The organism is Bradyrhizobium sp. USDA 4011 (assembly GCF_054063415.1).
The window spans coordinates 3680205-3735470 of the sequence record NZ_JBSSGG010000001.1 but is presented as its reverse complement, the minus strand read 5'-3'; the positions used below and the strand labels follow the sequence as shown (position 1 = coordinate 3735470).

54 protein-coding genes and 1 tRNA gene (2 of these 55 running past the window's edge) are annotated in these 55266 nt (G+C 64.9%); 29 read left to right on the top strand and 26 right to left on the bottom strand.

The genetic code is table 11. The features are described from left to right. Both ACVW1C_RS17445 and ACVW1C_RS17440 read right to left on the bottom strand, forming a co-directional pair. On the bottom strand, positions 1-87 hold the 5' portion of the coding sequence (locus tag ACVW1C_RS17445; protein WP_456759481.1) for a M48 family metalloprotease. The gene continues 1407 nt to the left of window position 1, outside the view; only the first 87 of its 1494 coding nucleotides appear in the window; it begins with the start codon at positions 85-87; its stop codon lies beyond the left edge, outside the window. 53 nt (positions 88-140) lie between these two features. Beyond that, positions 141-923 carry a thermonuclease family protein gene (locus tag ACVW1C_RS17440; RefSeq protein ID WP_456763109.1) on the bottom strand — a complete coding sequence of 261 codons (783 nt, stop codon included), beginning with the start codon at positions 921-923 and terminating at the stop codon, positions 141-143. Positions 924-1070: 147 nt separating this feature from the next. Here ACVW1C_RS17440 and ACVW1C_RS17435 point away from each other — a divergent pair, with 147 nt between their 5' ends. The 6 genes from ACVW1C_RS17435 to ACVW1C_RS17410 all read left to right on the top strand — a co-directional run bounded on the left by ACVW1C_RS17435 (position 1071) and on the right by ACVW1C_RS17410 (position 8942). After that, positions 1071-2276, top strand: a complete 1206-nt coding sequence (locus ACVW1C_RS17435) for an ABC transporter substrate-binding protein (RefSeq protein WP_456759480.1) — start codon at positions 1071-1073, stop codon at positions 2274-2276. Positions 2277-2413: 137 nt separating this feature from the next. Further along, positions 2414-3208, top strand: a complete 795-nt coding sequence (locus ACVW1C_RS17430; RefSeq protein WP_456759479.1) for an enoyl-CoA hydratase — start codon at positions 2414-2416, stop codon at positions 3206-3208. Positions 3209-3223: 15 nt separating this feature from the next. Continuing rightward, positions 3224-3979 (top strand): hypothetical protein, encoded by a 756-nt coding sequence (locus tag ACVW1C_RS17425; protein WP_456763108.1) that lies wholly within the window; start codon positions 3224-3226, stop codon positions 3977-3979. 184 nt (positions 3980-4163) lie between these two features. Beyond that, complete coding sequence (locus ACVW1C_RS17420; protein ID WP_456759478.1) at positions 4164-6278, top strand: acetate--CoA ligase family protein; 2115 nt, start codon at positions 4164-4166, stop codon at positions 6276-6278. Positions 6279-6463: 185 nt separating this feature from the next. Continuing rightward, positions 6464-7504, top strand: coding sequence for an IS110 family RNA-guided transposase (locus ACVW1C_RS17415; protein ID WP_456759367.1), 1041 nt, complete (start codon positions 6464-6466; stop codon positions 7502-7504). A gap of 352 nt (positions 7505-7856) precedes the next feature. Further along, on the top strand, positions 7857-8942 hold the full coding sequence (locus ACVW1C_RS17410) for an IS4 family transposase (RefSeq protein ID WP_456756830.1): 1086 nt from the start codon (positions 7857-7859) through the stop codon (positions 8940-8942). A 224-nt stretch (positions 8943-9166) separates the two neighbouring features. On the opposite strand, the gene ACVW1C_RS17405 is transcribed toward ACVW1C_RS17410, so the two are convergent. The 7 genes from ACVW1C_RS17405 to ACVW1C_RS17375 form a co-directional block, all read right to left on the bottom strand. Further along, the gene (locus ACVW1C_RS17405) at positions 9167-9967 is read right to left on the bottom strand and encodes an enoyl-CoA hydratase/isomerase family protein (RefSeq protein WP_456759477.1); all 801 of its coding nucleotides are present in this window, start codon (positions 9965-9967) and stop codon (positions 9167-9169) included. 204 nt (positions 9968-10171) lie between these two features. Continuing rightward, positions 10172-11332: an acyl-CoA dehydrogenase family protein gene (locus tag ACVW1C_RS17400; protein ID WP_018269158.1), complete on the bottom strand. Its 1161-nt coding sequence runs from the start codon at positions 11330-11332 to the stop codon at positions 10172-10174. Positions 11333-11350: 18 nt separating this feature from the next. Continuing rightward, positions 11351-12418 (bottom strand): acyl-CoA dehydrogenase family protein, encoded by a 1068-nt coding sequence (locus ACVW1C_RS17395; RefSeq protein ID WP_456759476.1) that lies wholly within the window; start codon positions 12416-12418, stop codon positions 11351-11353. A 231-nt stretch (positions 12419-12649) separates the two neighbouring features. After that, a complete protein-coding gene (locus tag ACVW1C_RS17390; RefSeq protein WP_176528578.1) occupies positions 12650-13501 on the bottom strand; it encodes an IclR family transcriptional regulator in 852 nt (283 codons plus the stop codon). Between the two features lie 2 nt (positions 13502-13503). Beyond that, entirely contained in the window at positions 13504-14637 is a 1134-nt protein-coding gene (locus ACVW1C_RS17385; protein WP_456759475.1) for an NADH:flavin oxidoreductase/NADH oxidase, read from the bottom strand. Positions 14638-14681: 44 nt separating this feature from the next. Continuing rightward, positions 14682-15896: an ABC transporter substrate-binding protein gene (locus ACVW1C_RS17380; RefSeq protein ID WP_456759474.1), complete on the bottom strand. Its 1215-nt coding sequence runs from the start codon at positions 15894-15896 to the stop codon at positions 14682-14684. A gap of 15 nt (positions 15897-15911) precedes the next feature. After that, positions 15912-17540 (bottom strand): AMP-binding protein, encoded by a 1629-nt coding sequence (locus tag ACVW1C_RS17375; protein WP_456759473.1) that lies wholly within the window; start codon positions 17538-17540, stop codon positions 15912-15914. Positions 17541-17740: 200 nt separating this feature from the next. Here ACVW1C_RS17375 and ACVW1C_RS17370 point away from each other — a divergent pair, with 200 nt between their 5' ends. The 3 genes from ACVW1C_RS17370 (at position 17741) to ACVW1C_RS17360 (ending at position 20536) form a co-directional block, all read left to right on the top strand. Further along, the gene (locus tag ACVW1C_RS17370; protein ID WP_456759472.1) at positions 17741-18502 is read left to right on the top strand and encodes an N-acyl homoserine lactonase family protein; all 762 of its coding nucleotides are present in this window, start codon (positions 17741-17743) and stop codon (positions 18500-18502) included. An 84-nt stretch (positions 18503-18586) separates the two neighbouring features. Continuing rightward, positions 18587-19369 carry an SDR family NAD(P)-dependent oxidoreductase gene (locus tag ACVW1C_RS17365; protein ID WP_456759471.1) on the top strand — a complete coding sequence of 261 codons (783 nt, stop codon included), beginning with the start codon at positions 18587-18589 and terminating at the stop codon, positions 19367-19369. 81 nt (positions 19370-19450) lie between these two features. Next, positions 19451-20536: an IS5 family transposase gene (locus ACVW1C_RS17360; RefSeq protein WP_456756887.1), complete on the top strand. Its 1086-nt coding sequence runs from the start codon at positions 19451-19453 to the stop codon at positions 20534-20536. Between the two features lie 317 nt (positions 20537-20853). Here the strand turns inward: ACVW1C_RS17360 and ACVW1C_RS17355 are convergent, their stop codons facing one another. Together ACVW1C_RS17355 and ACVW1C_RS17350 are read right to left on the bottom strand one after the other, a co-directional pair. After that, entirely contained in the window at positions 20854-21132 is a 279-nt protein-coding gene (locus tag ACVW1C_RS17355; RefSeq protein WP_229171179.1) for a GlsB/YeaQ/YmgE family stress response membrane protein, read from the bottom strand. A gap of 36 nt (positions 21133-21168) precedes the next feature. Continuing rightward, positions 21169-21777, bottom strand: coding sequence for a YidB family protein (locus ACVW1C_RS17350; protein ID WP_456759470.1), 609 nt, complete (start codon positions 21775-21777; stop codon positions 21169-21171). Positions 21778-21927: 150 nt separating this feature from the next. Between ACVW1C_RS17350 and ACVW1C_RS17345 the strand changes: the two genes are divergently transcribed. Genes ACVW1C_RS17345 through ACVW1C_RS17335 form a run of 3 tightly spaced genes read left to right on the top strand, consistent with a single transcriptional unit; the run spans position 21928 to position 23638 of the window. Then, positions 21928-22935 carry a 2-dehydropantoate 2-reductase gene (locus ACVW1C_RS17345; protein WP_456759469.1) on the top strand — a complete coding sequence of 336 codons (1008 nt, stop codon included), beginning with the start codon at positions 21928-21930 and terminating at the stop codon, positions 22933-22935. A 57-nt stretch (positions 22936-22992) separates the two neighbouring features. Further along, complete coding sequence (locus tag ACVW1C_RS17340; protein WP_456759468.1) at positions 22993-23193, top strand: hypothetical protein; 201 nt, start codon at positions 22993-22995, stop codon at positions 23191-23193. Positions 23194-23215: 22 nt separating this feature from the next. Then, positions 23216-23638, top strand: a complete 423-nt coding sequence (locus ACVW1C_RS17335) for a CAP domain-containing protein (RefSeq protein ID WP_456759467.1) — start codon at positions 23216-23218, stop codon at positions 23636-23638. On the opposite strand, the gene ACVW1C_RS17330 is transcribed toward ACVW1C_RS17335, so the two are convergent. The 3 genes from ACVW1C_RS17330 to ACVW1C_RS17320 all read right to left on the bottom strand — a co-directional run bounded on the left by ACVW1C_RS17330 (position 23628) and on the right by ACVW1C_RS17320 (position 26466). Then, entirely contained in the window at positions 23628-24311 is a 684-nt protein-coding gene (locus ACVW1C_RS17330; RefSeq protein ID WP_456763107.1) for a hypothetical protein, read from the bottom strand. The two genes, ACVW1C_RS17335 and ACVW1C_RS17330, sit on opposite strands and share 11 nt — an antisense overlap. Positions 24312-24526: 215 nt before the next feature. Continuing rightward, positions 24527-25624 (bottom strand): helix-turn-helix transcriptional regulator, encoded by a 1098-nt coding sequence (locus ACVW1C_RS17325; RefSeq protein ID WP_456759466.1) that lies wholly within the window; start codon positions 25622-25624, stop codon positions 24527-24529. Between the two features lie 191 nt (positions 25625-25815). Beyond that, positions 25816-26466, bottom strand: coding sequence for a TetR/AcrR family transcriptional regulator (locus ACVW1C_RS17320; RefSeq protein ID WP_456759465.1), 651 nt, complete (start codon positions 26464-26466; stop codon positions 25816-25818). 85 nt (positions 26467-26551) lie between these two features. Here ACVW1C_RS17320 and ACVW1C_RS17315 point away from each other — a divergent pair, with 85 nt between their 5' ends. The 3 genes from ACVW1C_RS17315 (at position 26552) to ACVW1C_RS17305 (ending at position 29345) form a co-directional block, all read left to right on the top strand. After that, positions 26552-28057 (top strand): flavin-containing monooxygenase, encoded by a 1506-nt coding sequence (locus tag ACVW1C_RS17315; RefSeq protein ID WP_456759464.1) that lies wholly within the window; start codon positions 26552-26554, stop codon positions 28055-28057. 221 nt (positions 28058-28278) lie between these two features. After that, positions 28279-28355, top strand: a tRNA-Arg gene (locus ACVW1C_RS17310). 216 nt (positions 28356-28571) lie between these two features. Continuing rightward, entirely contained in the window at positions 28572-29345 is a 774-nt protein-coding gene (locus tag ACVW1C_RS17305; RefSeq protein WP_456759463.1) for a tetratricopeptide repeat protein, read from the top strand. A gap of 219 nt (positions 29346-29564) precedes the next feature. Here the strand turns inward: ACVW1C_RS17305 and ACVW1C_RS17300 are convergent, their stop codons facing one another. Beyond that, positions 29565-30257: a hypothetical protein gene (locus tag ACVW1C_RS17300; RefSeq protein ID WP_456763106.1), complete on the bottom strand. Its 693-nt coding sequence runs from the start codon at positions 30255-30257 to the stop codon at positions 29565-29567. A gap of 307 nt (positions 30258-30564) precedes the next feature. Between ACVW1C_RS17300 and ACVW1C_RS17295 the strand changes: the two genes are divergently transcribed. Continuing rightward, entirely contained in the window at positions 30565-32106 is a 1542-nt protein-coding gene (locus ACVW1C_RS17295; RefSeq protein WP_456759462.1) for an aspartate ammonia-lyase, read from the top strand. Between the two features lie 111 nt (positions 32107-32217). On the opposite strand, the gene ACVW1C_RS17290 is transcribed toward ACVW1C_RS17295, so the two are convergent. Then, positions 32218-34053: a di-heme-cytochrome C peroxidase gene (locus tag ACVW1C_RS17290; protein WP_456759461.1), complete on the bottom strand. Its 1836-nt coding sequence runs from the start codon at positions 34051-34053 to the stop codon at positions 32218-32220. Positions 34054-34313: 260 nt separating this feature from the next. On the opposite strand from ACVW1C_RS17290, the gene ACVW1C_RS17285 reads away from it, so the two are divergent. Both ACVW1C_RS17285 and ACVW1C_RS17280 read left to right on the top strand, forming a co-directional pair. After that, entirely contained in the window at positions 34314-34994 is a 681-nt protein-coding gene (locus ACVW1C_RS17285; protein ID WP_456759460.1) for an alpha/beta hydrolase family protein, read from the top strand. A gap of 149 nt (positions 34995-35143) precedes the next feature. Further along, complete coding sequence (locus tag ACVW1C_RS17280; RefSeq protein ID WP_456759459.1) at positions 35144-35878, top strand: aspartate/glutamate racemase family protein; 735 nt, start codon at positions 35144-35146, stop codon at positions 35876-35878. Positions 35879-35974: 96 nt separating this feature from the next. Here ACVW1C_RS17280 and ACVW1C_RS17275 read toward each other — a convergent pair whose 3' ends face one another. Both ACVW1C_RS17275 and ACVW1C_RS17270 read right to left on the bottom strand, forming a co-directional pair. Then, entirely contained in the window at positions 35975-36754 is a 780-nt protein-coding gene (locus ACVW1C_RS17275) for an SDR family oxidoreductase (RefSeq protein ID WP_456759458.1), read from the bottom strand. A gap of 40 nt (positions 36755-36794) precedes the next feature. Next, positions 36795-37769 carry a ketopantoate reductase family protein gene (locus tag ACVW1C_RS17270; RefSeq protein ID WP_456759457.1) on the bottom strand — a complete coding sequence of 325 codons (975 nt, stop codon included), beginning with the start codon at positions 37767-37769 and terminating at the stop codon, positions 36795-36797. A 168-nt stretch (positions 37770-37937) separates the two neighbouring features. Here ACVW1C_RS17270 and ACVW1C_RS17265 point away from each other — a divergent pair, with 168 nt between their 5' ends. Then, positions 37938-38738, top strand: coding sequence for an enoyl-CoA hydratase-related protein (locus ACVW1C_RS17265; protein ID WP_456759456.1), 801 nt, complete (start codon positions 37938-37940; stop codon positions 38736-38738). 15 nt (positions 38739-38753) lie between these two features. On the opposite strand, the gene ACVW1C_RS17260 is transcribed toward ACVW1C_RS17265, so the two are convergent. Together ACVW1C_RS17260 and ACVW1C_RS17255 are read right to left on the bottom strand one after the other, a co-directional pair. Further along, a complete protein-coding gene (locus ACVW1C_RS17260) occupies positions 38754-39017 on the bottom strand; it encodes a hypothetical protein (protein WP_456759455.1) in 264 nt (87 codons plus the stop codon). A gap of 63 nt (positions 39018-39080) precedes the next feature. Beyond that, positions 39081-39965, bottom strand: a complete 885-nt coding sequence (locus ACVW1C_RS17255; protein WP_456763105.1) for a LysR family transcriptional regulator — start codon at positions 39963-39965, stop codon at positions 39081-39083. 118 nt (positions 39966-40083) lie between these two features. On the opposite strand from ACVW1C_RS17255, the gene ACVW1C_RS17250 reads away from it, so the two are divergent. From ACVW1C_RS17250 to ACVW1C_RS17235, 4 genes are all read left to right on the top strand, one after another. Further along, positions 40084-41445, top strand: coding sequence for an FAD-dependent oxidoreductase (locus ACVW1C_RS17250; RefSeq protein WP_456759454.1), 1362 nt, complete (start codon positions 40084-40086; stop codon positions 41443-41445). 115 nt (positions 41446-41560) lie between these two features. After that, positions 41561-42565, top strand: a complete 1005-nt coding sequence (locus ACVW1C_RS17245) for an ABC transporter substrate-binding protein (protein ID WP_456759453.1) — start codon at positions 41561-41563, stop codon at positions 42563-42565. A gap of 157 nt (positions 42566-42722) precedes the next feature. Continuing rightward, the gene (locus ACVW1C_RS17240) at positions 42723-43496 is read left to right on the top strand and encodes an ABC transporter ATP-binding protein (protein ID WP_456759452.1); all 774 of its coding nucleotides are present in this window, start codon (positions 42723-42725) and stop codon (positions 43494-43496) included. After that, positions 43489-44316: an ABC transporter permease gene (locus ACVW1C_RS17235; protein ID WP_456759451.1), complete on the top strand. Its 828-nt coding sequence runs from the start codon at positions 43489-43491 to the stop codon at positions 44314-44316. Before ACVW1C_RS17240 ends, ACVW1C_RS17235 begins: the two co-directional genes overlap by 8 nt. A 215-nt stretch (positions 44317-44531) precedes the next feature. Here ACVW1C_RS17235 and gtdA read toward each other — a convergent pair whose 3' ends face one another. Next, positions 44532-45572 carry a gentisate 1,2-dioxygenase gene (gene gtdA / locus ACVW1C_RS17230; protein WP_456759450.1) on the bottom strand — a complete coding sequence of 347 codons (1041 nt, stop codon included), beginning with the start codon at positions 45570-45572 and terminating at the stop codon, positions 44532-44534. Between the two features lie 105 nt (positions 45573-45677). On the opposite strand from gtdA, the gene maiA reads away from it, so the two are divergent. The 4 genes from maiA (at position 45678) to ACVW1C_RS17210 (ending at position 49257) form a co-directional block, all read left to right on the top strand. Further along, a complete protein-coding gene (gene maiA / locus ACVW1C_RS17225) occupies positions 45678-46310 on the top strand; it encodes a maleylacetoacetate isomerase (protein WP_456759449.1) in 633 nt (210 codons plus the stop codon). Further along, positions 46300-46812 carry a MarR family winged helix-turn-helix transcriptional regulator gene (locus ACVW1C_RS17220; RefSeq protein ID WP_456759448.1) on the top strand — a complete coding sequence of 171 codons (513 nt, stop codon included), beginning with the start codon at positions 46300-46302 and terminating at the stop codon, positions 46810-46812. Before maiA ends, ACVW1C_RS17220 begins: the two co-directional genes overlap by 11 nt. After that, complete coding sequence (locus ACVW1C_RS17215; protein WP_456759447.1) at positions 46812-47996, top strand: 3-hydroxybenzoate 6-monooxygenase; 1185 nt, start codon at positions 46812-46814, stop codon at positions 47994-47996. The genes ACVW1C_RS17220 and ACVW1C_RS17215 overlap by 1 nt, the downstream gene beginning before the upstream one ends. Positions 47997-48216: 220 nt before the next feature. Next, entirely contained in the window at positions 48217-49257 is a 1041-nt protein-coding gene (locus tag ACVW1C_RS17210) for an IS110 family RNA-guided transposase (protein ID WP_456759367.1), read from the top strand. A gap of 327 nt (positions 49258-49584) precedes the next feature. On the opposite strand, the gene ACVW1C_RS17205 is transcribed toward ACVW1C_RS17210, so the two are convergent. The 5 genes from ACVW1C_RS17205 to ACVW1C_RS17185 form a co-directional block, all read right to left on the bottom strand. After that, the gene (locus tag ACVW1C_RS17205; RefSeq protein WP_456759446.1) at positions 49585-51195 is read right to left on the bottom strand and encodes a benzoate-CoA ligase family protein; all 1611 of its coding nucleotides are present in this window, start codon (positions 51193-51195) and stop codon (positions 49585-49587) included. Further along, positions 51192-52322, bottom strand: a complete 1131-nt coding sequence (locus tag ACVW1C_RS17200; RefSeq protein ID WP_456759445.1) for an FAD-dependent monooxygenase — start codon at positions 52320-52322, stop codon at positions 51192-51194. Before ACVW1C_RS17200 ends, ACVW1C_RS17205 begins: the two co-directional genes overlap by 4 nt. A 115-nt stretch (positions 52323-52437) precedes the next feature. After that, positions 52438-52650, bottom strand: a complete 213-nt coding sequence (locus ACVW1C_RS17195; RefSeq protein ID WP_456759444.1) for a hypothetical protein — start codon at positions 52648-52650, stop codon at positions 52438-52440. 110 nt (positions 52651-52760) lie between these two features. Next, positions 52761-52982 carry a cysteine rich repeat-containing protein gene (locus ACVW1C_RS17190; RefSeq protein WP_456759443.1) on the bottom strand — a complete coding sequence of 74 codons (222 nt, stop codon included), beginning with the start codon at positions 52980-52982 and terminating at the stop codon, positions 52761-52763. A 39-nt stretch (positions 52983-53021) separates the two neighbouring features. Further along, on the bottom strand, positions 53022-53792 hold the full coding sequence (locus tag ACVW1C_RS17185; protein ID WP_456759442.1) for a cysteine rich repeat-containing protein: 771 nt from the start codon (positions 53790-53792) through the stop codon (positions 53022-53024). Positions 53793-53996: 204 nt separating this feature from the next. Between ACVW1C_RS17185 and ACVW1C_RS17180 the strand changes: the two genes are divergently transcribed. Both ACVW1C_RS17180 and ACVW1C_RS17175 read left to right on the top strand, forming a co-directional pair. Further along, positions 53997-55199: an efflux RND transporter periplasmic adaptor subunit gene (locus ACVW1C_RS17180; protein WP_456759441.1), complete on the top strand. Its 1203-nt coding sequence runs from the start codon at positions 53997-53999 to the stop codon at positions 55197-55199. 10 nt (positions 55200-55209) lie between these two features. After that, positions 55210-55266, top strand: the beginning of a protein-coding gene (locus ACVW1C_RS17175) for an efflux RND transporter permease subunit (RefSeq protein ID WP_456759440.1). Its footprint extends 3114 nt past the window's final position; only the first 57 of its 3171 coding nucleotides appear in the window; its start codon is at positions 55210-55212; the stop codon falls past the right edge of the window.

Here is a 55266-nt window from a genome sequence, read left to right as displayed (position 1 = left end):
CAGCGTCAGGGCCGCGCAGACGAGCGCCAGCGCAGCCGAAAGCCGGCGGCCAGTTCCATCTTCACGCCGTCCAGCGCGCTCAATCACGTCAAAAACCCACAAACTGTCCTGTAATCGGCCAGGCCGTGACCTGTGGGCCCCTAGTTCCCGCCGAGTACTTCAATCTGCCCCACCCGGAGCAACTCGATTCGCGGCCCACGTCGTGCTTCCACCCAGCCTCGCACTCGAATCCTACGATTTTCCAGAGACTTGGGCGCAAGCCCGGCCGCCTCAAACGCAGGGACTATGCGCCTTGAAATAGTCAGAGCAAAGTCCCGTGTCCAGTTTCGGCCAAAATTCAGGTAGGTCGTCGCCCCCGCCTGACGCACGGACAAAACCCTGCCCTCGACGACGGTAAAGCGCCCGATCCCGGCCAAAATATCGTCCGGACTTTCAGCGTTTTTTATGACCGTGGCCTCGGCCCAGGTTCCCGATCGGGCGGCCCGCGCCTCGGCCTCCGCCGCCATCAGCGTACTGACACAGTCCCTGTCGGCGATCTCGGACGACACCAGCGCGAGGCCCTGGCGCAGCAGCTCGCTTTGCACGGGGAGCTCGCTGCCTTCGAGGAATGCGTAGGCCGGCTGCCGGCCGTAGCGGTCCGGCGTGTCGTCCTGTCCGCGCAGCGTCACCTCGCGGCCGACCAGCAGCGCCGACAGTACTGTGGTGGCCTTCGCCCGGTCCGCCACCTCGATGCCGGCGAGCCTGACCTCGCGGCCGTCGTCGAGCCGAAGACTGCGCGCATCGACCACAGCGGCGACACGACCTTCGCCCTGAATCTCGAAATTGCATCCGGTCGCGTGGCTTGCGCCGCAGCCGAATATCGTTGAGGACGCGAGCAAGATACGAGCAGCGGCCGGCACAATCCGTATCAACAAGTTCTGCATCGCGCGATCTTCGCACATCCTGGCCATTCCGTTGAGCGGAAAACACGCGGTCGTTCTGCGGCTTGCTGCAGTGCGGGCCATGCGGCATGATCCGGCCCTCGAAACGGACCTGATGGAATGAGGTTCGTGTTTCAAGGGGAGGATTGAATGAGACGGGTCTTGGCCGGCGTGTTGGCCTGTGTGTTTGCGATCTCGGCGAATGCGTCGCTGGCGCAGGACAAGCCTCCGCTGAAGCTCGGCGGCATCCTCGATATGTCGAGCCTCTATGCCGACATCACCGGTTCGGGCAGCGAGACCGCCGCCAAGATGGCGGTGGAGGATTTTGGCGGCACGGTGCTCGGCCGCAAGGTCGAGATCGTGGTCGGCGACCATCTCAACAAGGCCGACCTTGCCGCCAACATCGCCCGCGACATGATCGACAACCAGGGCGTCGAGATGATCTTCGACGTCGCGGCCTCCGCGACGGCGCTCGCCGCCGGCGAGATCGCCAAGGCGCGCGGCAAGATCATCATGTTCAACGGCCCGGGCTCGATCCGCCTCTCCAACGAGGCCTGCGGCCCCTATACCGTGCACTACGTGTTCGACACCTTCGCGCAGGCCAATGTGACCGGCCTTGCCGCGGTGAAATCCGGCCTCGACACCTGGTTCTTCCTGACCGCGGACTATGCGTTCGGCCAGGACCTCGAAAAGGACACCAGCAATGTCGTGGTTAAGTCGGGCGGCAAGGTGCTCGGCAGCGTGCGGCACCCGATCAATACCTCGGACTTCTCTTCCTTCCTGCTGCAGGCGCAGGCCTCGAAGGCCAAGGTGATCGGGCTCGCCAATGCCGGCGGCGACACTATCAACGCGATCAAGCAGGGCGCCGAGTTCGGCATCACCAAGGGCGGCCAGAAGATCTCGCCGCTGCTCGCTTTCGTGACCGATATCGACAGCGTCGGGCTCGAGACCGCGCAGGGGCTGTTGCTCGCTGAGGCGTTCTACTGGGACCTCAATGACGACACCCGCGCGTTCTCAAAACGCTTCATGGAGCGCACCAAGCGGGTGCCGACCTCGGCGCAGGCCGGCGTCTACTCCTCGGTGATGCATTATCTGCAGGCGGTGAAGGCCGCCGGCACCACGGACGCCGCCGCCGTCATGAAGGTGATGAAGGAGACCCCGATCAACGACATGTTCGCCAAGAACGGCCGGATTCGCGAAGACGGCCGCATGGTGCACGACATGTATCTGTTCGAGGTCAAGAAGCCTTCGGAGTCGAAAGGCCGCTGGGACGACTACAAGCTGCTCGCGACCGTACCGGGCGACCAGGCATTCCAGCCGCTGTCGGAGTCGCGCTGCCCGCTGGTGAAGAAATAGGACAACGGGTGTTCCGTCATTGCGAGCGAAGCGAAGCAATCCATCTCGCCAAACAGGAAGCCTGGATTGCTTCGTCGCTTCGCCCCTCGCAAGGACGACGCAAAGGTCTAACCAACAACAACGAAGGGCAAAATGCCATGAGCGATAATCAGATGGTTCTCCAATCCCTCGACAAGGGCCTGCTCACCATCACCATGAACCGCCCGGATCGGCGCAATGCGCTCAATCCCGACATGACGCGCGGCCTCGTCGAGGCGGCGCGGCGTGCGCAGGACGATGCCGAGGTGCGGGCGGTGCTGATCCGCGGCGCCGGGGGCACCTTCTGCGTCGGCGGCGACGTCAAGTCGATGGCCGAAGGCCGCGCGCCGCTGCCGTTCGAGGCCAAGATGGCCAATTTGCGCCGCGGCATGGAGGTCTCGCGCATCCTGCACACGATGCCGAAGCCTGTCGTGGCACAGCTCGACGGCGCGGCGGCCGGCGCCGGCCTCTCGATCGCGCTCTCCTGCGATCTGCGCGTCGCCAGCGCCTCCTGCAAGATCACCACCGCCTTTGCCAAGGTCGGCTTCTCCGGCGACTACGGCGGAACGTACTTCCTGACCAAGATGCTCGGCAGCGCGAAAGCGCACGAGCTCTACATGATGTCGCCGGTGCTGTCGGCGCAGGAAGCCTACAACCTCGGCATGGTCTCCAAGGTGGTGCCCGACGCCGATGTCGAGGCCGAGACGCTGGAGCTGGCGCGATCGCTGGCGCAGGGCCCGTCAGTCGCGCTTGGCTACATCAAGCGCAACATCAACAATGCCGAGACCATGACGCTGGAGGCCTGCTTCGACGGCGAGGCGATCCACCACACCCGTGCCGGCGAGACCACCGACCACAAGGAAGCGGCCAAGGCCTTCGTCGAGAAGCGCAAGCCCACCTTCCAGGGGCAATAAGCCGTGACCAATTCCATGGCCGAGTACATGCGGCTGCGGCAGATCTGCCTGGTGGCGCCGCAGCTTGCGCCGGTGATCGCGGACATTTCCGCGATCATGGGCCTCGATGTCTGTTACCGCGACGGCAACGTCGCCAAATACGGCCTCGAGAACGCGCTGCTGCCGGTCGATACCATCCTGCTCGAGGTGGTGGCGCCGTTCCAGCCGGGTCCGGGCACCGCGGCCGGCCGCTTCATCGAGAAGACCGGCGGCCGCGGCGGCTACATGGCGATCTTCGCTTGCGAGGATCCCGACGCGCGCGGCGCCAAGGCCAATGCGATCGGCGTGCGCACCGCCAACGTGATCACGCACGCGCCGTATCACGGCGTGCAACTGCACCCGCGCGACTGCCGCGCCGCCTTCATCGAGTTCAATCACACCGACGGCAGCGACGACATTCTCGGGCCATACCCGCCGGCCGGCCCGGACTGGCAGAAGTCGATCCGCAAGGATACGACCCTGGCGCTCACCGAGGTCGAGATGCAGGGTCCAGAGCCCGAAGGGTTGGCGGCGCATTGGGGCCGTATCATCGGCGTTCCCTCCGACGGCACCGTGGTGAAGCTGCCGAACAGTAGCTTCCACTTCGTCAAGGGCGATAGCGAGATCATGAGCGGCTTGACCTTCAAGGTCGTCGACAAGGCCAAGGTGCTGGCTGCCGCAAAGGCCCGGGATTGTGCCGTGCAGGGCGATGAGTTCCTGCTCTGCGGCGTGACATTCAAGCTGGTGGCGTAGCCATCCCTCCTAACCCGTCACCCTGAGGAGCGCGAAGCGCGTCTCGAAGGATGCGCGGCAACAGACCGGGCCGTCCATCCTTCGAGACGCCGCTTCGCGGCTCCTCAGGATGACGGGATGAGCGATTGAGCTCACCCCAACGATCAAATATCGTCGAGCGCAACAAGAACAACGGAACGCCCTCATGCCGCATCCGCTCGATTCCTTCTTCGCCCCAAAGAGCATCGCGCTGATCGGCGCCTCGCGCGATCATGAGAAGATTCCCGGGCGGCTGCTCGCGATGCTGCGCAAGAACGGCTATCCCGGCGCGCTCTATCCGATCAATCCGAACTATGACGAGATCGACGGGCTGAAATGCTTCAAGTCGATCGCCGAGATCGGCGCGCCGATCGATCTCGCCATCATCGTCATTCCGGCGCGCGCTGTGCTGCCGGCGCTGGAGCAGTGCGCGGCCGCCGGCGTCAGGAACGCTGTCATCATCTCGTCCGGCTTTGCCGAGGAGGGCGGCGATAGCGCAGACATGCAGCACGCGATCGTGGCGCTGGCGAAGCGGACCGGGATGCGGATCAGTGGCCCGAACGCCGAAGGGTTTTACAGTCAGGTGCAGAAGGTCGCCGCGACCTTCAGCCCGACCGTCGACGTCAAGCCGGATGCGCCAGCGCTGGTCGCCAGCAAGCGGCGGATCGGCATCGTCGCGCAGAGCGGCGGCATCGGCTTTGCGATCTATCATCGCGCCAAGGCGCTCGGTGTCGCGCTCAGCTATGTCGTGAGCGCCGGCAATGAGAGCGATCTCGGCGCCGGCGAGTTCCTCGACTACATGGTGCAGGATCCTTCGACCGATGTGATCCTGCTGTTCATCGAGGGCATCCGCGACGTCGACAAGTTCCTGCTTGCAGCGAAGCGCGCGGCAGAGCTGAGGAAGCCTGTCATCGTCACCAAAGTGGGCCGCTCCGGTGCCGGCGAGCGCGCCGCGGCCTCGCACACCGCGAGCATGGCGGGTTGGTCGGCGGCCTATGACGCGGTGTTCGCAAAGTACGGCTTCATCGTCTCCAACGACCTCGACGAGGCCGTGACCATTGCTGCCGTATTCACCACCAATCCGTTGCCGAAGGGCGATCGCGTCGCGGTGCTGACGGTGTCCGGCGGCGCCGGCATCTGGGGCGCCGATACCGTATCGATGCAGGGCCTGCGTGTGCCGGAGCTGTCGGCTACGATCCAGAGCCAGATCAAGCAATGGATGCCGTCCTATGGCGCGGCAGGCAATCCGGTCGACGTCACAGCGCAGGGTGTCTCTTCCGGCGGCCTGCAGAAGAGCATCGAGCTGTTCGACGCATCTGATGAAGTGGATGCGACGCTGGTCGTGTTGTCGCTGTCGAGCGAGATCCGGATGCCGTTCAAGGAAGCCGAACTGAAGCCGGTGATCTCAAGGCAGAACAAGCCGGTGGTGTTCTATTCCTACACGCTGCCGTCGCACTTCGCGCGGCAGGAGTTGGCCAAGTCGGGCGTGGTGGTGCTGTCGGGGCTGACCCATGTCGGCGTCGCGATGCGGCGGCTGGCGGACTATGCAGCGTTCAGGCCCGCACCGGAGGTCGCGGCATCTGACTCGCAGATGCGCGATCTCTCTGCGCATCTCACGGCGAAGACGTTGTCCGAACATGACAGCAAGTCGCTGCTGCGCGCGGCCGGCATCACGTTGCCCGATGAAATTCTGGTGACCGATCGCGACGGGCTCGACGCGGCGATCGAGCGGGCTGGATTCCCGCTGGTCATGAAGATCCAGTCGCCCACGATCGCGCACAAGAGCGAGGTCGGCGGCGTCCGCGTCAACATCGTGGCCAAGGGCGCGGCGTTCACCGCCTATCGCGACATGCTGGAGAGCGTGCAGCAGGCGCGGCCGGAGGCTGCGATCCAGGGCGTGCTGGTCGGGCCGATGGCCAGGAAGGGCGTCGAGATCATCGTCGGCACCATGACGGATGCGACCTTTGGCCCGATGGTGATGGTGGGACTCGGCGGCATCACGACCGAGCTGTTCAAGGACGTCGTCTATCGTCCGGCGCCGGTGAGCCCGGCGGAAGCGACCACGATGCTGGAAACCCTGAAGGCCGCGCCGCTGCTGCACGGCTTCCGCGGCGCGCCGAAGGCCGATGTCGCGGCGCTCGCGCAGTTGATCTCGCAGATCTCAGTGCTGGCGGCGCAGCACCGCAGCGAGATCGCCGAGATCGAGGTCAATCCGGTGCTGGTGCATCCGGAAGGACAGGGCGTGACGATCGTCGATGCGCTGGTGGTGCCGAGGGGATAGCGAGCCATCTCCCCAACGTCGTCCCGGGCTTGACCCGGGACCCATACGCCGCGGCCCGCGGAAAGGGCACAAGGGGAGACGGCCTGTCTCGCCACTCGCATCGGTGGTTGATGGTGTGGACGGCCCCCTACGGCATCAGTGTGCCAGAATGAGGTTGTTGCAAATCTCAGACATGGGAGCCGTCCGTGAACCAGATTATCCGCATTGGGATGGATACGTCGAAGCATATTTTTGTGCTGCATGGGGTTGATGCGTCCGAGCAGCCGGTCTTACGCAAGAAGCTTTCGCGCAAACTCGTGCTGGAGTTCTTCGCCAAATTGCCGCCGACGGTGATCGGGATGGAGGCCTGCGGGGCGTCGCAATATTGGGCGCGAGAGCTTTCCAGGCTGGGCCATGAGGTGAAGCTGATGGCACCGCAATTGGTGAAGCCCTACGTGATGCGGAACAAGAATGACGGGCGAGACGCAGAAGGCCTGTGTGAGGCGATGAGCCGGCCGAGCATGCGCTTTGTGCCGGTGAAAAGCGCCGAGCAGCAGGCTGCGCTGATGCTGATGGGGGTCCGCGACGGACTGATCGCCCGGCGCACCCAATTGACCAACACGATCCGCGGCCATGCGGCGGAGTATGGCCTGATCGCGCCCAAGGGGCTGGAGGCGATCGAACCGCTGCTGGCGCGGATCGCGCAGGACGAGACGCTTCCCGCTCTGGCGCGCGAGCTGTTTGCCATGCTGGGCCGGGAGTGCGTCAGGCTCGAGGACGAGTTGGAGGCGGTTGAGGCCAAGCTGATGGCCTGGCACCGCGGCGATGCCACGGGCCGGCGCCTGGCGCAGATTCCGTCGATCGGTCCGATCATTGCAACGATGCTGGTGATGAAGACACCTGATCCGGCCGCGTTCCGCTCAGGTCGTCACTTTGCGGCTTGGCTCGGCCTCACGCCCAAGGACCACTCCACCGCAGGCAAGACCAGGCTTGGCAAGATCACGCGGGCGGGCGATGAGGACCTGCGCCGTCTGCTGGTCGTCGGGGCCACGGCGGTGATCCAGCAGGCCAGGCGCGGACGCGGTCATCACTCGCGCTGGCTACTGGCGCTGATCAAGCGCAAGCCGCCGAAGCTTGCGGCCGTAGCGCTTGCCAACAAGGTGGCGCGCATCGCCTGGAAGCTGATGGTGACGGGTGAGAGTTATGACGCCGCACGGCTGAATGCCGCTACGACGGGTACCGCTTAACAGATTGGCCGGCCGGCGGGCTCGCTCGCCGACCGACCGACCGGAGCTGCAAGAGCAGATGGAGCGATCGATCGAGCAACGATGCGAGACAATCCGTGGGACCCATCGGCCGTCAACAGGTCGCGTGGTTGTTTGGAACTCGCATCGCGCAAACCATCTTGGCCAGCGATTCATTCGATCGCACTCAACAGGCCGGACATATGGATGCAAGCGATCCGATCAATCCCAGAAAGCTCTTGTGCCACGGGGGCCGTCCACATATGGGTCCCGGCCTTCGCCCATAGGCGCTAAAATAGGATTTGCGCGTTGAATTTGTATGTGATTCCAAGAAGGGATGAGACACGAATCGCTTGTGAACGAAGACTGGGCGCGTGTTGTTGCTCGGCTTGGTGGGGCTGAGGCTCTGGAGGTTGGCGCGCGCGAGACGAAGGCGTTTGTTCGTCCGCGCGAGATCACCAATGCGGTTGATTTGCTGCGGCTGATCCTTGCGTATTGTCTGGGCACGCGGGGTTTGCGGCTGACGGCGGCGTGGGCGACGTCGGTGGGCCTTGTCGACATCTCCAACGTGGCTCTGTTGTATCGCTTGCGTCAGTCCGGAGATTGGCTGGCGCAACTGATAGGTCAGGCACTTGCGAGTGGTGCGCCGAAGGCAAGCCGCGGTCGGCTGATCCGCATCGTTGACGCCACGACGGTCCCCAAAGCCGGAACCGAGGGCAGGCAAAACAACGCAGTGTGGCGTATCCACAGTGCGTTCGATCTTCCGCAAGAGCGCTTTGGGCACTTCGAGCTGACCGATGAGGGCGCAGGCGAGACACTGGATCGGATACCCGTGACTGCCGGCGAGATCCGTCTTGCCGACCGTGCCTACCTGCAACCAGAGCGCATGGCGCATCTGGTCGATGCCGGCGCGGACTTCGTGATCCGCGCGGGCTGGAAGAGCGCGCGTTGGCTGGATCGCAACGGCAACCTTGTCGATCTCATCGCAGAGCTGCGCAAGGCCTTGGCAGGCGGCATGATCGATCGACCGATCTGGATAGAGCGCAAGTCCGGTGCGCAACCGCTTGCTGTGCGCTTGGTCGCGGTCAAAAAGCCGGCGCATGCGGCCGCGGAGGCGCGACGCAAGGCACGCAGGACAGCCCAGAAGGGAGGCCATCAACTCTCCAGGCAAACGCTTGAGGCCGCAGATTGGGTAATCCTGGCGACCTCGCTCAAGGGCGAGGACTTCACGGCTGCTGACGTCATTGCCCTCTACCGGTTGCGATGGCGGATTGAGCTCGGCTTCAAGCGGCTGAAGAGCTTGATTGGCTTGAAGGGACCTCCCGGAACTGACCAGCGGTCCGCTAAACCCCATATCCTCGCTCACCTGCTGATCACTCTACTGCTCGAGCCGTTGGTCGACGAACTCGAGGACTCTCCCCGCTTGGACGAAGCCGCCTGACCGGACCTTCCGCATGGCGCCTGCTACGTCAGCTCATCGCCTCATTGCTCCAAGCCGTCATTCCCCAACCCACGATCGCTTGTCTGCGCAGAGCAAGCCGTGCTCTCCGGCGACATCTGCGCGAGCCCCCCAGACGCAAGCGCCGCTATCAGGCAATGATCAAACTATCTTAGCGCCTATGGGCCTTCGCCGGGACGACCCGTGGAGAGAGCGGCGCGCGGCCCTCACCGCCCCTTGAAGTTGGCGACGCGGCGTTCGGCGGTGGCCTTGACGCCTTCCTTGAAGTCCTCGGTCGCGCGCAGCTTGGTCTGCTCCTCCAGCTCATGGTTGGTCGCGGCGAGCACGCGGTCGGCGAGCCCGGCGCGCATGGTGGCGCGGGTCGAGACCAGGCCGAGCGGCGAGCATTCGGCGATCTCCTGCGCGAGCTTCATGGCCTCGGCCCGCACCTGGTCCTGCGGCACCAGCACGTTGGCGAGACCCCAGCGATAGGCCTCTTCGCCGGTGACACGGCGGCTGGTGTAGAACATCAGCTCCGCATTGTTCTTGCCGATCAGTTCCGGCAGCGTGGTGGTCAGGCCGAAGCCCGGATGGAAGCCGAGCTTGGTGAAGTTCGCCGCGAAGCGCGCTTCCGGGCAGGCGATGCGGAAGTCGGCGGACACCGCAAGGCCGAGGCCGCCGCCGATCGCGGCGCCGTGGATCGCCGCGACGATCGGCTTCTTATTGCGGAAGATGCGCACCGCCTGAACATAGAGATGGTTGATCGGCAGGTTGGAAGCCGGATCGCTCTTGGCGCGCTCCTCCTGCTCCTGGCGGGCCGGGTCGCCGAAATTGGCGCCGGCGCAGAACGCCTTGCCCTGGGCTGCGAGCACCGAGGCGCGGATCTCGATATTGTTGTCGAACTCCTCCAGCGCGTCGGCGATCTGGTTGATCAGCGCGACGTCGAAGAAGTTCAACGGCGGTTTGCGAATTTCGATCAGGCCGACATGGCCATGGGTCTCGACGCCGATATCAGTATACTTGGTCATCTGTTGTCTCCAGTAAGGGCTTCAATCTCTCGGCGCGAAAGCGAGTCACCTCTCCCAAGGGGAGAGGTCGATTTGCGCCAGCAAATCGGGTGAGGGGTTGTGCTCGATCGAGGGACCGTGATCCCTCACCCGGCGCTGTGCGCCGACCTCTCCCGATGGGAGAGGTGCAAGAGCTTGCGGTGAGATCATCGGTCCCATTGACGGTCAGCGCAGACCGAGCCCGCGGGCGATGATGCCGCGCAGCACCTCGGTGGTGCCGCCCTGGATCGTCAGCTTGGGCGCGGTCTTGATGGCGAAGTCGAGCTGCTTTTCCAGCGTCTCGCGGTTGGTCGCGGTCTCCTCGACGAAGGCCGCGAGATCGCGGACCCGATGCGGCAGCTGTTGCTCCCACACCGTACCGATGTCCTTTACGATGGAGGCCTCCACCACCGGCTCCTTGCCGGCCTGCAGCATGCCGGCGACCGACACCGACATGCGGCGCATGGTGTGCACCTGCGCCACCAGCCGGCCGATGCCCTCGGCGCTGCGGGTATCCGGATTCTTGCCGACCGCGCGCACGAGCTCCGTGAGCACGTAATAGGTTTCGAGGAAGCGCTCGGGACCGGAGCGTTCATAGGCGAGCTCGGACGTCGCCTGCTTCCAGGCGCCGTCGACTTCGCCCAGCACGTGATCGTCGGGCACGAAGTAATCGGTGAATACCACCTCGTTGAACTCGAACTGGCCGGTGATCTGGCCGATCGGATTCACCTGGATACCCGGCTGCTTCATCTTGACCAGGAACTGGGTCAGGCCGTGGCGGCGGTTTTCCTTGGTCGGCGGCGAGGTGCGGAAGATCGCGATCATGTAGTCGGCGATGTGCGCCGACGAGGTCCAGATCTTGGTGCCGTTGATCAGATAGCCGCCGTCGGTCTTGGTCGCACGGGTCTTTGCCGCGAACAGGTCGGAGCCGGAGTTCGGCTCGCTCATGCCGATCGCGAAGCAGACCTCGCCGCGGCAGATCCGCGGCAGGATGTCCATCTTGATGTGCTCGGGCGCGTATTTCAGCAACACCGGGCCGCTCTGGCGGTCGGCGACGAAGAAGCGCCGGGTTGGCGCGTTCGCCACCCGCATCTCCTCGGTCACGACATAACGCTCGAGGAACGAGCGTTCCTGACCGCCATATTTCTTCGGCCAGGTCATGCCGAGCCAGCCCTTGGCGCCGACGCGGCGGGAGAATTCCGGCGCGTCATTGTCCTCGCGGTTCGGCGCGTGGGGATCGAAGGTGCCGGCGGCGATTTCCTCGGCGAGGAAGGCGCGCACTTCCTTGCGGAGCTGCTCGCACTTTTCCGGCAGGCGGATCGGATCGAAACGAAGGGCTGCGGTCATGATGTCTCTGTCCTGATCTCAGCGCGAGGCCACCAGCGGCCACAATTCATCGGCGCCACGCTCGGCGACGAGCTTGCCGAGCTCCACCGCCCAGTAGCTCTCCGAGCCGAAATCATCGCGCCACGCCAAGGCGCGCAGCGAATAGCGGTGCAGGATGTGCTCGATGGTGAAGCCGATCGCGCCGTGCACCTGGTGGGCGATGCCGCTGCCCTTCTCGGCCGCTTCCGAGCAGCGGATTTTTGCCGAGGCGGCTTCGAGGAACACGGCGTCATTGTCGAGCGAGGTCGCGCTCGCGATGGTGTCAGCGGCGGAAGTCGCGGCAGCCAGCGCCGCGGCGGACTCGCCGGCGAGACGGGCGAGGTTGTGCTGCACCGCCTGGAACTTGGAGATCTTCTTCTCGAAGGCGACGCGTTCGTTGGAATAGCGCACGGAAATGTCGAGCATCGATTCCAGCGCGCCTGCGATCTGCAGCGAGCGCACCACGCCGCCCATCAGCATCAGCGTGGTCTGGTCAAAGCCCTTGGGCGCCGGCCGGGTCGTGACGGGCTGCACCTTGTCGAGCGTGACGGTGTCGTTGTGATCGCCGCCAAGTCCGATGCCGGATTCGATCCGGCACTTCGCGGCATCGACCAGCGCGATCGAGAGGCCGCCATTGTCGCTCGCCAGCACGGCGAAATGTTTTGCGTCCTTGGCGAACGGCACGCTGCGGGCGCGGCCCGAGAGCGAGCCGTCGGCGCCGACCGTGACGCGGTCCTTCGGGCTCGCCGGCAGCACGGTCATCTCGCCTTCCGGGGAGGTTATCTTGCCTTGCGTCAGCAGCCACCCAGCCAGCATTGTTTCGGCCAGCGGAACAGCGATGGCGTGCCGCCCGGCGACGTTGAGGACGCTGAAACCTTCCGCGAGACTGGCGCCGGAACCGCCGAGATCGTCGGGCACCCAGGACAGCGGCAGGCCGGCTTCGGTCAGCGCCTGCCACAGCGGCGCCTTCCATGCGCCCGTCTTGTCGTGATTGATGGTCTGGGCATCCGCGAGATCGGCGAAAATCTTTTCCGCGGTCTCGGCGACGATGTTCTCACTCTCCGCCACAGCGTTCCTCGTGTTGATTGGCTTGGGTCCGGCCGTTCGGCAGGGCCTGCGTGCGATGTTGTCTTGCGCTCAATGATGCGGAAAAGCCATAGCCGTGACAAGCGTTGCCCGCAGGGCCACTTGCGCGGACGGCATGAAGCCGGACCGGGCGCACGAATTCCGCATAGTGAACTTTCGACCACCTTGGTTTGTATGCCACGCGCGGCCGCAGATGGGTCGGTGACATCTCATTCAGTCCGCCAGATGAAACTCGATCGCCTTCCGCATCAGGTCGGCGAACTCGGTCTCCTGGGTGACCAGCGCGTCGTTCAGTCCGGCCACGCACAGCACCAGCGGCTCGTTCGATTCCGCTGATGGCGGCAAGTTCATGGCAACGGCGCCCGCGCCCGGCGTGACCAGGCCGAGCGAGAAGGCATGCCCCTTGGCACGGACCTTCTTCAGCTCCAGCAGCAGGGCCTTGATGTCGATCTGCCGATCGGGTCGCGGCTCGTTGGCGTTGATCAGGCGCACCAGGCGGCGCACCTCCTTGTCCGGATAGGCCGACAGCAGCGCGTAACCCGATGCGGATCGCGCCAGCGGGCGCAGCGTTCCGGCCTTGACATAGAGCCGCATCGGCAGTCTGGCCTGAACGATATGGACATATTGCGCGCTGAGCCCGTTGCGCACGGCGAGCATGATGGTCTCCCCGGTTTTCTCGGAGAGTTCGTTCATCAGATTGATCAGACGTCCCCGCGTGAACAGCGCCGGGCTCAGCCAGTGCCCCAGCATCGAGATCCGCGGCGTCGGGATATAAGTGCGGCGGCTGGTGTCGTAATGCAGATAGCCGAAGGCGGTCATCGTCCGCATCAGCGCCGAGGTGCTGGACTGCGGGAATTTGAGCGCGGCCGCGACCTCGATGGCGGAAGCTGCGCGCTGGTGCTCCTCGAAGAATTCGAGCACGTCGAACACCCGCCGCGCCGACTTGACCGCATTGTCCATCTTCGGCAGGTCGCGCGAAGTATCGCCGGGGAAATCGGGGCCGTCGAAAGATCGCGGGCCGGCGGCCGCGCCGGCTTTCGCTGCATCTTTCTTCGCCACCGGCATCGCTATCGTCCCTGCTGCGCCACCCGCCGCTTCAGCCACCAGCCATATTGCTCGGGCCAGCTTGCCCACTCGGGATCGCATCCGAGCGCGAGTGCCGTCTGCGCGGGCCAGTTCGGATTCCACAGCAGTTCGCGGCCGAGTGCAATAAGCGTCGCCTTGCCGTCCCGCAAAATGGCTTCTGCGTAGTCCGGCTCGCGGATCAGTCCGACGGCGACCGTCGGCATGCCCGCTTCCTTCTGGATCCGCTCGGCGAACGGCACCTGGAAGCCCGGCGTTCGTGACACCAGCGAATTGCCGCGCGGCAGCTTCATGCCGCCCGATGAGCAATCGACCATGTCGATCCCGATCGCCTTCAGCTCGGTGGCAAATGCGATCGAGTCCTCGATCGACCAGCCGATGTCGACGCCGTCGACCGACGAGATGCGGACAAAGGCCGGCAGGTGATCCGGCCATTCCTCGCGCATGATCGCAGCGATCCGCAGCGGCAGGCGCATGCGATTTTCGCGCGACCCGCCATACTCGTCGTTGCGGTTGTTGGCGAGCGGCGACAGGAATGAGTGCATCAAATAGCCGTGCGCGCAGTGCAGCTCGATGACGTCGTAACCGGCGGCTCTGGCGCGGCGAAACGCCTGGCGGTAGTCGTCGACCAGGGCATCGATCTGCTCTGAAGTCAGCATCTGCGGTGCCGGCCAGCCGTCGTCGAACGGAATGCCGCTCGAGGCCGCGATCTGCCACGGGCCTTCGCCACGCGCCTTGATATCGGCCTCGCCGAGCGGATTGCCGCCTTCCCACGGCCGCTGCGCCGAGCCCTTGCGGCCGCCATGCGCGATCTGGATCGCGGCCTTGGCGTTGAAGCTGTGGATCAGCGCGGCGAGGGCGGCGTGGTCCGCGATGTGCGTATCATCCCAGATGCCGAGGCAGCCATGGGTGATGCGTCCCTGGACGTTCACCGAGCTTTGCTCGACGAACACGAGACCGGCGCCGCCGGCGGCGAGCTTGCCGATATGGGCGGTGTGCCAATCGGTGGCGCGCCCGTCTCGCGCCGAATAGGTTGCCATCGGCGAGACCATGATCCGGTTCTTCAGTTCGAGGTCGCGGAGTTGCAGCGGGGTGAAGAGCAGCGGCAGTTCGGTCATACGATGTCCAGCCTTGCTTGTGGTTTGCGGATTCGTGCGGGCAATCATTTCTTGAGCAGCGGGCATGCGCTCTCCTCGGGCGTCGCAAATGCCTCCTTGCCCGGGATCACCTGAACCAGCTTCTCGTAGTCCCAGGCGCCCTTGGACTCCGCCGGCGATTTCACCTGCACGAGATACATGTCGTGGATCAGCTGGCCGTCCTCGCGCAGGAAGGCATTGCGGGCAAAGAAGTCATCGATCGGCATGTCCTTCATCTGCGCGATCACCTTGGAGCCGTCGTCGGTGCCGGACTTCTCGACCGCCTTGAGATAGTTCATGACCGCGGAGTAGAGCCCGGCCTGCACCATGGTCGGCCGCTTGTTGGTCTTGGCCATGAAGCGCGCGGCGAAATCGCGGGTCTTGTCGTCGAGATCCCAATAGAACGCGGTCGCCAGCTGCAAACCCTGGGCGGCCTGCAAGCCGATCGCGTGAATGTCGCTGGTCTGCATCAGGAAGGCTGCCAGCTTCTGCTGCTGCGCCAGCCCGAATTCCTGCGCCTGCCGGATCGAATTGGCGAGATCACCGCCGGTGTTGGCAAAGGCGATCACGTCCGCCTTCGAGCTCTGGGCCTGCAGCAGATAGGACGAGAAATCCATGCTGCTGAGCGGGTGCCGCACCTCGCCGGCGATCGTGCCGCCGACTTTCTCCACGGTCTTGGCGGCGTCGTTGCGCAACGCGTGGCCGAAAGCGTAGTCGACCGTGACGAAATACCAGCTCTTGGCGCCCGATTTGGCCAGCGCCCGCACCGTGCTGTTGGCGAGCGCATAGGTGTTGTAGGTCCATTGTACCGAATTCACCGAGCAGCCCTTTCCGGTCAGATCGGAGGAGCCGGCCGATGACACCAGCATCGCCTTGTTCTTCTGCTTGGTGAGTTCGAGCACCGCGAAGGCGACAGCGGAATTGGCGAAGTCGACGATGACGTCGACATTCTCCTGCTCGTACCAGCGCCGCGCGATACCGGCGCCGATATCAGCCTTGTTCTGATGGTCGGCATCGACCATTGTGATCGGCTTGCCCAACGCCTTGCCGCCGAAATCCGCGATCGCCATCCGGACCGCTTCGACCGCTCCGGGACCGGCAGCGTCCGCATAGAGCCCGGCCTGATCGGTCAGCACGCCGATCTTGACCATGTCGTCGGAAATTTGCGCGCGGGATGGGGCGGCGAAGGCGGCCGAGAGGATTGCGGCGCTCGCGGCAATCCATCCGTAGGTCGATCTCATTGTCGTTCGTTTCCTCTAGTTCGATTGCCTTATGGCGTTGGTTTTTTCTTGCCGCAGGTCGATCATGCCCGGATGCGACAGCGGGTCCCGGTCCGCGCCGAGCAGCACGTGCTTCTGGATCTTGTTGGTCGAGGTCAGCGGCAGGTCGGTGACGAAGGCGATCCACGCCGGCAGCTTGAATGGCGCGAGGCGCTCGCGGCAGAAATGGAAGATCTCCTGCGCGAGCACGCGCGAAGCGGCGGCGCCATCGTTGATCACGATGAAGGCCGCAACCTCTTCGTCGCGGATCGGATCGCGCGCGGCAACGACCGCCGCCTGCTTGACCAACGGCGACGTCGTTAGCACTGCCTCGACCTCGGCGGCGGAGATGTTCTCGCCTGCACGCCGCACCAGGTGCTTCAGCCGATCGACGAATACGAACGCGCCGTCATCGTGCTGCCAGGCACTGTCGCCGGTGTGAAACCAGCCGCCGCGCCAGGCTTGCTCGGTGGCCTCGGGATCCCTGAGATAGCCCGCGAAGAAGCCGCGCCGTGGCGTCGCTTCCGAATGACGCACGCAGAGTTCGCCGACCGTGCCCGGCGGCACCGCGTTGTCGTCGGCATCGAGGACGGTCATTTCGAGGCCGGGCACGCTGCGGCCGATCGTGTTGGTCTCGGGATGGCGCGGCTCGACCGTGTTGAAGGGGCTGCGTCCGGTCTCCGTCATGCCCCAGCCCTCGACGAAGGGGATGCCGAAGCGCTCGCGGGCCCGCGCGCGTTGCTCGGGGTTGGCGCCGACGCCCATCGAGAAGCGCAGCGCATGCGCTTTCTCGTCCGGCGTCTCCGGCTGGGCAAGCAGGGCCGCGACGATCACGCCGAGATAGTGCAGCACGGTTGCGCGGCAGGAGACGATGTCGCGCCAGGCCGATTTCGCGTTGAAGCGCTCCGGCAGGATCAGGCAGCCGCCGGTCAGCATCATCGCGATCGGCGTCAGCGTCAGGCCGGCCATGTGGAACAGCGGCAGCGGGCTGTAGAGGCGCTCCGTTCCGGCATGATAGGTCGCCTCGCCGCCGTGGCTGACGTACCAGCGGCCGGTCGAGACCACGTATTCGTTGGTCAGGATGCAGCCCTTCGGACGCGCCGTGGTGCCTGAGGTGTAGAGCAGCGCCGCCTCGCTCTCGCTGCCTGGCTCGCCGGCGCGCGGTGGCGCGCGCATGGCACGCGGAATTTGCGTCACGCTCGCGCCGAGGTCGTCAGCGGAGACGGTGAGCAGCGGAACATCGCCGGTCAACGCCTTCTGCAATTCCCTCCGATCGGCCAGCGTCACGATCAGATCGGGCTCGGCATGCGCGAACAGATATTCGATTTCCGCCGCGCGATAGGCCGGGTTGATCGGAACGATCGAGACGCCGAGGCCGTTGAGCGCCAGCCAATGCACGATGAAGTCGGGCCGGTTCTCCAGCAGCAGACAGGCGCGGTGTCCGTGACCGAAGCCGGATGCGCGGTATCGATCGCGCAATGCGCAGACCTGCCGCGCGATGTCGCCATAGGACAGTTCGACGCCGTCGGGAAAGTATGCGCGGCCGGGACGGGCGGGAATGCAGAGGAAGGGTCTGAACGCCGCAGCATCTGATGTCGCAGCGAACGTGCTGAACACGGTGTACATGGTGGCGAAACTTCCCTTTGACGGCCGCTGGTCGATGTCAACGATGCCGATCCGAAAGAGCCGGGTGCTTCGTTGAGCGCACTTGTCATGCGATCGCGACGTTGCGCGGAAGCTATAAGGACGAATAATATGCTGTCAAATTGATTATGAGTTTCCATAAAACTCATACGTAGTTTGAAACCAAAGACGGGGGTCGCGAGATGAAGATGCACATGTTGTCGGGCGGCCGTCTGCAGATGTCGAAGCGGACCTATCTGCCTGATGCGCCGCGCGGCGAGATGATCGAGCTTCCGGTGTCCTGCGTGCTGTTGCGGCACACGCAGGGCAACGTGCTGTTCGACACCGGATGCCATCCCGATGTCGCGACCGATCCCGAAGGGCGGCTCGGCACGCTCGCCAAATACATGCGCCCGCTCATGCCGGCAGACGATCATGTGCTGACGAGCCTGAAGGCCGTCGGCCTTGGCCCCGACGACATCGATGTGGTGATCTGCTCTCACCTGCACACCGATCATTGCGGCTGCAACGCCTTCTTCAAGAAGGCGACGATCTTCGTCCACGCGCTCGAGATCGAGGCCGCGAATGCCGACAACGCGTTCGATCGCGGATATATCAAGGCGGATTGGGATCATCCGCTGAAGATGGAAATCTTCGATAAGCAGATGGATGTGTTCGGCGACGGCAAACTGACGCTGATCCCCTTGCCGGGACATTCGAAGGGTACGACCGGCGCGCTGGTCAAGCTGGACCGGAGCGGCGAATATTTGCTCGCCTCCGATTCGCTCAGCGTGCGCGCCAATCTCGACCAGCGGGTCTCGCCGCGAAACAGCCTCGACGTCGATCAGTTCCTGAGATCGCTCGACGAGATCGCGAAGCTCGAGGCGTCAGGCGTCAAGATCATCTGCGGTCATGACGAGGCGCAGTGGGCCAGCCTGCAAAAGGGGCCGAACGCGTATATGTGAGGCGCGGTTTGCAGATACTGTGCCGCGCGATATGGTAAGCTACCGCCGGAGTTCATCTGGCTCAAAACAACAAGGAAAATGCAGATGTCCAAGGATGGTTTGTGCGCGATCGTGACGGGATCGGCATCGGGACTCGGCGCCGCCACCGCGCAAATTCTCGCCACGCCGGGCGCGCGCCTCATCATCAACTATTCCAACAGCAAGGCGGAAGCCGAAGCGACCGCGGAAGCCTGCCGCAAGCAGGGTGCCGAGGTGCTGGTGGTGCAGGGCGACGTCTCGCGCGATGAGGACTGCAAGAAGATCGCGGCCGCAGCAGCAGGCTGGGGCCGCCTCGACGTGCTCGTCAACAATGCCGGCACCACGAAGCATGTGCCGCATCACGATCTCGACGGCCTGACGGCCGAGGATTTCCAGCGCATCTATGCCGTCAACACCATCGGCCCGTTCCAGATGGTCCGTGCTGCGCGCGCTCTGCTCGAGGCCGGCGCAAAGGCCTCCGGCCGTCCCTCGGCGGTGGTCAACGTCTCCTCGATCGCCGGCATTTCCGGCGGCGGCTCGTCAGTGGCCTATGCCGCGAGCAAGGGCGCGCTCAACACCATGACGCAGTCGCTGGCGCGCGCGCTGGCGCCCTTGATCCGTGTCAACACGGTGTGCCCGGGCTATATCGATACGCCGTGGTTCACCAAGGGCCGCGGCGAGGATGGCGCGAAGCAGGTGCGTGATGCCGTAATCGCGCGGGTGCCGCTGAAGGTCGCGTCAACAGCCGAAGATATCGCCAATCTCGTCTGCTTCCTGGCAAGCCCGGCGTCGAGCAACATGACCGGCGAATTCGTTCGCATGGACGCCGGCATGCATCTCATTCAGTGAGCTAGCAGTCTGCTGAAGAACCCCTCGCCACGGAGGGGGCTTGATGATTCACTTTATCATCTCGATTCGGTGGAGATGATGATGCGCGGCAGGTTTACGGATCAGGGCGGCCTGTTTTCGTACATTGCGCCGGATAAGCGTGTGCCAGCGAACCATCCGCTGCGGCAGGTTCGGGAACTTGTCCGGGACGTTTTGAGTGATTTGAACCGCAGCCTTGGGAGGCTCTACGCCAGCGAGGGACGCCCTTCGATCCCTCCAGAGCAATTGTTGAGCGCCTTGCTGCTGCAGGTGTTCTACGGCATCCGCTCGGAACGCCAGTTGATGGAGCAACTGGACTACAATCTTTTGTACCGCTGGTTCGTGGGACTGTCGCCGGACGATCCGGTGTGGGACCCGACCACCTTCACCAAGAACCGGGAGCGGCTGCAGAACGGCGATGTGTTCACGAAGTTCATGACCAGGCTTCTGAACCATCCGCAGGTCAAACCGCTGCTGTCGGACGAGCACTTCTCGGTGGATGGAACGCTGATCGAAGCCTGGGCTTCACAGAAGAGCTTTCGCCCCAAGGACGGCAGCGGCGACGATGAGGACGGCGCCAACTTCCACGGCCAGAAGCGCAAGAACGACACCCATGCGAGCACCAGCGATCCGGACAGCAGGCTTTATCGCAAGGCGGCCGGACGGGAGGCCAAGCTTTGCTATATGGGCCACGTCACCATGGAGAATCGGCATGGGCTGGCGGTGGCCGGCAGGGTCACACATGCCGATGGCACCGCCGAACGCCGGGCTTCGGAGACCATGCTGAGGGCGAGACGCAAAGCCGCAGGCCGCCGTATCACCGCCGGTGAGGACAAGGCGTACGATACCGTCGATCATGTCGCCAATCTTCGCGCCATCGGCGTGACGCCGCATGTGACGCAGAACCAGGCCGTCACCAAAACCGGCAAGACCCGCAACAGCGCCATCGACGAACGAACCACGCGGCATCCGGGATATGGCATGTCGCAATCACGCCGGGCGATGGTCGAGTGCATCTTCGGATGGGGCAAGCAGCACGGCACCATGCGCAAGACCAAACATCGTGGCATCGGCCGCGTCGCCGCCGATTTCCTGCTCAATCTGATCGCCTATAACCTGATCCGCATTCCCAAACTGCTTGCCGCCTAGCCACCCCGCGTCAGGGTACACCCAACACCAGCCTGGAAAACTATAACCAACTCCACCGCGCCGACCCAACAACGGCCGCAACAACAAGAAAGCTCTCCATTTCAAGGTTTTTCAGCAGACTGCTAGAGCGTTTTCGAGCGAAGTGGACACCGGTTCGCGTGAAGAAAACGCGTCAAAACAAGAATCTAGAGCTTCGGTTCTGATTCAATCAGAACCGAAAATGCTCTAGCCATCCACGTCGTCGGAGTGGTTGCAGAAACGAAAATGCCCGGGCCTGGCCCGGGCATTTTGAATTCGAACCACTACCGCGGCTGGCTTTACTTGTTTCCCAAATCCGGGATCACGCGCGCCGCGACCAGCCGGTTCCAGATGAACAGGACTACCAGCGCGCCGATCGTGGCGGTGATGAAGCCGGCGCCTTGTTCAGGACCGTAATGGCCGATGGCCTGGCCGATGAAGGTCGCGAGAAACGCGCCGGCGATGCCGAGCACGGTGGTGAGAATAAAGCCGCTTGGATTATTCGGTCCCGGCGACAGGAGCCGCGCGATGATCCCCGCGACAAAGCCGACGATGATGACCCAGATGATGCCGCCCATGACTGTCGTCCTCCTCAGATGGAATCAACGCTGGCGCTAAAGCCGGCGGTTCAGCTCGTCACCGCTCGGCAGCCGGCCGTCCGGCGTCAGATGATTGATCGCCTCGGGTAGATACTGGCTCAGGCCCTGCAGCAATTGGTCGCGCGACATGCCGCTCTGCGACGCCAGCGAGTCGATCTGGTCGGCGCCGAGCGCGTTGGCGAGATCTCCGGGGGCGATCTGCTTGTTGGGGCCGTTGCTGACCCAGGAATTGGCCGCGTCGCCATGGCCCTTCTGCTGCAATTGGTTGAGCAGGTCGCCGAGGCCGCCGCTGAGCACGGTGCCGGCTGCGCCGCCGGCAAGCAGGCCGCCAAGGCCGCCCTTGAGCAGATCACCGAGCCCGCCACCACCGGCGCCGCCGGGCAGGTTCGCGGTGACATTGCCGGGCAGTGACGGCGCCTGCGCCGGTGTCGGCTGAGGGGGGGTCGCGCCCGGCTGGCCGCCGGTGAAGTGCTTGACCGCCTTCCAGGCGAGCAACGCCAGGATGGCCATGGTCATCGGTGACATTCCGCTGCCGCCGCTGCTGGAGCTGTCGGATGGTGTGCTTGGCGCGCTCGGACCGCGGGGCCCGTTCTGCATGCCGTTGAGTACGTCGAGTAGACCCATGATCGTCTCCTGCCGCAACCGTGCCCCGAGCCGGAAACATAGCTGCGGGCCATGACGGTTACAAGGCAGTCCACCCGGACGGCGGCGCGTGGAAATAGGCAGGCAACCCAAGGTCTGCTATCGAGCCCTGATGAATGGACGTTTAGCCAGATGAACGCGGACCGGCCGATCGGCATCGCGGGCGCCGGAAGCATCGGTTGCTTCGTCGGCGGCATGCTGGCTGCGTCCGGCCGCCGCGTCGCGCTGCTGGCGCGGCCGCGGTTGATCGAGGAGATCGCAGGCAACGGCTTGCGGGTCAGCAGTTTCGACGGCTCGGAGCGGACGGTATCCGCGGACCGGCTCATTCTGTCCGACGATCCGTCGATCCTGCGCGACGTTCAGACGGTGCTGGTGACGGTGAAAAGCGCCGATACCGCCGAGATCGCCGAATTGATCGCACGCCACGCAGCTGCCGATGCCGCGGTGATCAGCCTGCAGAACGGTGTCGGCAATGTGCCGCTGCTGCGTGACCGCCTGTCGGGCCGCAAGGTGCTCGGCGGCATGGTGCCGTTCAATGTGGTCGCGCTCGGCGATGGCCGCTTCCATCGCTCGACCTCCGGCGACATCGTGATCGCGCGGGATGATGCCGGCACCGCGGCGCGGCTCTCGGTGCCGGGCCTTGCGATGAACGGCACCGCCAACATCGACGGCGTGCAGTGGGGCAAGCTGATCGTCAATCTCAACAACGCGCTCAATGCGCTGTCCAACATTCCGCTGCGGCAGCAGCTCGCACAGCGCGGCTGGCGACGGTTGTTCGCCGACCAGATGGCCGAGGGTTTGGCCGCGATTCGCGCCGAAGGGATTGTGCCGGTGTCGCCGACGCCGCTGCCTTCGAGCTGGATGCCGACATTGTTGCGGCTGCCGGACGGGCTGTTCGACGTGCTGCTCGGCCGCACCATGAAGATCGATCCCGAAGCGCGCTCCTCGATGTGGGAGGATCTGCAGCGTGGGCGGCGTACCGAGATCGACTATCTGCAGGGCGTGATTACCACGATCGCGGATCGCCGCGGGCTGGAGGCTCCGCTGTCGCGCCGCGTCATCGCGCTGATCCGCAAGGCGGAGGCCGACGGCAAGGGCTCGCCGGGGCTGACGCCGGAGCAGATTCGCGATGGCCGCTGACCGTGGAGCGCCGACGATCGTCCGGCGTAGCGTTCGGATAACCGAGGAGGTGACGTCATGAAACGATCCTGCATCATGCTGCTCACGCTTGTTGCCCTTGGCTCCGGCCCGGTGCGCGCGGCGCCGCCGACCGTGACACCTTCGCCGGGCTATGATGCGCGTTTACAGGAGCAACGCGCGGCGGCGGCGAGCCAATCGGTTCGGCCTGCGCGCAAACCGGTTACGCCTCGACACCACAAGCGCGGTCGCGCGCACTGATCCCTTGCAGAGAAGACCTCAGATGAAGCTGCTGTTCCTCGCGCTCGCCTTCGTGCTCGGCATCGCTACGGCTGCAGACGCCGCCGACTATGCCGGTTCGATCAGTGCCTACCGGCGCGCCAACCATATGCCCGCGGTGAAGCTCGACGCGAAGCTGAACGCGATGGCGCTGAAGCAGGCGCAGGCGATGTCGGCGACCGGATCGGTCAGCCACTCCGCGGGCGGCAGCTTCTTCACCCGCATCGCGCCGCTGAAGAAGCAGCGCGCCGCCGAAAATATCGGAGCCGGCTTCATCGCCTTCGCCGAGATGCTGAAGCAGTGGGAGAACTCGGCGGGGCATCGCGAGAATCTCTTGATGCCGGGCGCGAAGCGCGTGGGGGTGGCCTTCGTCAACAATCCGAAGTCGCCGTACCGCAGGTTCTGGGCGATGGTGATTACCGATTGACGTCGGTTCGCTTCGCAACCTTGGTCGGCGGCGGCGATGCCGGCGTGAAAAGTTTCTTCAGGCCGTCCAATCCTTCGGAAAGCCTCGGCCATTCGCAGGAGAACGTGCCCTTCACGCAACTCGCCGCCTGCGGGCGCACCCTGGGAAGCGGGGCGCCAGCAACGCGCGGCTTGACCGGGCGTGCGACCGGGACCGGGACTTTCGCCGGCTCGCTGTGCACTGGCTCGCTGTGCAATGGCTCGCTGTGCAGTGACGCCTGCTGAAGCTGCGGCGGGCGCGCTTGCTGCTTTTCCTGGCGCTCGAGCTGCTTGGCATTGAACGCCGCGACGATGCTCGATCGGCGCTCCTTCTCGAGATAGCCGGTATATTCCTGATCGATCTTCTTCTGCTCGTCCGGCGTCGGATTGGGGCCGGCGATGTCGAAGCTGCGATCCTGCATGAAGTCGTAATAGGTGTAGCCGCCGCCGGGCTTGCGGCGTCCGGCAAACTTGGCATTGCAGTCGGCGAGTTGCGCGGTCTTGTCTTCCCTGGACTTCGCCTTCTCGGCGAGGTCGGCGCAATCCTCAAAATCCTTCGGCGCGCTGCGCCACCATTGCGCGTGCGCGCTCAACGGCGCCAGCGCGAACGCGGCGACAAAAGCGGCAACAGCCAACGTCGATGATCGTGACGGCATCACGGACATTGCAACCAAATCCGAACGAAACAGAGTGAGCAGATTGTCGCCATTTTAGTGACCCTTGTCACCTGGAACCGGACGATTTCCCTGATCATTTAAGTTGCAGACCAGCCCTTTGGCCTGATCGAGTAGTCGCTGTAAGCAATTGCAATGTATCAAGAATTCTTGCCGCAACGGCGCGGCGGTAATTGGAACAATTCGCCTCGAATAGTTCATTTCACTCTATGCAGCAATGCGACGAGTTCCGCCTGCCGATGCGTGCCGGTCTTCTGGAAAATCGTCTTGAGCTGATTGCGCGCGGTGGCAAGGGCAATGCCGGCTTCCCGTGCGGCCGCCTCGATCGAATCACCGCGCGCAAGTCGCGTGGCGAGGCGCGCCTGCGCCGGCGTCAGCTCGAACGCCGCCGCCAACAGCGCCTGATCGAATGCGGCGTTGCCCTCGAGATCGCGGATCAACAGGATCGCGCGCGCGCCCAGGAACGGGGAGCGTGCGGCGGGAGGCACCGGCTGCATCTGGATCACGATCGGCCGCTTGTCGATCCTGCGCACCACGATCGGCGATGTCGGGAGCGGGTGCAGGTCCGAGCTGTGGGCCAGCAGATCGATCAGCCTGGTCAGATCGGCATTGGCCTGCCGGTCGAGCAAAGTGAGGCGGTTGTTGCGGATCGCAAGTTCATGGCCGAGGCAGGCTTCCGCCTGGCCGTTCATGCCGATGACGGCGCCGAAGCGGCCGACGGCAATCGCCGCGACCTGAATCAGGTCGAGCGCACTGGTGATGCCCGTGATTGCGGAGCGGCCGACGACGGTGGACAGCGTCGCGGCTTCGGTGAGCCGCGCCGACACGCGCGAGAGCGCCTTGACCTCGTCGGCGTCGAACATGCCTTCCTTCGGCGTGCGCTGGATCGTCAATCCCCACAACGCAGGGCCGGAGCGGAAGCCGATAGCGGCAAACCATTTCAGCCCGAACTCGCCGAGCGACGTGTAGAGGGGGTCGCGCAGCATCTCGGTTTCGCCGCCGAACAGGTCGGCATCGGTGATGACGTTGGTGCCGGCGAGCATCAGCGGCACGCCACGCGCGGCGCGAATGTCGGTGAGATGAAGATTCTGCGGGAAGTAGGTCTTGGTGAAATAGTCGGTGATCGATTGCGTGCGCGGAATGTCTTCGGTGCGGATATCGCTCTGAAGCATCGCAGCCCCGGTCGCGCCGACGGCCGCGCAGACCTCGTCCATGAAGGACGGCCAGGTCGCGGGATCGAGAACGACGTCGCCAAGGCGCGCGGTCACGTCGTCCAGCCTGTGCACGTCGACCAAAGGTCAGCTCCGCCTGGTGCAGATTTTGTTGTTTTGCAGGACGAAACAGGTCGGACCTGTTTCGCCCGCTACCGTGCATAAGAAAGCCCGGACCGCCAAATATGCAAGTTAAATCAGCGGCGCGCCCGAGGGCCGGGCCCGCAAACTCTGGCAAACATGATCGAAAATCGGCGAGTGGCGCGAGCCCGCCGTTACAGCAAATGCAGATCCCGGCGGCGATCGGCCTCGGTCAGCGCCACGCGGCAGAAGCTGGCGGCGATCGCGACGACGTCCTCGACGGCTTGCGGATATTGCTTCGAGACCCAGCGCAGCGCGATCGAGATGACCGCGCCGACCATGCCGATCGAGAGCAGCGTGGCAGCGGCGGCCTTGTCGCCGTGTTGCCGATCAGGCGTCGGCGGCACCAGGATGTCGCTGAAGACGCGCAGCGCGTCGAGCTTGACGGCATCGACCGCCGGACTGATGCCTGAAATCTCCAGCAGGAAGACCCGCGCGGGCTTCGGGTGCTCCTTCAAACGGGTGAAATACAGCGTCAGTGCGGCGCGCAGCCTCATCTCGGCATCGCCGCCGGCGGCCGCCGCGGCAGCCGTCATCTCCTCGTGGAGGTGGCCGACGACATGGTTGTAGGCGGCGATCAGCAGGGCTTCGCTGTTGGAAAAGGATTCGTAGAAATAGCGTTCGGTGAGCTCGGCCGCCTCGCAGATCGCCTTCACGGTGGCGCCGCGATAGCCGACCTCGCCATAGACCTCGATCGCCGCATCGATCAGCTTCAGCCGCCGCTCGGCGCGGCGTTCCTCGGCGTCCATACCGCCATAGAGGCGGGCTTTCCGGCTGCTTGCCATGAAAAGTATATTGACACGAGCCATTGTCAGATGTCAAGTTATCTGACAATACGAATTGTCAATTGTGCCGCGGGAGGGTCAGGGCATGTCTGCTCATTTCGACGTGTTGATCGTGGGTGCCGGGCTGTCGGGCATCGGTGCCGGCTATCATCTGCAGACCAACTGCCCGGACCGCAGCTACGCCATTCTCGAAGGCCGCGATTGCATCGGCGGGACCTGGGACCTGTTTCGCTATCCCGGCATCCGTTCCGACTCCGACATGTACACGCTCGGCTATTCGTTCCGGCCCTGGACCGAGCCGAAGGCGATCGCCGACGGCCCGTCGATCCTGAATTATGTGCGCGAGACCGCGCGCGTGTACGGCATCGACAAGAACATCCGCTTCAACCACCGCGTCGTGCGCGCCGACTGGTCATCGGCCGACTCGCAATGGACGGTCGAAGTGGAGCGCGGGCCGGAGCAGACGATCGAGCGTCTCACCTGCAACTTCCTGTTCATGTGCAGCGGCTACTACAAGTATGAGCACGGCTACACGCCTGACTTCCCCGGCATCGCCGATTTCGCCGGCCGCGTCGTCCATCCGCAGAAGTGGACCGATGACATCGACTATGCCGGCAAGAAGGTGGTGGTGATCGGCAGCGGCGCGACCGCGGTGACGCTGGTCCCGGAAATGGCCAAGACCGCCGCGCATGTCACGATGCTGCAGCGTTCGCCGACCTATGTCGTGGCGCGGCCCGACGAGGACAAGGTCGCCAACTGGCTGCGGGCGCGGCTGCCGGCAAAACTCGCTTACGGCCTCACGCGCTGGAAGAACGTGCTGTTCGGCATGTATTTCTACCGGCTCTGCAAGCGCGATCCGGAGCGCGTGAAGAAGCTGATCCTCGGCGGCGTGCGCCATGCGCTCGGCCCCGACTACGACGTCGCCACCCATTTCACGCCGAGCTACAATCCGTGGGACCAGCGGCTCTGCCTGGTGCCGAACGGCGATCTGTTTCAATCGCTGCGCAGCGGCGGCTCGTCTGTCGTCACCGACCAGATCGAGACCTTCACGCCCGGCGGCATCAAGCTCAAGAGCGGCAATGTGCTCGAGGCCGATGTCGTGGTGACCGCGACCGGCCTCGATCTGCAGGTGCTCGGCGGGCTCGAGATCAAGGTCGACGGCGCGAGCGTCGATCTGTCGAAGACCATGAACTACAAGGGGCTGATGTATTCGGGCGTGCCGAACCTTGCCGCGGCGTTCGGTTACACCAACGCGTCCTGGACGCTGAAATGCGACCTGACCTGCGAATATGTCTGCCGCATGCTCAACCACATGAAGGCGAACGGCTACGCGCAAGTGACGCCGCGGCGGAACGATCCGACCGTGACCGAACTGCCCTGGGTGGATTTCTCCTCGGGCTATATCCAGCGCGCCGCCGCCAGGTTCCCCAAACAGGGCTCGCGCCGCCCGTGGCGGCTCTACCAGAACTATGCGCTCGATATCATGACGCTGCGTTTCGGCTCGCTGAAGGATGAGGCGATCGAGTTTCTGCCGGCACGCCGGGCCAACTCGGCGAATGCTGCCGCGAATCCGGCCCGGCAAGTGGCGTAACGCGCGTAGCGCCGAACATTGCGCAACTTCGCACGCGCCTCGAGCAACGGTTCTGATTGGATCAGAACCGCTGATCTAGCTTCTTGTTTTGACGCGTTTTCTTCACGCGAACCGGTGCCCACTTCGCTCGAAACACGCTCTGGTGTGGCGCGGGCTGGCGATCATTCGGCACCTCTGCTATGGGATGGCGGCGCCCGCATGCTTCGGCTAGCGGGCGGTGCGGTCCCGTAGCTCAGCCGGATAGAGCGACGGTTTCCTAAACCGTAGGTCGGAAGTTCGAGTCTTCCCGGGATCGCCATTTCCAGTTCCGGCGGGCGCGTTGGCGACATCCCTGAGCGCGCCGGGCTGCACGCCCATGTGTCCGGATATCTCCCGGCCCGGCTGCGACTTTCGCTGGAGCTCCGTCGGCGGCAGTGATAACGGCTGGGAAAACCATCTCATGACGGGCCGCATGCCGAAACCTCCATCTCCTTCCCATCGCGGGCCCAGCCCGTCCCCGGCTCTGCAACGCGCCATGGTCGCGTTGCAGATGGGGCAAGTCGTCGACGCCGAGCGGCTGGCGGCGGAGGTGTTGAAGGCAAACCGGACCGATGTCGGCGCGGCCTCGATCCTGGCACGGGCGCTGATGGCCCAGAACCGCAATGAGGAGGCGATCGCGCCGCTCGAACGGATAGCGCGCCGCGTTGAGGATCCCGGCCTCGAGACCCTGCTCGGCGCGGCGCTCGCCGGAGCCGGTCGGCGCAACGAGGCGATCGATTTGTTGCGGCGAACCGCCGCGCGGCGGCCACCGTTCCTGCCTGCATTCCAGGGGCTGGCAGGGCAATTGGGCGCGGCCGGCCGCATCGACGAGGCGGTTGCCGTCATTGAGAGCGCGCTTGCTTTCGCGCCCGGCAGCGTCGAGTTGCTGCTCTTGCTCGCGCAGCTGCTGCCCCATCGCAATGAGCGCGGCCGCGCGCGAGAGATTCTGGAGCAGCTGCGCACCGTGGCGCCGGGACATCCCGATATTCTGGCCGCGCTCGCGCGCGTGCTGCTGCTCGACGGCGAATACGCGGCTGCGGCGGATCTCTACCGTCAAGTGCTGGCGCAGCGCCCCGACGACCCGCTGACGCGGACCAGCTTCTCCGCCTGTCTTCTGGAGATGGGCGACCGCGCTGCCGGCGAAGCCAATCTGCGTCTGGCGCTGCGCGGCAGGCCGCAAATGATCGGCCGCACGGCGTCAGCGCTGGCCATGGCATCGCATGGCCGCTTCTTCTTCCGTCCGAGCGCGGTCGCGAAATTTCTGAGCTAGCCAAAGCTCGGGCAACTCACGTCGCGAGACTGTGGGTGTATGATTCACAAGCGGTGCAACACACTCGGTGTCGTCCCTGCGCAAACCACAGCTAGTCATTGTTGTGCGATCGTGGAATGACGAGTCCCGTTCACAATTCGGGCCGCGGCGTGTGGGTCCCTGCTTGCGCAGGGACGACGAATGGAGGAGCCGCCCCGAACGCGGCCACGCCCGCTCGCTCTACGTCCGAAACTGGCGGCGATAGAGTCCAGGCTCGCGGGCCATTCTGTTGGACAGTTCCTGTGCGCGCGACGTTTCATCCGGCGTCATCGCCGCGGTCTGCGCGGCCCAGTTTTCTCGCTTCACCGGGAAGCATTGCGCAACCGGCGTGCCCTTGGGCAAGGTGCCGCTGAAATTGGTGTCGTGCCAGCGCGCCGGGAAATGAATCCAGCTGTCGTGAAACTGATCGCAATCGACCATGCCGGTCAGCGTGGTGAACGGCAGGTCGAACCGGTTGACCGGATGCGTGAAGAACAGCGAGTAGCCCGCCGGCGCCTCGATGGTCCACAGATTGACGAACTTGATGAGGAAGCGGTCCGGCTCGAACAGCGGCGAGCCGATCACCTGGCTTTCGTCGTGGAATCCGACCGGCGAGCGCGGGAATTCGAGCACGCCTCCGGATGGAAGATCGTTGTCCCATGTGATCTCGCCATTCTCGATCTTGAGATCGCAGACCAGCGGCATCAGGAAACCCGACGTCATCGCATCGACGAATGGCGGGCAGCGTTTGACGGTATCCTCCTCGCGATTGCTCATCGCATTGAAGGCCTGCGTCGGCATCGCCTTGAGCCATCCGGGAAGGCCCAATGACGCGGGCACCGGTGGCGGAATCTTGCCCTCGAGCTCCGCCGGGCAGCGGAATTTGATGGTCATCGCTTCGTTGGTGTTGGACACGGCTTCGGCCCTTGGTTCGTTCACTGTTGGCAGCGCCCTTGCGCCAGTCGAGGCTGATCTAGCACGCGATGACGGGTCGGAGAAAGCAGCCGCATCAGTCGCAGGCCGATCGCGGCATGGAGCCATAAGTTGTTGTTATCATGATGGATAAGAGAAATGCTGCTTTCCGCGTCTTTCCGCTCGCGGGTGCCGGACCTTGCCGATAGGCATTGGCATTCGACACCCGTCGGGCGCATCATGGCCAGCGTCGCTGACGACAAGGTTTGCGAGAGCAATGGAGGGACCGATGGCCGAATCGAAGGTTGAGACCGCCAACACTGCAGGCGCCGCGCCACCCTCCGGCGAGAGCGGCGGCCCCAGCCATCTCGCGGTCGCGACCGTTCGCAGCGTGTCGATCGGGCAGGCGGAGTCCCGCACCGAGCACGATTTGCTCGGCGAAGCCGACGTGCCGGCCAATGCGCTGTGGGGCATCCACACCAAGCGCGCGGTGATGAACTTTCCGATCACCGGCGTGCCGGTCGGCCACTTTCCGGAATTCGTTCGCGCGCTGGCGCTGGTCAAGCAGGCCGCCGCGCGTGCCAACAAGCGGCTCGGCTATCTCGCGACCGAGAAGGCGGACGCGATCGAGGCGGCCTGCACTCAGGTTGCGACCGAAAGGGTCTATGCCGAGTCCTTCGTCGTCGATGCGATCCAGGGCGGCGCCGGGACCTCGACCAACATGAACGCCAACGAGGTGATCGCCAACGTCGCTCTGCGGCTGATGGGACGCAAGCCCGGCGACTATCACACGCTGCATCCGAACGACGACGTCAACATGGCGCAGTCGACCAACGACGCCTATCCGACCGCGCTGCGGCTCGCGGTGATCTTTGCCACCCAGCCGCTGGTGCGCGCGCTCGATGACCTTGCCTATGCCTTCAAGGGCAAGGCGGTGGAGTTCGCCGATGTCCTGAAGATGGGCCGCACCCAGCTTCAGGATGCGGTGCCGATGACACTCGGCCAGGAATTCGACGCCTTCCACGCCACCGTGAAGGAGGACGTCGCCCGGCTGAACGAGATCTCCAGCCTGTTCCGCGAGGTCAATCTCGGCGCCACCGCGATCGGCACCGGCATCAATGCCGATCCGCGCTATGCGGCGCTGGCGGTCGAGGAGCTGTCGCGGTTGTCGGGCCAGCCCATGGTGCTGGCTTCGAACCTGATCGAGGCGACCTCCGACCTCGGTGCCTTTGTGCTGTTCTCCGGCGTGCTGAAACGCGTCGCGGTGAAGGTGTCGAAGATCTGCAACGACCTCCGCCTGCTGTCGTCGGGGCCGCGGACCGGCATCGGCGAGATCAGGCTGCCCGCGGTGCAGGCCGGCTCGTCGATCATGCCCGGCAAGGTCAACCCGGTGATTCCGGAGGTGGTCAACCAGGTCGCCTTCCTCGTGATCGGGCACGATCTCACGGTGACGATGTGCGCCGAGGGCGGCCAGCTCCAGCTCAACGCGTTCGAGCCGACCATCGGCTATTGCGTGCTGAGCTCGCTGCGCATGCTGACGGCGGCGATTGATACGCTGACCAAGCGCTGCGTCGACGGCATTGAGGCCGACCGCGAGCGTTGCCGCAGCCTGGTGCAGGGCTCGATCGGCCTGATCACGGCGCTAGCGCCGGCGCTCGGCTATGAGGCCTCATCGCGCGTGGCGCGCCGCGCGCTGAAGGAGAACCGCTCGGTCGCCGACATCGTGCTGGAGGAAAAGCTCCTGACCGAGGATCAACTCAACCAGCTGCTCGAGCTCGAAGCCATGACCCGCCCGGCGCGCCGTCAGCCCGTGCCGAAGTTGAAGGAGTGAGCAGAGCAAGAGGTCCACTCGTCATGGCCGGGACAGAGACGGGCGGAAGCGAGGCCGTCCTTCAGGCGACCATGCTCGGGCACGACGAGCGGTTGATCTATGACGCGAGTGCTACAGCGTCTTGATGAACTCGATCAAGGCGCGGCGCTCGTCTTCCTTCAGCTCCGGCCCGATCACGCCGAGGCGCTTCTCGTTCGAGAATTCGTGCCCGGAATTGCTGTTGCCGCGTTTGCTGGTGTCGAGCACGAAGGCGTTCTTGATGTTGTCTTTCCAGACATGGCCGAGATCCTTGGGGTCATACTCTCGGTTGCCGAGGTAGAAGGTCGAGGGACGATCCTTCACCGGCGACAGCAGCGCGTAGATGGACGGCACCGATCCGTTATGCAGATAGGGCGGGGTCGCCCAGATGCCGTTGAGCGGCCGGACCTTGTAGGCGAGCGGCGCCTGGATATCGTTCGGCCGGTAGCCGTTGATGCGCTTGCGATCCTCCGGCGGGGTCTTGTTCTGGTCGTACCAGTAGTCGACGGTCTTCTCGACCAATTCGCCGAGCGCCGGTCCGAAACCACCGTCCTTGATGTTCAGATTGGCGGGCGTCTCGACGGTGCGGCTCGCAAGGCCTTCGGCCTGCGCGCTGTCGGTGCCGATATGGCTGATCGGAATCATCTCGACGTCGAGCAGCGGCTGGCCGGCATCGTTCTTGACCCAGCGCTTCTTGTCCTTGAACAGCGCAAAGGCTTCGCTGGCAGGCAGCGCCTTGCTGTCGATCGCCGGGCCATGGCAGCCCTGACAATGCGTCTTGTAGAGCTCGCCGCCCTTCTTCGCGAGATCCATGTTGATCTGCCCCAGGATGCTCTCGGGCCATTTCGGCGACGCCAGGCCGCCGAAGCCCTTGTCCTCGCTCGGCGGCTCGCCGGCGATCATCCGCTCCATCTCGTGCAGCACGTCGATCCGCGCGCTGGATTTGAACAGGCCCCTGGACTCGTCGAGCAGATTGAGCTCGGCGCTGACGCCGAGCGCCTCACCGGCATTGCGCACCATCGGCTGCATGATCGAGCCGTCATACTGCACCCAGCTGAACCACGGCGCGTTCCAGATCCGCGGGAAATGCACCGGCGCCGAATGCGCGGCGTAGTTGTTCGGATTATTCAGATCGATCGAGAACACCTGGTTGCCGATCCGGTTCAGCGCGTCGAGCCGTGCATAGCCTTCCTCGACGCTGTTGGCGGCGACCTTCGTCTCCAGTGCGTTGATGTTGGCGTATTGCTTCAGCACGAGATCGAGCTGGCCGCGCAGCGCCATGCGCTCGTCGAGGCTGGCATCCTTGCCGAGAATCTCGTCGGCGAAGCGCGAGAAGCGGCCCGGCCAGAACCGCGTCAACAGCAGCGAGACGCCGACGCTCTTCTGGAATTCGAACAAATTGGTGTTGGCGGGCCCGCCGTCGATCACGATCTCGGTGCCGCGATAGCTGAAGCTTCCGGTGTGGCAGGCGGAGCAGGTCAGCCCGACCCCATTCATGTCGGCCTTGCTATGCGGGTTGCGCCAGGGCGCGCCGTTGGCATCCGCCATCGGGCCGCTCGGGGCAAAGCCGATCGGCAGTGCATCGGGGCTACCCGGAATCACGGTGTCGGGAATAAAGCCGAAGCGGCCGAGATAATTGGTCTCGCTGAGCCGCGGTGCCGCAGTGAGCAGCGGCCAGACCGTCGGCTGCTCCAGCGCCATGAACCATTCAAGGGGAATGCCGAAAGTCCGCGTGCCCTGGTCCGCGTGATAGAACCAGCGCAGCCGTTCGGCGCTGACATTCTGATCCAGCCACACCGTCTTTGCCGGCGGCTGGTAGTCGACGACCTTGACGCGGAAGCCGCTCGCCACCGTCTCGATATCGTCCTTGAAGTAGAGGACGCCGGCGACAATCAGCAGCCCGATGAAGAAGATCGTCTTGCGAGGCATGCCCCGTCCCCCAATTCGCGGTACCCGCGCGTCATATTGATGAGATATTAAAAATCGTCGAAACAGGTTCGCGTTAAGCGTGTGATGCGCTGTGCGCGATCCTACAGTGGCGGCTGTTGGTCTAACAACGGAAATGTTGCAAAGGAAATGTTGGTTGGCTGTGAGCCAGTTCACTTGCGGCGTGCTCTCCCCGGCGGCATTTGCGCGCATGGACGCCGGCGGCTAGAAATGACGGAGCAACAATACTTCGAGATGTCATCTTGAACGCGCCAAGTGCACAACCGCTCACCATCACGGTCTCGCACGACAGCGCGGTGTCCGCACTGCTGCTACGCCCGGCGCAGGCCCGTAGCGCCTATGTGTTTGCGCACGGCGCCGGCGCCGGCATGACGCATCCGTCGATGGAGACGATTGCGGTCGGCCTCGCCGAGCGCGGCATCGCGACCTTGCGCTATCAGTTTCCCTACATGGAGAAGGGCAGCAAGCGGCCCGATCCGCCCGCCGTCGCGCAGGCGACGGTGCGTGCCGCGGTCGCGGAGGCCGCGCGCCGTTGCGGCGAACTGCCGCTGTTCGCCGGCGGCAAGTCGTTCGGCGGACGCATGACCTCGCAGGCGCAGGCCAAAGCGCTGCTCGCCGGCGTGCGCGGGCTGGTGTTCCTCGGCTTTCCCCTGCATCCCGCCGGCAAGCCGTCGCGCGAGCGCGCCAAGCACCTCGCCGAGGTCAAGGTCCCGATGCTGTTCCTGCAGGGCACGCGCGACGCGCTGGCGGAGCTCGATCTGCTCGAGCCGGTGGTGAAGGCGCTGGGCGCGCGTGCCACGCTGCAGTTGGTGCAGGAGGCGGATCACTCCTTCCATGTCCTGAAGCGCTCCGGCCGCGACGACCGCGAGGTGATGGCCGAGGTGCTCGATGGCTTCGCGGCCTGGGTCGCGAAGCATGCGTGAGCAGGCATTGCTTCGCAGGTCGGATGGAGCCAACCGGTCGCGCGAACGCGCGCCCGATGACAGGCTCCGCGAAATCCGGGGCAGACTTTTCCGCGTGTGACGCCGTGCCGGATTGCGCTTCGCTGCATCCGGGATACTAATCTCGACCCATGACCAGAATCCTGATCGTCAATCCCAATACCACCGCGGCGATGACCGCGACCATTGCCACCGCCGCGCGGGCGGTTGCCGCTGATGGCACCGAGATCGTGGCCGTCACATCATCGATGGGACCCGCCTCGATCGAGGGCTTCTACGACGAGGCGTTCGCCGTTCCCGGGCTGATCGAGGTGCTGCTGAAGACGTCGGACGCCGATGCCGGCATCGTCGCCTGCTTCGACGACACCGGGCTCGATGCCGCGCGGTCGGCGGCGCGTTACCCGGTGGTCGGCATCTGCGAGGCGGCGCTGGTTACGGCCGGACAGATCGCAAAGCGCATCGGCATTGTCACCACGTTGCCGCGCTCGATCGTGCCGCTCGAGGAACTGGTCCGCCGCTACGGCTTTGCTGACCGCGCAACGGTCACCGCCTGCGACGTCGCTGTGCTCGATCTGGAGAAGCCGGGGTCGGCCGCCAGGCCAAAGCTAGAGGCGGAGATCGCCCGCGCGCTGGAAAAGGGCGCCGACGCCATCGTGCTCGGCTGCGCCGGCATGGCCGATCTCGCGCATGAGCTGTCGGTGCAATTCGGCGTGCCTGTCGTGGACGGTGTGGCCGCCGCGGTGAAGCAGGCGGAAGCACTCGTCGGCCTCAAGCTCACGACGTCGCGCCGTGGCGCCTACGCCTCGCTGGGCGTGAAGAGATACACAGGTCTGCTCGAAGGATTCGCGCCAGGTCTCGGGGAATGACCTCGTCATTGCGAGGAGCGTAGCGACGAAGCAATCCATTTCTCGGCAAGTGGCGATATGGATTGCTTCGCTTCGCTCGCAATGACGGTGAGATCGTTATGATACCGCGCCGCCATAGATCCGGTCGCGCAGGCGGCGCATGCCGGACAGCCAGCGCTCGCGATTGGTGGCCTTGCGCTGCATGTATTCCTGCACCTGGGGATGCGAGAGGATCAGGAAGCGCTCCTCGGCCATCGCCTCGATCACCATCCGCGCCACTTCGCTGGGCTGCAGCACGCCGTCGACGCGCGCCGCGCTCGGGCCCGGCGTGGTCATCCCCGTCTGCACCGATTGCGGGCAGAGCACGGAGACTCGGATGCCGCGATCGCCATACTGGATGGCGAGATGTTCGGCGAGCGCGACCGCGGCATTCTTGGTCACGCCGTAAGGCATCGAGTTCAGCGAGGCCAGCAGCCCCGCCGCGGACGCCGTGTTGAGCAGATAGCCGGAGCCGCGCGCGAGCATGCCGGGCACCAGCGCGCGCGCCGCGAACACATGGCTCATCACATGCACGCGCCAGCTCACATCCCAGTCGGCATCGGACGCTGCTTCCTGTCCCTTGCGCGACAGCCCGGCATTGGAGAAGAACACGTCGACCGGGCCATACTTGTCCTCGGCCGCGGCGATCAGCGCCTTGACGTCCTCCTCGAGCCCGACATCGGCGGTAACCGCGAGCCCGTCGATGTCGCCGGCGACGCTGGCGAGCCGGTCGCGCGAGGTCTTGAGGTCGGCGACCACGACGCCGCGCGCGCCAGCCTCCGCATAGGCCCGCGCCACCGCTTCGCCGATCCCGCTCGCACCGCCGGTGACGACGCAGACCTGGTCCTTGACTTGCATGGTTCGATATCCCTGCTTGTTAGCGTCGTGGGGCGGATTGTCAGCTTTGATAGAGCGCCTTGTCACGCGCCTTCTGGATCGCGAGCGCGGCCATCAGGTCGAGCATCGGGGTCGGAAGGCCGGCCGCGCGGGCAAACGCCGCGGGCGCGCGCACCAGCACGTCGATCTCCATGGCGCGGCCGAGCTCGTAATCCTGCAGGATCGACGGCTTGTGATCCGGCGCCGGCCCTGAGCGGGTGACGCGCTTGACCTCGGGAATGTAGTGCGTCGCCACCGCATTGGCCTCGTCGAGCAGTCGCGGGATCACGTCCTGCATGTCGGGATCGTCGCGGACGCCGCGTGCGGTCAGCCCTGTCAGCAGGCAGAGCACCGACATCGACATGTTGGTCAATAGCTTCGACCAGATCGTCTCGCGGATCTCCCTGACCTCGGGCGATTCGATCGCGGCGTCATTAAGTGCCGCACGCAGAGTGGCGATGCGCTCGCTGCGGCGATCGTCGCATTCGCCGATCAAGAGGCGGTTGCGATCCGGCGACAGGTTCGCCGCAACCCCGGGCGCAACCACCTCATTGGAGGAGAAGATCACGCCGCCGATGATTCGCTCTTTCGGGACGGCGCTGCGCAAGCGCCCGCCGGGATCGAGGAAGCCGAGATCGGGGATCGCGGGATGCTGCGGCGGCAGGCCGAGATCGTACCACCAGGGAATGCCGTTCTGCGCGAACACGATTGCGGTGTCGCGTCCGAGCAGTGGCAACAGCCCGGTTGCGAGCGCGCCGACGCCGGTGGCCTTCAGCGTGCTGATGACGACGTCCTGCGGCCCGAGCTCGGCAGGATCGGCCGACGCCTTCACCTTCGCGCTCACGCTGCTGTCGCCCACCTTCAGCGTCAAGCCGTTGGACTGGACCGCGTCGAGATGCGGGCCGCGCATCACGCAGGACACATCGTGGCCGGCGCGTGACAGCCGGACTGCGAAATGGCTGCCGACGGCGCCCGCGCCGAAAATGCAAATACGCATGGGTGGAACAAGTCCTTGCAACGTGCCGTGTCAGTTTCCACAAGCGCGGGGCATTGCGCAACCCGCCATGCATGCGGCGCGGCCGCGCGCGCTCGGAAAGTGATGGATCAAGCCAGCTCCTCTCGCCATAGTGCAAGGCAAGAGCAATGCCGAACGAGGGAGAACGTCATGTCGGCCAGCCCAGTCCTGTGGAGCCTCGATGCGAGCGGGGTCGCGACCGTCACGCTGAACAGGCCCGAGGTCAACAACGCCTATGACGGCGCGCTGATTGCGGGCGTGCTGGCCGCGATCGACGATCTCTCGACCAAGCCGGTGCGCGTCGTCGTGCTGAACGGCAACGGCAAGCATTTCCAGGCCGGCGCCGACCTGAAATGGATCAACGGTGTGCGGCCGAAATCGGCAGAGGAGAACGAGGCGGCCTCGCGTGCCACCTTCGAGGCGGTGCAGCGCCTCAACACGCTGCCGGTCCCGACCGTGGCGCTGGTGCAGGGCGGCTGTTTCGGCGGCGGCACCGGCGTGATCTCAGCCTGCGATATCGTGATCGCGGCCGATAACGCGCTGTTCTCGATCACCGAGGTGCGCTGGGGCCTGACCGCCGCGATCATCATCCCGCAGCTCTGCGATGCCATCGGCGTCCGCCAGGTACGCCGCTACGCGCTGACCGGCGAACGTTTCGGCGCCGAGGATGCGCGGCGCATCGGCCTCGTGCACGAGGTGGTGCCGCTTGCCGATCTCGAGAGCGCCGGCGCCAAGGTCGTGGAGCAGCTGCTCGGCAACGCGCCGGATGCGATGGCCGAAACAAAGAAGCTGGCGATGGAGAGCTCATTCGGCGGCATGGGCGTCGACGATGAGGCCTACAAGCGCCTCGTGCAGCTGCACTCGGCGAAGCGGCAGACCGCCGAGGCCGCCGAAGGGCTTGCGTCCTTTGCCGAGAAGCGTGCGGGCCGCTGGGGTAGCGGCGCGGCATAAGCTCGGCCGCTCAGCTCAACAGCCGCGGCAGATGCCACGCATGCTGCGATAGACCTCTTCGTCGTCGCGGTGCATCTGCTGCAGCGATTCGAATGTCCTGGATTCGCTCGACTGGGTGATCGTCGGCTCGGGCTTGCGCTTGGCCGCCAGCTCCTGCTCCTGGCGATGGTAGCAGGCTTCGCGTTCCGGCTTGGCCTCGATGAACCGGCAGGTCTCGATCGCCGCCGCGGGCCTGGCGGCGATGATGAGGCCAAGCGATACTGAGATCAGGAGTTTCAAAGCGGGCAATCCTTATCCGTCCTTGTCTCAGGTCGGCGTGCAAGGGGCAAGACTGCCGCCAGGTCAAAGCGATTGCGACAGCGACTTTTTCAACGTCTTCAGCAGCGCCTGCACCGCGGCGGCATTGATGCGGCGCTCCGGAACGGCGGCCTTCACCCACAGTTCCGGGATCGGAAAGTCCGTCAGCACCGGCTGCAACGCACCGTCGCGCAGCGCGTCCGGGACCAGATAATGCGACAGCAGCGCGATGCCGTTGCCGGCGATCGCGCTTTGCGTCAGCACACGGCCTTCGTTCGACGAGAGAATCGGGCGCACCTGGACATTGATACGGCCGCGCGGTCCCTCGAACGGCCATTCCGGTCCGGTCGGCAGGAAGCTGAGGCAGCGGTGATCGACCAGGTCGCGCGGATGTTTCGGCGTGCCGTGCTTCTTCAAATACGCCGATGAGGCGCACAACAGCCGCGGCAGCCGGCACAACGGCTCGTCGACGACGCCGCCGAAGGAATGCGGGAAGGCGCCGATCGCGATGTCAAAACCTTCGGTCACCGGATCGACCGGGCGGTCGATCATCACGATCTCGAGCTTCACGCTTCTGTTCTGTTTCTGGAAGACCGTGAAGGCATCGGCGAGCCGCGCGACCGTCAGCGAGGTCGGCGCCTTGACGCGCAGATGATCGGTGAGATCGCGCTGCTTCTCGCCCATCCGCGACAGGAGATCACCGACATCGGCAACGACGCCGGGGGCGCGATGCACATATTGCTGCCCGGCTTCGGTCAGCCGCAATTGGCGGGTCGAGCGGTGGAACAGCGCGGTGCCGATCCGCTCCTCGAGCTGGGTGACGCGCTTGGCGACGACCGACGTCGCGACGTTGAGCTTGCGCGCCGCGGCGGAGAAGCCGCCGGCGTCGGCGGTGGCGAGGAAGGCTTCGAGATTGACCAGCGTGTCCATCTGCTCTTCCCAAGAGCCTTTCTCGATTCGCGAAAGCTGATTACATAATTTGGTGGATTGTACTGCAATCCGCATCAATTCATAGTTGGCCCAATCAACTTTGTTCAGGGCGGAAATGATGCGAGCGAGCACGATCGAAGAACCTGCGCGGCAGGTCCCGGTCTATGGCGAATATGACGTGGTGGTGCTTGGCGGCGGCCCGGCCGGCATCGCCGCAGCCGTCGGCGCGGCGCGCGCCGGGCGGCGGACCCTCTTGATCGAGCGCTACGGCTTTCTCGGCGGCATGGGCACCGCGGCGGGCGTGACCAATTTCTGCGGGCTGCACGCCAACATTTTCGGCGAGATGCATCGGGTGGTACAGGGCATCGCCTCCGACCTGCTGGCGCGGATCGACCGGCTCGGCGGGTTGAACGCGCCGCACCTGATCCTCGGCAAGATCCTTGCGCAGGCCTATGACACCGCGGCCTACAAGATCGCGGCCGACGATCTGCTGGCGCATCACAGGGTCGATATCCTGTTCCACGCGCTCGGCGCCGGCGTCGTGATGGACGGCGCGCACATTCGCGCGCTGATGGTGGAAACCAAGGCCGGCCGGCAGGCCGTGCGGGCCGGCATCTTCATCGACTGCTCCGGGGACGGCGACCTCGCGGTGTGGGCGGGCGCGCCCTATGAGGTCGGCGACAACGCCGGCGGCATGCTCTACCCCTCGATGATGTTCCGCCTCAACGGCATCGATCCGGCGAAGGCGGGCGATGCGTGGCGGACCATCCCGGCGCTGATGGCGCAGGCCGAGGCCGCCGGCACGCATAAATTCCCGCGCAAGTCCGCGATCGTGCGGCCGCAGAAATCGCAGATCGAATGGCGGGTGAATTTCACCCAGGTGACGCGAAGCGACGGCGGCGCCATCTCCGGCATCGACCCCGATGACATGACGCGCGGCGAGATCGAGGGCCGCCGCCAGGCAGTCGAGGCCTTTGCCTTCCTGCGCACGGTGCCCGGCTTCGAGAACTCCTACATCGTCGATCTGCCGCCGCAACTCGGCATCCGCGAGACGCGCCGCGTGATCGGCGGCTACATGCTGTCCGGCGAGGACGTGCTGGGCTGCGCCTCGTTCGAGGACTCGATCGGCGTCAATGGATGGCCGAAGGAGTCGCACGTGCCGGGCGACGTGATCTTCGAGTTTCCGCCGATCCCGGAAAGCCGCGGCTACAATGAGTTGCCGTATCGCATGCTGGTGCCTGATGGCGTCGACAATCTCTTGGTCGCCGGCCGCTGCGCCTCGATGACCCATGAGGGGCAATCGGCGGCGCGCGTCTCCGGTGCCTGCTTCGTGATGGGCGAGGCGGCGGGAACCGCGGCCGCGCTGGCCCTGTCGGGCAATACGATTCCGCGCGACATTTCCGTCGAAAAGTTGCAACAACAGCTTGGCAAGCAGGGTGCGTTCATCGGCCGCGATCAGGCCGTGCCCGAAGGACTCTAGTGCGTTTTCAAGCGAAGTGGATACCGGTTCGCGTGAAGAAGATGCGTCAAGACAGGAATCTGGAGCCCCGTTTCGATTTGATCGGAACGGAAATGGCTCCGGGCGGAGGACGGCAATGAAGGGTTGGGCGCGGCTCGCACTCGCGGGTCTCTTGGTGTGGGCCGCGAGTGGCGTCGCGCGGGCCGATGATCTCCTGAAGGCGAAGGTCGGCGTGTTGCGTCTGTCGTCCTCTGCGCCGGTGTTCATCGCGCAGGACAAGGGCTATTTCCGCGACGCCGGTCTCGATGTCGAGCTGAAGTTCTTTGACGCGGCTCAGCCGATTGCGGTCGCGACCACGTCGGGCGATGTCGATTTCGGCATCACGGCGTTCACCGCCGGGCTCTACAATCTCGCCGGCAAGGGCACGCTGAAGGTGATCGGCGGCATGAGCCGCGAGAAGGCCGGCTATCCGCTGATCGGCTATTTCGCCAGCAACAATGCCTATGCCGCGGGCCTCAAGGCCCCGAAAGATCTCGCCGGCAAGCGCGTTGCGGTGACCCAGGTCGGCTCCAGCTTCCACTATTCGCTCGGCCTGCTCGCCGACAAATACGGCTTCAAGTTGTCCGACGTGAGGATCGTGCCGTTGCAGTCGCTGTCGAACGCGGCCGCTGCGCTCAAGGGCGAAACCGTCGACGCGGCGCTGTTGCCGGTCTCGACCGCGCGGACGCTGATGGATTCGGGCGGCGCGAAATTCCTCGGCTGGGTCGGCGACGAGACGCCGTGGCAGTTGGGGGCCATCTTCGCTTCGCCGAAGACGCTGACCAACGCACCGTTGGTGACCAAGCTGCTCACCGCGCTCACCCGCGCCGACCACGAATACCACGACGTGATCCTCACGGCGATCAAGGACGGCGTGGTGCCGATCAACGAGAAAACAAAGCCGCTGCTCGAGATCATCGCCAAATACACCAATCTTCCGGTCGAGCAGGTGGTCGGCAACTGCGCCTATGTCGATCCCGACGGCAAACTCGACGTGAAGAACGTCGACAACCAGATCAAATGGCTGCAGGAGCAGGGCTTCGTGGACAGGGGCTTTGACGCCGGCACGATCATCGCCAAGGATTATGTGAAGGCGGATTGATGGTGGATCGCGCGCAAAACTCCATCACCGTCACCCCGAGGAGCCGCGCAGCGGTGTCTCGAAGGGTCGACGGTCCGGCTGCATCGGGGCCGTGCATCCTTCGAGACGCGCTTTGCGCTCCTCAGGATGACGGTTCGAGCTGGGAAAGCGGGGCAATATGGACCTGATCGCCGACCATATCAGCCATCGCTTCGGCGCGCTCGACGTGCTCGATGATGTCTCGTTCACAGTTCGCGCCGGCGAGATCGTCGCGATCGTCGGGCCGTCCGGCTGCGGCAAGAGCACGTTGCTGTCGATCCTCGGCGGCCTGCTGCGGCCGGCCGCGGGCGCCGCCGAGCTGCGCGGTGCGCCGCCGGCCGGCAGCCTCAATCCGTTGACTTTCGTGTTCCAGGATTTTGCTTTGCTGCCGTGGAATACGGTCGAGGAGAACGTCGCGTTTCCGCTGCTGCACGCGGCCTTGAGCGCCGGCGAGCGCCGCGTCGTGATCGACGATGCGCTGCGCCGTACCGGACTCCTGGACTTTCGCGCTGCCTATCCGAAGCAGCTGTCCGGCGGCATGCGCCAGCGCGTCGGCATCGCGCGTGCGCTCGCGGTTCGCCCGGCGATCCTGTTGATGGACGAGCCGCTGTCGGCACTGGATTCGCAGACCCGCGAGCTCCTGATGGAGGATTTCGTCGGCCTGCTCGCCGACGGCGCGATGGGCGCGGTCTATGTCACGCATAACCTCGAGGAAGCGGTGCGGCTCGCCGACCGTGTCGTGGTGCTGTCGCGCCGCCCCGGCCGCATCAGGGAGATCGTGACCATCCCGATGACGCGCGCCGAGCGCGGCGCGGCGGATGCCCGCGCGCGGATGGCCGCCTTGCAGGGCGAGTTATGGTCGCTGATCCGGAAAGAGGCAATCGATGCCGAGCGCGAGGTCCAGCATGCTTGAGCGCTCCCCACAGGAGACGAAGCCCCAATCGGCGGAAGCGACGCGGCCGGTCGCGTTTCGCGGCGCCGGCTTCACGCCTGGCGGCAGCCGCTATGCCGGCTGGATCGCGCTCGCGCTGGTCATCGCGGTCTGGCAGCTTGCCGGCAGCGCAGGCTGGGTCAATCCGCTGTTCCTGCCGGCACCGTCGGCGATCGCGGTTGCGATCACCAAGCTCGCGATGTCGGGGGCGCTGTGGCAGCACCTCTCCTGGTCGATCATGCGGATCGGCACCGGCTGGATCATCGGCACGGCAGCGGGCGTCATTGTCGGCTTCGCGATCGGGCTGTCGACCATGGCGCGCGGCGTCGGCATCACCTTCATCTCGGCGCTGTTCCCGATTCCGAAGATCGCGCTGCTGCCGCTGCTCATCCTGTGGCTCGGGATCGGCGAGGAGCCGAAGATCGCGACCATTGCGCTCGGGGTGTTCTTCTCGACCGCGATCTCGGTCTATAGCGGCGTCGATGCGGTGCCGCGCAATCTGATCCGGATGGCGCAAAGCTTCAACGTGCCGTTCCACGCCATCGTGCGCCGCGTGATCTGGCCGGGCGCGCTGCCCTCGATCCTCGCCGGCTTCCGCATCACCGCGTCGGTCGCGCTGTTGCTCGTCGTCAGCGCCGAGATGATCGGTGCGCAATACGGCATCGGCGCCTTCGTGCTGCAGGCCGGCAACCTGATGCAGACCGATCAGCTGCTCGCCGGCGTCGTGATCCTGTCGCTGTTCGGGCTTGCGGTGGGGAAGCTGATCAACCTGCTGGAGACGCGGCTGCTGCACTGGCGGTGAAGGCCGCGCTGTCGGCCACAACCCCGCTGTCGTCCCTGCGAAAGCAGGGACCCATAACCACAGGATGTCGTTGTTAGAAGAGGCTGTGGCTCCAGCACCTCGAACTACAAAACCCTGTGGTTATGGGTCCCGGGTCGCGCTTCCGCCTTCGCTCGTTGAGCTACGGCGGACAAGTCGCTTGCCCGGGACGACAGCATTACACTTTGCTGCGTCTCTTACGCGTTGCCCCTGTCCTCGCGGAACAGATCGAGCTTCTGCTGCACCGGGCGGTCGGAGAACGAGAACAGCACGGAGTCGGCATCGGCCTCATGGGTGACCCAGTGCCAGCTCGGCACCACGAACAAATCGCGCGGTCCCCATTCAAAAGTCTGGTCGCCGACCCGGGTGCGGCCCTTGCCCTCGATCGCGGCGAACACGGTGGCATCGGTTGACCGATAGCGCGCGGTCTTGAAGCCCTTCGGCAGCAGCTGGATGAAGGTGCCGATGGTCGGCATCGCAAAATCGCCGGTCTCGGGGTTGGAGAATTTCAGCTTGAGGCCGTGACAGGCGTCCCATTCGTCGCTCGCCCTGGCCTTCTCCAGCGCCTCGCGGGTGTATTCATAGGGATAGTTGAAGATCGGCGAGGTCTTCGAGGTCCGCTTCTGGTCGATCGGCAGCAGGTTGTGGCCGTAGCGCGCGAAGCTGGCGCCGGCCGGCTTGGAGATCGACTGCTGATCCTCCTTGGCGCCTTCGGCGAACGAGCAGTCGAAGAACTGCACCATCGGGATGTCGAGCCCGTCGAGCCAGAACATCGGCTCACTGGTTTCGTTGGAATGGTCATGCCAGGTCATCGACGGCGTGATGACGAAGTCGCCCGGCGACATCGCTGTGCGTTCGCCGTCGACGGCAGTGAAGGCACCCTTGCCCTCAAGCACGAAGCGCAGCGCGGACTGGGCGTGACGATGCGCGGGGGCGATGTCACCTGGCACCACCATCTGCACGCCGGCAAACAGCGAGGTCGTGATCTTGGACTGGCCGCGCAGCCCCGGATTTTCCAGCACCAGCACGCGGCGCTCGGCTTCCTTGGCCGTGATCAGCCTGCCGGCCTCGTTCATGTAATCGCGGATCTGGTCGAACTTCCACAGATGCGGACGGCAGGCGCTCCTTGGCTCCGGCGTGATCAGATCGTTCATCACGTTCCAGAGCGCCGAGAGGTTTTGGCCGTCGATCTTCTTGTAGAACGCCTCGCGCTCGGGGGTCTTCTGCACGGCTTCCATGGCAAGCCTCCCATCATTCTTGTCGGTTCAATTGATTGACAGTATACTTACAATATGGCTAGCGTCAACGAACCAAGCCAGTGAGGAAATGCAAGGGAGGTTCCGATGAAGCTGCATGGCTATTTCCGGAGCAGCGCGTCCTACCGGGTCCGGATCGCCCTTAACCTGAAAGGGCTGACTTCAGAGCATCTGCCGCATCATCTGCGCAAGGGCGAGCAATGCGCGCCGGCCTATCTCGCGATCAATCCGCAGGGGCTGGTGCCGACGCTGGAGAGCGATGCCGGCGCGATCCTCACCCAGTCGCTCGCGATCATCGAGTGGCTCGACGAGACCCATCCCAATCCGCCGCTGCTGCCGAAAGACCCGCTGCGTCGCGCCAAGGTGCGGGCGTTCGCGCAGGCGATCGCCTGCGACACCCACCCGGTACAGAATCTGAAGGTGCTGGCGCGGCTGCGTCAGCTCGGCCTGCCCGAGGAGCAGGTGACCGAGTGGGCGGCCTGGGCCAATCGCGAAGGCCTGTCGGCCTGCGAAACCCTGATCGCTGAGGAGGCCGGGCCGTTCTGCTTCGGCGATCGGCCGACGCTCGCCGATCTCTGTCTGGTGCCGCAGCTCGCCAATGCGCGGCGCTTCGGCGTCGACGTCTCAGCCTATCCGCGCCTCCTCAAGGCAGAGGCTGCGGCAAAGCAAGTCAAGGCGTTCGCCGACGCCGCCCCGGACAAGCAGCCCGATGCCGAATAGCAACCCAAGACCCGTCACCATGGACGCGGTCTACACCGCGCCCGGCTATCTGTTCCGGCGCATGCAGCAGATCGCGGTCGCGCTGTTCATCGAGGAGTGCAAGGCGTTCGACCTGACGCCGGTGCAGTATGCCGCGCTGGTCACGATCTCGACCCATCCCGGCATCGACGCCACCCGGCTCTCGGCGGTGATCGCGTTCGACCGCTCCACGCTCGGCAATGTGATCGAGCGGCTGCAGGCCAAGGAATACATCGTCCGCAAGCCGGCGCCGGAGGACAAGCGCATCAAGCTGCTCTACCTTACCAAGGCCGGCGCCGCGGTGCTCAACGACATCATGCCCTCGGTCGACAAGGCGCAGGCGCGGATGCTGCAGCCGCTGAAGCCGGCCGATCGCAAGACGCTTCTCTCGCTCTTGACCCAACTTGTCGACCTCAACAATGAGGCCTCGCGGGTGCCGCTGCGCGCCGAGGATGCGCTCGAACATCTGGGGAGGTCGGGCTGATGGCTGAGACGAGACCTGTCCTGATCGCAGGCGGCGGCATCGGTGGCCTCGCCGTCGCGCTCGGGCTCGCGCAGAAGGGCATTCGCTCCATCCTCTTGGAGAAGGCCGCCGTGCTCGGCGAGATCGGTGCCGGCATCCAGCTCGGGCCGAACGCGTTCCACGCCTTCGACTATCTCGGCGTCGGCGAGGCCGCGCGCGACATGGCGGTCTATATCGACCAGCTGCGGCTGATGGATGCGCTGACCGCCGATGAGATCACCCATATCGACCTCGGCGATACGTTTCGCGCGCGGTTCGGCAACCCCTATGCCGTGGTGCATCGCGGCGATCTGCACGGCGTGTTCCTGCGCGCCTGCCAGAATCACGAACTGATCGAGCTGCGCGTCTCCAGCGAGGTGACAGGCTACGAGCAGGATGGTTCGTCCGTGACCGCAAAGCTCGCCAGTGGCGAGCGCGTCACCGGGCGCCTGCTGATCGGCGCCGACGGCCTGTGGTCGAGCATCCGCAGGCAGGTGACGGCCGACGGACCGCCGCGCGTCTCCGGTCATACCACCTATCGCTCCGTGATCCCGACCGAGCAGATGCCGGAGGATCTGCGCTGGAATGCGGCGACGCTGTGGGCCGGTCCGAAATGCCACATCGTGCATTATCCGCTGTCGGGCTGGAAGGTGTTCAACCTCGTCGTCACCTATCACAACGATGCGCCGGAGCCCGTCGCCGGCAAGCCGGTCTCCGAGGACGAGGTGATGAGGGGCTTTACCCACGTCCACGAGCGGGCGCAGAGCATCATCCGCCACGGCACCAACTGGAAGCTCTGGGTGCTGTGCGACCGCGATCCCACCGAGCGCTGGATCGACGGCCGCGTGGTGCTGCTCGGCGACGCTGCGCATCCGATGCTGCAATATTTCGCGCAGGGCGCCTGCCAGGCGATGGAGGACGCGGTGTGCCTGTCGCACATGCTGGCCAATCACGACGAGCAGGCGGTCGCGCTGGATGCCTACCGTGCGCAACGCTTCCCGCGCACCGCCCGCGTGCAGCTGATGTCACGCGCGATCGGCGAGCACGTCTATCATCCCGCAGGTGACCACGCCCGCATCCGCAACGCGATCATGAGCGCCAAGTCGCAGGCCGAGTGGTGCGACGATATCGCATGGCTGTATGGCGGGACGGGGCTGGGTAGCTAGCTGCTCGATGTGAGATACGCGACACGCGCCACATTCCTGGTGTCGTCCCGGACAAGCGAAGCGCGATCCGGGACCCATAACCACCGATGGCTGTTGTCATAGCAGGCTGGGGCCCCAGCCTTCGCGCCACAAGTATTTGTGGTTGATGGTGTGGACGGCCCCCTACGGCATCAGTGTGCCAGAATGAGGTTGTTGCAAATCTCAGACATGGGAGCCGTCCGTGAACCAGATTATCCGCATTGGGATGGATACGTCGAAGCATATTTTTGTGCTGCATGGGGTTGATGCGTCCGAGCAGCCGGTCTTACGCAAGAAGCTTTCGCGCAAACTCGTGCTGGAGTTCTTCGCCAAATTGCCGCCGACGGTGATCGGGATGGAGGCCTGCGGGGCGTCGCAATATTGGGCGCGAGAGCTTTCCAGGCTGGGCCATGAGGTGAAGCTGATGGCACCGCAATTGGTGAAGCCCTACGTGATGCGGAACAAGAATGACGGGCGAGACGCAGAAGGCCTGTGTGAGGCGATGAGCCGGCCGAGCATGCGCTTTGTGCCGGTGAAAAGCGCCGAGCAGCAGGCTGCGCTGATGCTGATGGGGGTCCGCGACGGACTGATCGCCCGGCGCACCCAATTGACCAACACGATCCGCGGCCATGCGGCGGAGTATGGCCTGATCGCGCCCAAGGGGCTGGAGGCGATCGAACCGCTGCTGGCGCGGATCGCGCAGGACGAGACGCTTCCCGCTCTGGCGCGCGAGCTGTTTGCCATGCTGGGCCGGGAGTGCGTCAGGCTCGAGGACGAGTTGGAGGCGGTTGAGGCCAAGCTGATGGCCTGGCACCGCGGCGATGCCACGGGCCGGCGCCTGGCGCAGATTCCGTCGATCGGTCCGATCATTGCAACGATGCTGGTGATGAAGACACCTGATCCGGCCGCGTTCCGCTCAGGTCGTCACTTTGCGGCTTGGCTCGGCCTCACGCCCAAGGACCACTCCACCGCAGGCAAGACCAGGCTTGGCAAGATCACGCGGGCGGGCGATGAGGACCTGCGCCGTCTGCTGGTCGTCGGGGCCACGGCGGTGATCCAGCAGGCCAGGCGCGGACGCGGTCATCACTCGCGCTGGCTACTGGCGCTGATCAAGCGCAAGCCGCCGAAGCTTGCGGCCGTAGCGCTTGCCAACAAGGTGGCGCGCATCGCCTGGAAGCTGATGGTGACGGGTGAGAGTTATGACGCCGCACGGCTGAATGCCGCTACGACGGGTACCGCTTAACAGATTGGCCGGCCGGCGGGCTCGCTCGCCGACCGACCGACCGGAGCTGCAAGAGCAGATGGAGCGATCGATCGAGCAACGATGCGAGACAATCCGTGGGACCCATCGGCCGTCAACAGGTCGCGTGGTTGTTTGGAACTCGCATCGCGCAAACCATCTTGGCCAGCGATTCATTCGATCGCACTCAACAGGCCGGACATATGGATGCAAGCGATCCGATCAATCCCAGAAAGCTCTTGTGCCACGGGGGCCGTCCACATATGGGTCCCCGCGTTCGCCGGGACGACAGCGAATGTGCGGTGACAGCGTAGCGCCAAGGGGCGCGTCTCACATCCGCATCACCGCTTGCCGGTCGATCTTCCCCGTTCCTGTTTTCGGCAGCTCGTCGATGAATTTTACCTCGCGCGGATATTTGTACGGCAACAGCTTCGCCTTGACGTAGTCCTGCAGCCGCCGCGTCGCCTCATCGGTGTCGAAGCCGGCCTTGTTCATCACCACCACGGCCCGCAGCGTCATGCGTCGGTCCGGCAATTCGGCGCCGTAAACGGCGCACTCGCGGACGTCGGGGTGATCGGCAAGACACAGCTCGACCTCCAGCGGATAGACCCATTGGCCGGAGATCTTGATCAGGTCGTCGACGCGGCCGCGGAAGAAGTGGAAGCCGTCGCTGTCGCGCACAAAACGGTCGCCGGTGTAGATCCAGCCGTCCTCGCGCACGGTCTCGGCGGTCTTGTCCGGCCGGTTCCAATACAGCGGCGTCGCGGAATCGCCGCGCACCCACAGGATGCCTTCCTCATTATCGCCGACTTCGCGGCCGTCGCTGTCGCGCAGCATGATCTCGTAGCCGGGCACGCGCAGGCCCGCGGCGCCGAGCTTCTTCTGCTCCGCGCGGTTGCTGAGATAGACGTGCAGCACCTCGGTCGAGCCGAGCCCTTCGATGATCTCGAGCCCGGTGAGCCGCTTCCAGCCGTTGAACACGTCGGCCGACAGCACCTCGGCGGCCGAAACCGCCATCCGCAGCGAGGAGAAATCGGCAGCGTCCGCGCCTTCGGCCTTGGTCAGGGTAATGTAGAGCGTCGGCAGGCCGAAGAACACGGTCGGCCGGTACTGCCCGATGGCCGCGAAGATCGCGGCCGGCCTTGGCTGACCCGGGAGCAGCAGCGTCGCGGCGCCGACCGAAAAGGGAAACGTGATCGAGTTGCCGAAGCCGTAGGCGAAGAAGATCTTCGGCACCGAGAAGCAGATGTCGACGGGCTCGAGCTTCAGCACGTTGCGGGCAAACGCCAGCTCGCTATAGGCCATGTCGTGCTGCAGATGCACGATGCCCTTGGGGCGGCCGGTCGAGCCCGACGAATACATCCAGAACGCCATCTCGTTGCGGTGGGTGTCGGCCGCGTCGAGCTCGGTCGGAAACGCATGCAGCCAGTCGCCGGCGTTGCGCGTCTCCTCGACGGCATGCTCGGTGCCCGTGCCATTGACCACGACCAGCGTGCGCAGCGGCGTGTCCCTGCAGGCCTCGGCGTTGAAGCGCGAACAGAACTCCGCATCGGTGACCGCGACCTGCGCGCCGGCGTCGGACAGATAGAATTGCAGCAGCTCCGGCGTCGTCAACGTGTTGATGAGCAGCGGCACGAAGCCGGCGCGCACCGCGCCGAAGAATGCCGCCGGATAGGCCGGCGTGTCGTCGAGGAACAGCAGCACGCGGTCGCCGCGTTGCAGCCGGAGCGATTGGAATGCATGGCCCCAGCGCGCTGCGTCGGTGCACAGCTCGCGGTAGGTCCGCGTGCCGGCGGGACCAGTCAGCGCCAGGCGTTCGGCGTTGCCGTTGCCGAGATTGTCGAACAGGATGCGGCTCGCATTGTAGCGTTCGGGGATCGTGAAGCCGATCTCGCGTGCACCGGGATTGTCCTGCGGAACCTGGTCGGCGATCCCAGTCATGAGCGTCCCTTTGCGGCCTCAAAACGGGCCATGAAGGCGGGCGACATCGCGCGCAGCCGCGCATCGTCGATCCGGCCGGAGCGGGTGATGTAGCTGTAGGCGAAATCCATCAGGTCGAGCTTCATGTGCGCGGGGAAATGCTCGTACCAGTCGGCGCTGGTCCGCGCCGCGGTGACGAGCTTCTTCACGATCGGCTTGCGTTCGGCCTCGTAGCGCGCCAGCGCGGCGGCGATGCCGCCCTCGCCCTCCAGCGCCTTGGTCAGCGCGATCGCGTCCTCGATCGCCAGCCGCGTACCCGAGCCGATCGAGAAATGCGCCGAATGCAGCGCGTCGCCGATCAGCACCATGTTGCCGTGCGACCAGCGCTCGTTCCAGATCCACGGGAAATTGCGCCACACCGATTTGTTCGAGATCAGTCTGTGACCGTCCAAGGTCGCGGCGAACACCTGTTCGCAGATCGCCTGCGATTCCTCGATCGTCTTGTCGGCGAAGCCGTAAGCCCCCCAGGTCGCCGCGTCGCACTCGACCAGGAAGGTGCTCATGTCCTTTGCATAGCGATAGTGATGGGCGTTGAAGTTGCCGCGCTCGGTCGCCACGAAGGTCTGCGACAGCGTCGCGAAGGGCTTGGTGGTGCCGTACCAGGCGAACTTGTTGGTCGAATGCGTAACCGACGCGCCGAATGCGGTCTCGAAGCCGCGGCGAACCATCGAGTTCAGCCCGTCGGCGGCGACGATCAGGTCGTAACCCCTGAGCTGGTCGACCGATTGCACCACGGTGTCGAAGCGCGGCGTGACGCCGGTGCTGCGCACGCGCTCCTGCAGGATCGTCAGCAGCGCCAGCCGGCCGATCGAGGAGAACCCGACACCGTCGATCTCGACGCTCTCGCCGCGCAGATTGAGGGTGATGTTCTTCCAGCTCTCCATCTTCGGGGCGATGGCGTCGACCGTCTCGGGGTCGTCGGCGCGCAGGAACTCCAGCGCCTGCTCGGAGAACACCACGCCGAAGCCCCAGGTGGCGCCGGCGGCGTTCTGCTCGAACAGATCGATCTCGGCGTCAGGATGACGCTTCTTCCAGAGATAGGCGAAATAGAGCCCGCCGGGCCCTCCGCCGATCACGGCGATCCGCAACGTCTGCCTCCCAGATTGACAGTGTACTTACAATTTGGATCCAGACTAATCGCCCTCTGGCGGGAACGCCAGAGGGAAAATGTACGCGGCGACCAGAAGCGTGGCCGCGAACGGCTCAGTAGCAGCGGCGGACCTTGACCCCGCCGACCCATACCCAGCGGCAGCCGGCGACCACGGGCTTGTGGACGACGACCGCGCCGCGCGTGCTCGCGCATCCGGCACGATAGGGGCCGCGCCCGCACACCACGGCGTTGGCATCGGAGGACTCGAAGGTCATGGTCGCGGCAAAGGACAGCAGGGCGGCAGCGATCAGCAATAATGAGCGCATGATGTTCCCTCTCCCGGAGTGAGGTTTCGTTGGCCTGTGGGTGACAACAAGGTGCTGCGGCTCCGTGCCCGGCCAATCGCCGGGCACCTATCATCTCACCGCCTGCGCGGCTATTTCTTTTCCGCTGCCGCCAGCACCTTCTTGCAGGCGGGCGTCAGCTTGTCGCTCTCCTTGGCAAGACAGGCGATGATGCGCCCGCCGCCGGGCGTCACGCTTTTGCAAAACTTCTGGTAATCGCCCATGCAGGCGTCGCGTTGCGCCGATGTCAGCTCCTGGGCGTAGACGGCGGCTGAGCCGCAAAGCAGAACGGCGGTCAGGACAAGACGCAGCATTGATCGCTCCCTTTTCCGATCAGTCGCGTGACAACAGGATCACCGCGCCGCGAACGGCGCCAGCACATCGCGGCACGCCGGCGACAGCGAGCCGGCATTGGTCGCCAGGCATTGCACGATCCGCCCGCCGCCCGGCTGCACGCCGCCGCAGATCGAGCGGACGTCACCGCCGCAGGCCGAGCGCAGCACGAACAGCTCCTCGCGCGGCCGCAGCGGCCGCAACACGATCACCGCCGGTGCCGCGGCCGGCGCGGCCGGTGCTGCCGTTGTCGCGGCAGCCGCGGCGCCACCGCCGCCGGCGGCCGCCACGGCCCTCTCGCAGGCCGGCGAAAGCTTCTCCTTGTTCTTCTCGAGGCACTGCAGGGCCGGCGCACCGCCGGTCGGCACGCCCGCACAGACCTTGGGATAATCGGAGCGGCAGGCGCTGCGGATCGCGGAGATCTGTGCGCTGCTTGGCTTTGCTGTCGCGGCCTTCGGTGCCGCCGTCTCCGCGGGCTTGGCCGCCGTCGCCGCCGGAGCCGCGTCGGTCTTGGCTGCTGCGGGAGCAGCGGCCGGTGCTTCCACGGCCTTGACGGCGCTGGCGCAGCCAGGTCCGAGGCTTGCCATGTTCTTCTGCAGGCATTGCAGTGACGCTTCGCCGCCGGGCGGAACGCTGGAGCAGTGTGCGATGTAATCGTTGCGGCATTGCGACTTGATGGCGTCGCGCTGCGCCTGGGTCGGTGCCTGCGACAAGGCCGGTGCGGTGCTTATCAATGCCGCAAGCGCAAGCCATGCGGACAGCCTCGTTGCACGTGTCAACGCGTTGATCATTTGAATAAATCCTCTCGTCGGGCCGCAAGCTTCCGGCTCAACCGAACTGAGTCTGAAAAAATTTTGCTCTAACAACCTTCGCGAGTGACATCATTTTCGCTTTCGAGTTCCGCTGCAAGCGGATTGTTGCTATGGATGAGGCAGGCGGATTTTTTTGCCCGCTGAGAAGTCTTTGAATTAAGTCATTTTGATCGAGGCTCGGAAATGAGGCATGCGCGCGCGACGGCACATTTCAGTCAGGGCGATTTTGTGCGGCTGCGAAATGCGCCGCTTGTGCGCATCGCCTTCGTCGTATCGGCCTTTGTCAGTTTAAGTGCCTGCGAGCAAAACAGTTTTGTTGCACCCCCGCCGCCCAAGGTCGATGTCGCGCCGCCGGTGCAGCGCGCCATCACGCGCTACCTGGACGCCACCGGAAACACCGCGCCGATCAAGACCGTCGATCTGGTCGCGCGCGTGCAGGGTTTTCTGCAGTCGATCAACTATCAGGACGGCTCGCCGGTGAAGGAGGGGACCACCCTGTTCACGATCGAGCCGGAGACCTACAAGCTGAAGCTCGAGCAGGCGCAGGCCGCGGAAGTGGGCGCGCAGGCGACGCTCAAGCAGGCCGAGGCCGACTTCAAGCGGCAAGCGGATCTGGTGCAGCGCCAGGCGGTCTCGCAGGCGACACTCGATACCTCGACCTCGACGCGGGACAACGCCCAGGCCAATCTGCAGCAGGCCCAGGTCAACACCAAGATCGCCGCGGTCAACTACGGCTACACCAACGTGGCCGCGCCGTTCGACGGCATCGTCAGCAACCATCTGGTCTCGATCGGCGAACTGGTCGGCGTCGCGTCGCCGACACAGCTTGCCACCATCGTGCAGCTCGACCCGATCTACGTGAATTTCAATGTCAACGAGCAGGACGTGCAGCGTGTCCGCGACGAAGCGCGCCGCCGCGGCATGACGACCGCCGAGATCAGGCAGCTGCCGATCGAGGTTGGCCTGCAGACCGAGACCGGTTATCCGCACAAGGGCAAGCTCGATTATCTCTCGCCCACCGTCAGTCAGTCGACCGGCACGCTTGCCGTTCGCGGCTTGGTGCCCAATCCGGATCGCGTGCTGCTGCCCGGCTTCTATGTCCGCGTTCGGGTGCCGATCGACAAGCAGGACAACGCGCTGCTGGTGCCTGACGTTGCGATCGGCAGCGACCAAGGCGGCCGCTACGTGCTGGTCGTCAATGCCGACAATGTGGTCGAGCAGCGCAAGGTCACGACCGGTCCGCTCGACGAGGGCTTGCGCGTCATCGAGAGCGGGCTGAAGGCGGACGACCGCGTCGTGACCGCCGGATTGCTGCGCGCGATCCCCGGGCAGAAGGTCGATCCGCAGATGCAGAAGGGCGACGTGACGCCGGCACCGGCCAAGTGAGGGGCGCGCCATGATCTCGAAATTCTTCATCGAGCGGCCGGTCCTTTCCAACGTCATCGCGATCCTG

What these genes read in the sequence shown, in the direction of transcription:
- ACVW1C_RS17190 (WP_456759443.1), bottom strand. Translation starts at nt 52,982, where the DNA reads ATGCTGCGTCTTGTCCTGACCGCCGTTCTGCTTTGCGGCTCAGCCGCC.
- ACVW1C_RS17220 (WP_456759448.1), top strand. Translation starts at nt 46,300, where the DNA reads ATGCCGAATAGCAACCCAAGACCCGTCACCATGGACGCGGTCTACACC.
- gtdA (WP_456759450.1), bottom strand. Translation starts at nt 45,572, where the DNA reads ATGGAAGCCGTGCAGAAGACCCCCGAGCGCGAGGCGTTCTACAAGAAG.
- ACVW1C_RS17195 (WP_456759444.1), bottom strand. Translation starts at nt 52,650, where the DNA reads ATGCGCTCATTATTGCTGATCGCTGCCGCCCTGCTGTCCTTTGCCGCG.
- ACVW1C_RS17240 (WP_456759452.1), top strand. Translation starts at nt 42,723, where the DNA reads ATGGACCTGATCGCCGACCATATCAGCCATCGCTTCGGCGCGCTCGAC.
- ACVW1C_RS17255 (WP_456763105.1), bottom strand. Translation starts at nt 39,965, where the DNA reads ATGGACACGCTGGTCAATCTCGAAGCCTTCCTCGCCACCGCCGACGCC.
- ACVW1C_RS17405 (WP_456759477.1), bottom strand. Translation starts at nt 9,967, where the DNA reads ATGACCAAGTATACTGATATCGGCGTCGAGACCCATGGCCATGTCGGC.
- ACVW1C_RS17315 (WP_456759464.1), top strand. Translation starts at nt 26,552, where the DNA reads ATGTCTGCTCATTTCGACGTGTTGATCGTGGGTGCCGGGCTGTCGGGC.
- ACVW1C_RS17335 (WP_456759467.1), top strand. Translation starts at nt 23,216, where the DNA reads ATGAAGCTGCTGTTCCTCGCGCTCGCCTTCGTGCTCGGCATCGCTACG.
- ACVW1C_RS17205 (WP_456759446.1), bottom strand. Translation starts at nt 51,195, where the DNA reads ATGACTGGGATCGCCGACCAGGTTCCGCAGGACAATCCCGGTGCACGC.
- ACVW1C_RS17380 (WP_456759474.1), bottom strand. Translation starts at nt 15,896, where the DNA reads ATGAGATCGACCTACGGATGGATTGCCGCGAGCGCCGCAATCCTCTCG.
- ACVW1C_RS17215 (WP_456759447.1), top strand. Translation starts at nt 46,812, where the DNA reads ATGGCTGAGACGAGACCTGTCCTGATCGCAGGCGGCGGCATCGGTGGC.
- ACVW1C_RS17375 (WP_456759473.1), bottom strand. Translation starts at nt 17,540, where the DNA reads ATGTACACCGTGTTCAGCACGTTCGCTGCGACATCAGATGCTGCGGCG.
- ACVW1C_RS17390 (WP_176528578.1), bottom strand. Translation starts at nt 13,501, where the DNA reads ATGCCGGTGGCGAAGAAAGATGCAGCGAAAGCCGGCGCGGCCGCCGGC.
- ACVW1C_RS17275 (WP_456759458.1), bottom strand. Translation starts at nt 36,754, where the DNA reads ATGCAAGTCAAGGACCAGGTCTGCGTCGTCACCGGCGGTGCGAGCGGG.
- maiA (WP_456759449.1), top strand. Translation starts at nt 45,678, where the DNA reads ATGAAGCTGCATGGCTATTTCCGGAGCAGCGCGTCCTACCGGGTCCGG.
- ACVW1C_RS17295 (WP_456759462.1), top strand. Translation starts at nt 30,565, where the DNA reads ATGGCCGAATCGAAGGTTGAGACCGCCAACACTGCAGGCGCCGCGCCA.
- ACVW1C_RS17270 (WP_456759457.1), bottom strand. Translation starts at nt 37,769, where the DNA reads ATGCGTATTTGCATTTTCGGCGCGGGCGCCGTCGGCAGCCATTTCGCA.
- ACVW1C_RS17235 (WP_456759451.1), top strand. Translation starts at nt 43,489, where the DNA reads ATGCTTGAGCGCTCCCCACAGGAGACGAAGCCCCAATCGGCGGAAGCG.
- ACVW1C_RS17265 (WP_456759456.1), top strand. Translation starts at nt 37,938, where the DNA reads ATGTCGGCCAGCCCAGTCCTGTGGAGCCTCGATGCGAGCGGGGTCGCG.
- ACVW1C_RS17420 (WP_456759478.1), top strand. Translation starts at nt 4,164, where the DNA reads ATGCCGCATCCGCTCGATTCCTTCTTCGCCCCAAAGAGCATCGCGCTG.
- ACVW1C_RS17245 (WP_456759453.1), top strand. Translation starts at nt 41,561, where the DNA reads ATGAAGGGTTGGGCGCGGCTCGCACTCGCGGGTCTCTTGGTGTGGGCC.
- ACVW1C_RS17330 (WP_456763107.1), bottom strand. Translation starts at nt 24,311, where the DNA reads ATGCCGTCACGATCATCGACGTTGGCTGTTGCCGCTTTTGTCGCCGCG.
- ACVW1C_RS17440 (WP_456763109.1), bottom strand. Translation starts at nt 923, where the DNA reads ATGCAGAACTTGTTGATACGGATTGTGCCGGCCGCTGCTCGTATCTTG.
- ACVW1C_RS17360 (WP_456756887.1), top strand. Translation starts at nt 19,451, where the DNA reads ATGCGCGGCAGGTTTACGGATCAGGGCGGCCTGTTTTCGTACATTGCG.
- ACVW1C_RS17290 (WP_456759461.1), bottom strand. Translation starts at nt 34,053, where the DNA reads ATGCCTCGCAAGACGATCTTCTTCATCGGGCTGCTGATTGTCGCCGGC.
- ACVW1C_RS17280 (WP_456759459.1), top strand. Translation starts at nt 35,144, where the DNA reads ATGACCAGAATCCTGATCGTCAATCCCAATACCACCGCGGCGATGACC.
- ACVW1C_RS17400 (WP_018269158.1), bottom strand. Translation starts at nt 11,332, where the DNA reads ATGACCGCAGCCCTTCGTTTCGATCCGATCCGCCTGCCGGAAAAGTGC.
- ACVW1C_RS17430 (WP_456759479.1), top strand. Translation starts at nt 2,414, where the DNA reads ATGAGCGATAATCAGATGGTTCTCCAATCCCTCGACAAGGGCCTGCTC.
- ACVW1C_RS17425 (WP_456763108.1), top strand. Translation starts at nt 3,224, where the DNA reads ATGGCCGAGTACATGCGGCTGCGGCAGATCTGCCTGGTGGCGCCGCAG.
- ACVW1C_RS17250 (WP_456759454.1), top strand. Translation starts at nt 40,084, where the DNA reads ATGCGAGCGAGCACGATCGAAGAACCTGCGCGGCAGGTCCCGGTCTAT.
- ACVW1C_RS17370 (WP_456759472.1), top strand. Translation starts at nt 17,741, where the DNA reads ATGAAGATGCACATGTTGTCGGGCGGCCGTCTGCAGATGTCGAAGCGG.
- ACVW1C_RS17300 (WP_456763106.1), bottom strand. Translation starts at nt 30,257, where the DNA reads ATGACCATCAAATTCCGCTGCCCGGCGGAGCTCGAGGGCAAGATTCCG.
- ACVW1C_RS17185 (WP_456759442.1), bottom strand. Translation starts at nt 53,792, where the DNA reads ATGATCAACGCGTTGACACGTGCAACGAGGCTGTCCGCATGGCTTGCG.
- ACVW1C_RS17385 (WP_456759475.1), bottom strand. Translation starts at nt 14,637, where the DNA reads ATGACCGAACTGCCGCTGCTCTTCACCCCGCTGCAACTCCGCGACCTC.
- ACVW1C_RS17345 (WP_456759469.1), top strand. Translation starts at nt 21,928, where the DNA reads ATGAACGCGGACCGGCCGATCGGCATCGCGGGCGCCGGAAGCATCGGT.
- ACVW1C_RS17180 (WP_456759441.1), top strand. Translation starts at nt 53,997, where the DNA reads ATGAGGCATGCGCGCGCGACGGCACATTTCAGTCAGGGCGATTTTGTG.
- ACVW1C_RS17435 (WP_456759480.1), top strand. Translation starts at nt 1,071, where the DNA reads ATGAGACGGGTCTTGGCCGGCGTGTTGGCCTGTGTGTTTGCGATCTCG.
- ACVW1C_RS17320 (WP_456759465.1), bottom strand. Translation starts at nt 26,466, where the DNA reads ATGGCAAGCAGCCGGAAAGCCCGCCTCTATGGCGGTATGGACGCCGAG.
- ACVW1C_RS17305 (WP_456759463.1), top strand. Translation starts at nt 28,572, where the DNA reads ATGGTCGCGTTGCAGATGGGGCAAGTCGTCGACGCCGAGCGGCTGGCG.
- ACVW1C_RS17340 (WP_456759468.1), top strand. Translation starts at nt 22,993, where the DNA reads ATGAAACGATCCTGCATCATGCTGCTCACGCTTGTTGCCCTTGGCTCC.
- ACVW1C_RS17355 (WP_229171179.1), bottom strand. Translation starts at nt 21,132, where the DNA reads ATGGGCGGCATCATCTGGGTCATCATCGTCGGCTTTGTCGCGGGGATC.
- ACVW1C_RS17350 (WP_456759470.1), bottom strand. Translation starts at nt 21,777, where the DNA reads ATGGGTCTACTCGACGTACTCAACGGCATGCAGAACGGGCCCCGCGGT.
- ACVW1C_RS17365 (WP_456759471.1), top strand. Translation starts at nt 18,587, where the DNA reads ATGTCCAAGGATGGTTTGTGCGCGATCGTGACGGGATCGGCATCGGGA.